This window comes from Proteiniphilum acetatigenes DSM 18083, from assembly GCF_000380985.1.
Classification (GTDB): domain Bacteria; phylum Bacteroidota; class Bacteroidia; order Bacteroidales; family Dysgonomonadaceae; genus Proteiniphilum; species Proteiniphilum acetatigenes.
On sequence record NZ_KB905694.1, the window covers coordinates 57,672 to 115,342 of the forward strand.

General features: G+C 43.0%; 49 protein-coding genes and 1 pseudogene (1 of these 50 only partly in view). 22 read left to right on the forward strand and 28 right to left on the reverse strand.

The genetic code is table 11. The annotated features are described in order from the left end of the window. Positions 1 to 25: 25 nt before the first annotated feature. The 3 genes from pyk to nifJ all read right to left on the reverse strand — a co-directional run bounded on the left by pyk (position 26) and on the right by nifJ (position 5,683). The gene (gene pyk / locus F597_RS0104570; RefSeq protein WP_019538535.1) at positions 26 to 1,498 is read right to left on the reverse strand and encodes a pyruvate kinase; all 1,473 of its coding nucleotides are present in this window, start codon (positions 1,496 to 1,498) and stop codon (positions 26 to 28) included. A gap of 89 nt (positions 1,499 to 1,587) precedes the next feature. Continuing rightward, positions 1,588 to 2,013, reverse strand: coding sequence for a type II 3-dehydroquinate dehydratase (gene aroQ / locus F597_RS0104575; protein ID WP_019538536.1), 426 nt, complete (start codon positions 2,011 to 2,013; stop codon positions 1,588 to 1,590). Positions 2,014 to 2,116: 103 nt separating this feature from the next. Next, positions 2,117 to 5,683: a pyruvate:ferredoxin (flavodoxin) oxidoreductase gene (nifJ, locus tag F597_RS0104580; RefSeq protein WP_026327121.1), complete on the reverse strand. Its 3,567-nt coding sequence runs from the start codon at positions 5,681 to 5,683 to the stop codon at positions 2,117 to 2,119. A 533-nt stretch (positions 5,684 to 6,216) separates the two neighbouring features. Between nifJ and F597_RS0104585 the strand changes: the two genes are divergently transcribed. Then, positions 6,217 to 8,385, forward strand: a complete 2,169-nt coding sequence (locus tag F597_RS0104585) for a bifunctional alpha,alpha-trehalose-phosphate synthase (UDP-forming)/trehalose-phosphatase (RefSeq protein WP_019538538.1) — start codon at positions 6,217 to 6,219, stop codon at positions 8,383 to 8,385. 10 nt (positions 8,386 to 8,395) lie between these two features. Then, positions 8,396 to 9,487: a mechanosensitive ion channel family protein gene (locus F597_RS0104590; protein WP_019538539.1), complete on the forward strand. Its 1,092-nt coding sequence runs from the start codon at positions 8,396 to 8,398 to the stop codon at positions 9,485 to 9,487. On the opposite strand, the gene F597_RS0104595 is transcribed toward F597_RS0104590, so the two are convergent. From F597_RS0104595 to F597_RS20125, 4 genes are all read right to left on the reverse strand, one after another. Then, positions 9,474 to 11,270 (reverse strand): glycoside hydrolase family 15 protein, encoded by a 1,797-nt coding sequence (locus F597_RS0104595; protein ID WP_019538540.1) that lies wholly within the window; start codon positions 11,268 to 11,270, stop codon positions 9,474 to 9,476. The genes F597_RS0104590 and F597_RS0104595 overlap by 14 nt on opposite strands. 155 nt (positions 11,271 to 11,425) lie before the next feature. Then, positions 11,426 to 12,838 carry a TolC family protein gene (locus F597_RS0104600; protein ID WP_019538541.1) on the reverse strand — a complete coding sequence of 471 codons (1,413 nt, stop codon included), beginning with the start codon at positions 12,836 to 12,838 and terminating at the stop codon, positions 11,426 to 11,428. A 134-nt stretch (positions 12,839 to 12,972) separates the two neighbouring features. Further along, positions 12,973 to 16,137 carry an efflux RND transporter permease subunit gene (locus F597_RS0104605; RefSeq protein ID WP_019538542.1) on the reverse strand — a complete coding sequence of 1,055 codons (3,165 nt, stop codon included), beginning with the start codon at positions 16,135 to 16,137 and terminating at the stop codon, positions 12,973 to 12,975. After that, positions 16,134 to 17,201 carry an efflux RND transporter periplasmic adaptor subunit gene (locus F597_RS20125; protein WP_157278957.1) on the reverse strand — a complete coding sequence of 356 codons (1,068 nt, stop codon included), beginning with the start codon at positions 17,199 to 17,201 and terminating at the stop codon, positions 16,134 to 16,136. Before F597_RS20125 ends, F597_RS0104605 begins: the two co-directional genes overlap by 4 nt. 162 nt (positions 17,202 to 17,363) lie before the next feature. Between F597_RS20125 and F597_RS20130 the strand changes: the two genes are divergently transcribed. Next, entirely contained in the window at positions 17,364 to 18,260 is an 897-nt protein-coding gene (locus F597_RS20130) for a helix-turn-helix domain-containing protein (protein WP_019538544.1), read from the forward strand. Positions 18,261 to 18,333: 73 nt separating this feature from the next. On the opposite strand, the gene F597_RS0104620 is transcribed toward F597_RS20130, so the two are convergent. After that, the gene (locus F597_RS0104620; protein WP_019538545.1) at positions 18,334 to 18,681 is read right to left on the reverse strand and encodes a DUF2200 domain-containing protein; all 348 of its coding nucleotides are present in this window, start codon (positions 18,679 to 18,681) and stop codon (positions 18,334 to 18,336) included. Positions 18,682 to 19,015: 334 nt separating this feature from the next. Here F597_RS0104620 and F597_RS0104625 point away from each other — a divergent pair, with 334 nt between their 5' ends. The 3 genes from F597_RS0104625 (at position 19,016) to F597_RS0104635 (ending at position 21,704) form a co-directional block, all read left to right on the forward strand. Beyond that, positions 19,016 to 19,864 carry a helix-turn-helix domain-containing protein gene (locus F597_RS0104625; protein ID WP_019538546.1) on the forward strand — a complete coding sequence of 283 codons (849 nt, stop codon included), beginning with the start codon at positions 19,016 to 19,018 and terminating at the stop codon, positions 19,862 to 19,864. Positions 19,865 to 20,053: 189 nt separating this feature from the next. Then, positions 20,054 to 20,977 (forward strand): alpha/beta hydrolase, encoded by a 924-nt coding sequence (locus F597_RS0104630; protein WP_019538547.1) that lies wholly within the window; start codon positions 20,054 to 20,056, stop codon positions 20,975 to 20,977. A gap of 88 nt (positions 20,978 to 21,065) precedes the next feature. After that, a complete protein-coding gene (locus tag F597_RS0104635) occupies positions 21,066 to 21,704 on the forward strand; it encodes an SDR family oxidoreductase (protein WP_019538548.1) in 639 nt (212 codons plus the stop codon). Between the two features lie 117 nt (positions 21,705 to 21,821). On the opposite strand, the gene F597_RS20135 is transcribed toward F597_RS0104635, so the two are convergent. The 6 genes from F597_RS20135 to F597_RS0104665 form a co-directional block, all read right to left on the reverse strand. Further along, the gene (locus F597_RS20135; RefSeq protein ID WP_245541990.1) at positions 21,822 to 22,364 is read right to left on the reverse strand and encodes a VOC family protein; all 543 of its coding nucleotides are present in this window, start codon (positions 22,362 to 22,364) and stop codon (positions 21,822 to 21,824) included. Between the two features lie 178 nt (positions 22,365 to 22,542). Next, the gene (locus F597_RS0104645) at positions 22,543 to 23,193 is read right to left on the reverse strand and encodes a GNAT family N-acetyltransferase (protein ID WP_221406091.1); all 651 of its coding nucleotides are present in this window, start codon (positions 23,191 to 23,193) and stop codon (positions 22,543 to 22,545) included. A 64-nt stretch (positions 23,194 to 23,257) separates the two neighbouring features. Then, a complete protein-coding gene (locus tag F597_RS0104650) occupies positions 23,258 to 24,193 on the reverse strand; it encodes an alpha/beta hydrolase (protein ID WP_019538551.1) in 936 nt (311 codons plus the stop codon). A gap of 7 nt (positions 24,194 to 24,200) precedes the next feature. After that, the gene (locus F597_RS0104655) at positions 24,201 to 24,554 is read right to left on the reverse strand and encodes an iron chaperone (protein ID WP_026327123.1); all 354 of its coding nucleotides are present in this window, start codon (positions 24,552 to 24,554) and stop codon (positions 24,201 to 24,203) included. 277 nt (positions 24,555 to 24,831) lie between these two features. Then, on the reverse strand, positions 24,832 to 25,254 hold the full coding sequence (locus F597_RS0104660; protein ID WP_019538553.1) for a DUF1801 domain-containing protein: 423 nt from the start codon (positions 25,252 to 25,254) through the stop codon (positions 24,832 to 24,834). Positions 25,255 to 25,412: 158 nt separating this feature from the next. Beyond that, complete coding sequence (locus tag F597_RS0104665) at positions 25,413 to 25,919, reverse strand: YciI family protein (protein WP_221406092.1); 507 nt, start codon at positions 25,917 to 25,919, stop codon at positions 25,413 to 25,415. A gap of 315 nt (positions 25,920 to 26,234) precedes the next feature. Between F597_RS0104665 and F597_RS0104670 the strand changes: the two genes are divergently transcribed. Both F597_RS0104670 and F597_RS0104675 read left to right on the forward strand, forming a co-directional pair. Then, positions 26,235 to 26,471 carry a DUF4160 domain-containing protein gene (locus F597_RS0104670; RefSeq protein WP_019538555.1) on the forward strand — a complete coding sequence of 79 codons (237 nt, stop codon included), beginning with the start codon at positions 26,235 to 26,237 and terminating at the stop codon, positions 26,469 to 26,471. A 34-nt stretch (positions 26,472 to 26,505) separates the two neighbouring features. Continuing rightward, a complete protein-coding gene (locus F597_RS0104675) occupies positions 26,506 to 26,907 on the forward strand; it encodes a DUF2442 domain-containing protein (protein WP_019538556.1) in 402 nt (133 codons plus the stop codon). A 62-nt stretch (positions 26,908 to 26,969) separates the two neighbouring features. Here F597_RS0104675 and F597_RS0104680 read toward each other — a convergent pair whose 3' ends face one another. The 6 genes and pseudogenes from F597_RS0104680 to F597_RS0104700 all read right to left on the reverse strand — a co-directional run bounded on the left by F597_RS0104680 (position 26,970) and on the right by F597_RS0104700 (position 29,754). After that, positions 26,970 to 27,218, reverse strand: coding sequence for a hypothetical protein (locus F597_RS0104680; protein ID WP_019538557.1), 249 nt, complete (start codon positions 27,216 to 27,218; stop codon positions 26,970 to 26,972). Between the two features lie 45 nt (positions 27,219 to 27,263). After that, the gene (locus tag F597_RS0104685; protein ID WP_044060051.1) at positions 27,264 to 28,034 is read right to left on the reverse strand and encodes an aminoglycoside 6-adenylyltransferase; all 771 of its coding nucleotides are present in this window, start codon (positions 28,032 to 28,034) and stop codon (positions 27,264 to 27,266) included. An 18-nt stretch (positions 28,035 to 28,052) separates the two neighbouring features. Continuing rightward, positions 28,053 to 28,526 carry a hypothetical protein gene (locus F597_RS0104690; RefSeq protein ID WP_019538559.1) on the reverse strand — a complete coding sequence of 158 codons (474 nt, stop codon included), beginning with the start codon at positions 28,524 to 28,526 and terminating at the stop codon, positions 28,053 to 28,055. Beyond that, entirely contained in the window at positions 28,523 to 28,732 is a 210-nt protein-coding gene (locus tag F597_RS22815; RefSeq protein ID WP_019538560.1) for a DUF1801 domain-containing protein, read from the reverse strand. Before F597_RS22815 ends, F597_RS0104690 begins: the two co-directional genes overlap by 4 nt. A 14-nt stretch (positions 28,733 to 28,746) precedes the next feature. Then, a pseudogene (locus F597_RS22820) lies at positions 28,747 to 28,893 on the reverse strand (ClbS/DfsB family four-helix bundle protein); the annotation flags it as partial. Positions 28,894 to 29,097: 204 nt separating this feature from the next. Continuing rightward, a complete protein-coding gene (locus F597_RS0104700) occupies positions 29,098 to 29,754 on the reverse strand; it encodes a metal-dependent transcriptional regulator (RefSeq protein WP_019538561.1) in 657 nt (218 codons plus the stop codon). 393 nt (positions 29,755 to 30,147) lie between these two features. Here F597_RS0104700 and F597_RS0104705 point away from each other — a divergent pair, with 393 nt between their 5' ends. Both F597_RS0104705 and F597_RS0104710 read left to right on the forward strand, forming a co-directional pair. Beyond that, positions 30,148 to 30,843 carry a ZIP family metal transporter gene (locus F597_RS0104705; protein ID WP_245541991.1) on the forward strand — a complete coding sequence of 232 codons (696 nt, stop codon included), beginning with the start codon at positions 30,148 to 30,150 and terminating at the stop codon, positions 30,841 to 30,843. Positions 30,844 to 30,862: 19 nt separating this feature from the next. Then, complete coding sequence (locus tag F597_RS0104710; RefSeq protein WP_026327124.1) at positions 30,863 to 31,915, forward strand: glycoside hydrolase family 18 protein; 1,053 nt, start codon at positions 30,863 to 30,865, stop codon at positions 31,913 to 31,915. A 145-nt stretch (positions 31,916 to 32,060) separates the two neighbouring features. On the opposite strand, the gene F597_RS0104715 is transcribed toward F597_RS0104710, so the two are convergent. The 3 genes from F597_RS0104715 to F597_RS0104725 form a co-directional block, all read right to left on the reverse strand. Continuing rightward, positions 32,061 to 32,483: a hypothetical protein gene (locus F597_RS0104715; protein WP_019538564.1), complete on the reverse strand. Its 423-nt coding sequence runs from the start codon at positions 32,481 to 32,483 to the stop codon at positions 32,061 to 32,063. Positions 32,484 to 32,617: 134 nt separating this feature from the next. Beyond that, positions 32,618 to 33,664: an asparaginase gene (locus tag F597_RS0104720; protein WP_019538565.1), complete on the reverse strand. Its 1,047-nt coding sequence runs from the start codon at positions 33,662 to 33,664 to the stop codon at positions 32,618 to 32,620. Positions 33,665 to 33,792: 128 nt separating this feature from the next. Next, a complete protein-coding gene (locus F597_RS0104725; RefSeq protein WP_019538566.1) occupies positions 33,793 to 34,197 on the reverse strand; it encodes a RidA family protein in 405 nt (134 codons plus the stop codon). Between the two features lie 223 nt (positions 34,198 to 34,420). Between F597_RS0104725 and F597_RS0104730 the strand changes: the two genes are divergently transcribed. Both F597_RS0104730 and F597_RS0104735 read left to right on the forward strand, forming a co-directional pair. Further along, a complete protein-coding gene (locus tag F597_RS0104730) occupies positions 34,421 to 34,843 on the forward strand; it encodes an OsmC family protein (protein WP_019538567.1) in 423 nt (140 codons plus the stop codon). 254 nt (positions 34,844 to 35,097) lie between these two features. Then, complete coding sequence (locus F597_RS0104735; RefSeq protein ID WP_026327126.1) at positions 35,098 to 36,357, forward strand: phosphoglycerate kinase; 1,260 nt, start codon at positions 35,098 to 35,100, stop codon at positions 36,355 to 36,357. Positions 36,358 to 36,520: 163 nt separating this feature from the next. Here the strand turns inward: F597_RS0104735 and F597_RS22980 are convergent, their stop codons facing one another. Beyond that, a complete protein-coding gene (locus tag F597_RS22980) occupies positions 36,521 to 38,983 on the reverse strand; it encodes an HRDC domain-containing protein (protein WP_019538569.1) in 2,463 nt (820 codons plus the stop codon). Between the two features lie 173 nt (positions 38,984 to 39,156). Further along, positions 39,157 to 39,540: a helix-turn-helix domain-containing protein gene (locus tag F597_RS23085; protein WP_026327127.1), complete on the reverse strand. Its 384-nt coding sequence runs from the start codon at positions 39,538 to 39,540 to the stop codon at positions 39,157 to 39,159. Between F597_RS23085 and F597_RS20145 the strand changes: the two genes are divergently transcribed. From F597_RS20145 to F597_RS0104800, 10 genes are all read left to right on the forward strand, one after another. Continuing rightward, entirely contained in the window at positions 39,532 to 40,464 is a 933-nt protein-coding gene (locus F597_RS20145; protein ID WP_245541992.1) for an IS4 family transposase, read from the forward strand. The two genes, F597_RS23085 and F597_RS20145, sit on opposite strands and share 9 nt — an antisense overlap. A 249-nt stretch (positions 40,465 to 40,713) precedes the next feature. After that, positions 40,714 to 41,460 (forward strand): ABC transporter ATP-binding protein, encoded by a 747-nt coding sequence (locus F597_RS0104755; protein ID WP_019538572.1) that lies wholly within the window; start codon positions 40,714 to 40,716, stop codon positions 41,458 to 41,460. A 17-nt stretch (positions 41,461 to 41,477) separates the two neighbouring features. Beyond that, positions 41,478 to 42,650: an ABC transporter permease gene (locus F597_RS0104760; protein ID WP_044060076.1), complete on the forward strand. Its 1,173-nt coding sequence runs from the start codon at positions 41,478 to 41,480 to the stop codon at positions 42,648 to 42,650. A gap of 247 nt (positions 42,651 to 42,897) precedes the next feature. Beyond that, complete coding sequence (locus F597_RS0104765; protein WP_026327129.1) at positions 42,898 to 44,169, forward strand: ABC transporter permease; 1,272 nt, start codon at positions 42,898 to 42,900, stop codon at positions 44,167 to 44,169. A 187-nt stretch (positions 44,170 to 44,356) separates the two neighbouring features. After that, complete coding sequence (locus tag F597_RS0104770; protein ID WP_019538575.1) at positions 44,357 to 45,091, forward strand: outer membrane lipoprotein-sorting protein; 735 nt, start codon at positions 44,357 to 44,359, stop codon at positions 45,089 to 45,091. A 33-nt stretch (positions 45,092 to 45,124) separates the two neighbouring features. Beyond that, positions 45,125 to 45,391: a four helix bundle protein gene (locus tag F597_RS0104775; RefSeq protein WP_019538576.1), complete on the forward strand. Its 267-nt coding sequence runs from the start codon at positions 45,125 to 45,127 to the stop codon at positions 45,389 to 45,391. A 112-nt stretch (positions 45,392 to 45,503) separates the two neighbouring features. Beyond that, complete coding sequence (locus F597_RS0104780) at positions 45,504 to 46,073, forward strand: TetR/AcrR family transcriptional regulator (protein ID WP_019538577.1); 570 nt, start codon at positions 45,504 to 45,506, stop codon at positions 46,071 to 46,073. A 20-nt stretch (positions 46,074 to 46,093) separates the two neighbouring features. Beyond that, positions 46,094 to 47,254, forward strand: coding sequence for a hypothetical protein (locus tag F597_RS0104785; protein ID WP_019538578.1), 1,161 nt, complete (start codon positions 46,094 to 46,096; stop codon positions 47,252 to 47,254). A 361-nt stretch (positions 47,255 to 47,615) separates the two neighbouring features. Further along, positions 47,616 to 50,078 carry a phenylalanine--tRNA ligase subunit beta gene (pheT, locus tag F597_RS0104795; RefSeq protein WP_019538580.1) on the forward strand — a complete coding sequence of 821 codons (2,463 nt, stop codon included), beginning with the start codon at positions 47,616 to 47,618 and terminating at the stop codon, positions 50,076 to 50,078. 202 nt (positions 50,079 to 50,280) lie between these two features. Beyond that, positions 50,281 to 50,991: a YebC/PmpR family DNA-binding transcriptional regulator gene (locus F597_RS0104800; protein ID WP_019538581.1), complete on the forward strand. Its 711-nt coding sequence runs from the start codon at positions 50,281 to 50,283 to the stop codon at positions 50,989 to 50,991. Positions 50,992 to 51,146: 155 nt separating this feature from the next. On the opposite strand, the gene meaB is transcribed toward F597_RS0104800, so the two are convergent. The 3 genes from meaB to F597_RS0104820 form a co-directional block, all read right to left on the reverse strand. Beyond that, positions 51,147 to 52,235 (reverse strand): methylmalonyl Co-A mutase-associated GTPase MeaB, encoded by a 1,089-nt coding sequence (gene meaB, locus F597_RS0104805; protein ID WP_019538582.1) that lies wholly within the window; start codon positions 52,233 to 52,235, stop codon positions 51,147 to 51,149. A gap of 81 nt (positions 52,236 to 52,316) precedes the next feature. Next, on the reverse strand, positions 52,317 to 52,706 hold the full coding sequence (locus F597_RS0104810; protein WP_019538583.1) for a DUF1573 domain-containing protein: 390 nt from the start codon (positions 52,704 to 52,706) through the stop codon (positions 52,317 to 52,319). A gap of 136 nt (positions 52,707 to 52,842) precedes the next feature. Next, on the reverse strand, positions 52,843 to 57,671 hold the 3' portion of the coding sequence (locus tag F597_RS0104820) for an alpha-2-macroglobulin family protein (protein WP_019538585.1). The gene runs 1,075 nt beyond the window's last position; 4,829 of the gene's 5,904 nt are visible here — the last part of the coding sequence; its start codon lies beyond the right edge, outside the window — the gene reads right to left on this strand; the stop codon is at positions 52,843 to 52,845.

A 57,671-nucleotide genomic window follows, 5' to 3' on the forward strand; every position in this document is an offset into this window, starting at 1 on the left:
TTAGTCCCATTGGCACATTAAATTGCTACATTGTATAATCGGGTAGATTGTATTTCTCTTTCGCTTCGAGAATTCTCCAGACATCTATGATTTCCAGATAGGTCGTTCCTCCGGTTTCACCGAAACTTCCTCCCAGGTAAGCTACTCTATCCTGAGACTGGATCGTCTTCTTCCCGAGCATTTGATTAATCGCTTCCGTGAAATAGGCTCGCCGGCTCTCCTTGGTATTACCATCCCCTTTTCCTTGCTGAAATTCTGCCCAGATACCGTATGACAGTGCCAACTCACGTGCCAGTCGCTTGGTAGTGGTAATAGCGTAAACGGGACTCTTTCCCCGGAATGCAGCCAATACCCTGGCAGTCCTGCCGGTGTGACTGTCAGTCACAATCGCCTTTACATTCAGGATGGCACACGATTTCACTGCCTGCTTGGCGAGAAATTCGGTAACCTCACGATTATCATCAGGATCATAGGGTACCCGGATATCATTCTCCGACAGTTTGGTCAGTTCTGCCTCATAGGCTGTCTTTGCCATGGTACGTACCGCCTCTACCGGATACTTACCATATGCTGTCTCACCGCTAAGCATTACTGCATCGGTGCGATAATAGATTGCATTGGCGATATCGGTAATTTCCGCCCGTGTAGGACGTGGATTATTGATCATGGAATGCAGCATTTGAGTAGCTACAATAACCGGCTTCTTATGATGAATGGCTTTTCTGATCAGCACACGCTGTATACCGGGTATTTTCTCCTGAGCTACTTCTATTCCCAGGTCTCCACGGGCGATCATAATACCATAGGCTGCTTCCAGTATCTCGTCGGCATTATCCACACCTTCCTGATTCTCTATCTTGGCAATAATTTTGATAGGGCTCCGCAGCGCATCCAGTATTTCCTGTACAGCTTCTACATCCTCCTTATTTCTCACGAACGAATGAGCCACAAAATCCACATCGTGTTTTGCGGATAATTCGAGAAATTTCTTATCGCGATCAGTAATTGCAGGAAGGTTGATACGCACACCGGGAATATTCACACTCTTGCGGCTACCGATCACCCCGTCATTTTTGGCGCAGCAGAGCAGATAATCGTTCGCAACCTCGATCACTTCCAAATCTACTTCTCCGTCATCAATCAGGATATCATCCCCCACATGCATCTCTTCGGTAATATTCCGGTAGGTGATATATACTGTATCTCTTGAAGAGATGCCCTCCGGATTTCCTACAATTCTTATCTTGTCTCCAATTTTCAATTCAATAGGATTTTCCAACACCGTAGTCCGAATCTCCGGGCCTTTGGTATCTACCAATATCGCGATCTGATCAGAAACTATCCGTACATTGTTAATAATATTGAGAAACCCTTCTTCATCAAGATGGGCAGAATTAAGCCTTACCACATTCATTCCGGCATCGAATAATTGTTCTAAAAAAGGTACATCACAACGTTTATCAGAAATAGTGGCAATAATTTTCGTATGTTTATACATATATATATGTTGATTTGTAAATTTATTGATGTGATAATTTGTTGATTAATCAATAAATCATTGAATTATCACATCATTTAATCATTTTATTATCTTTTATCGCGAACCAAAGCATTCAACGCCAAACGATAGGAATCGGTACCAAAACCGGCAATAACTCCAAGGCAGACAGCCGACAGCATAGAGTGATGACGGAACTCTTCCCGCGCATACACATTGGAGATATGCACCTCTACTACCGGAGCAGAAACCGCCTTGATAGCATCGCGAATAGCTACAGAGGTATGAGTATAACCTCCTGCGTTGAGGATAATACCATTACTTTCAAATCCGGCTTCCTGTATCTTGTTAATGATTTCGCCCTCTACATTCGATTGGAAATAGTCGATCCCAATACCTGGATTATCGGCCCGTAACTGCTCCAGATAGTCGCCGAATGTCTGACCACCATATACTTCCGGTTCCCTGACACCCAGCAAGTTGAGATTCGGGCCGTTGATGATTTGGATTTTCATAACTGTTCATCTTTTTTAGCCGCAAAGATACATCATTATTTTTAAACAACCGGGGGTATCACAATAAGTGATACCCCCGGGAGTATAACAGCTATATTGTTATTTAGTTCGCTTCATCCGCTGTTTCTGTTACCGGCACAGCAAACGATGCTTCAGCCATCCGCCGGTAAGAGCGGTACCGCCATTGTGCATTCTCTTTCGCAGCTGCAAAAAGCTCATCGGCTTCCCGCGGGAATGACTTCATCAACTGGGTATAACGGACTTCTCCGAGCAGGAAGTCTTTAAATCTACTCCAGTCCGGCTCTTTACTGTCGAGTTGGAACGGATTCTTTCCTTCTTCCTCAAGACGCGGGTCATAGCGCCACAGGTGCCAGTATCCGCATTCTACTGCAGCTTTTTGTTCAGACTGGGCGTGTCCCATTCCTCTTCTTAAGCCGTGACTGATACAGGGAGAATAGGCAATCACAATTGAAGGACCGTTGTAAGACTCGGCCTCCTTAATCGCCTTCAGTGTTTGTGCCTGGTTAGCTCCCATGGCTACCTGTGCTACATATACATATCCGTACGTAGCAGCAATCATACCGAGATCTTTTTTGCGTATCCGCTTTCCGGCAGCAGCAAACTTGGCAACCGCAGCGATCGGCGTCGACTTGGATGATTGCCCTCCCGTATTGGAATAGACTTCTGTATCAAGTACCAATATATTGATATTCTGTCCACTTGCCAGTACATGGTCGAGACCACCGAATCCTATATCATAAGCCCAACCATCACCTCCGAATACCCAGATTGACTTCTTGGACAAATATTTCTCAAGTGATAGGATCTCTTTTGCGATCTGGTTACCTGCCCCGGTGAGAGATGCAACGATCCTGGGGGCCAACTCTTTCGACACATCGGCATCCTCTCCGTTATCGATCCATTGACGGAACAGTTCTTTCTGTTCTTCGGTGAATTCTCCCGATGCGAGCCCTTTTTGCATTAAGTCCCGGATACGGTTACGCATACTCATATGGGCAATTGCAAAACCATATCCGTATTCAGCATTGTCTTCGAAGAGCGAGTTGGCCCATGCCGGCCCTTTACCTTCTTCATTTTTGGTATAAGGTGTGGCCGGGGCAGAAGCGCCGTAGATAGAGGAACAACCGGTGGCGTTGGCGATCATCATCCTTTCGCCATAGAGTTGTGTAACCAGCTTCACGTAGGGTGTTTCTCCGCAACCTGAGCAGGCACCGGAGAATTCAAACAACGGTGTGGCAAACTGGGAATTCTTCACATTCAGTTTCACATCTACCAAATGTGCTTTACTGGTCACATTATCCACCATATAATCCCAGTTTTTCTGGTTGTCGTACTGTGTGGCGATTGGCACCATTTCAAGCGCCTTTTCTCCTTTCTTGCCGGGGCATACATCCACACAATTACCACAACCGAGGCAATCGAGCACATCGACCTGAATACGGAAACCCATATCGGCAAACTGCTTGCCCTGTGCTTTCAGGATTTCCACATCTTCTCCTACACCTTTCTGTTCTTCCTCATCGAGAACAAACGGGCGTATGGTAGCGTGGGGACATACATAAGCACACTGATTACACTGGATACATGTTTCCGGCTTCCATACCGGCACACTCACCGCTACACCGCGTTTCTCGTAAGTGGTTGTACCCATCTCCCAGGTACCGTCTTCACGGCCGCTGAAAGCAGATACGGGCAGACCGTAACCTCGCTGTGCATTTACCGGGCGTACTACCTTCCGGATAAATTCAGGTGCATCGTTGGAGGTATCGGCAACAGTCTCAATAACAGCCCATTCCATAGGCACTTCCACTTCTTCCACGTCACCTCCACGGTCGACCGCCGCATAGTTCATTTTCACCACCTCTTCCCCTTTTCTTCCATATGATTTCACAATGAATTTCTTCATCTGCTCCACAGCAAGTTCATAAGGAATAACGTTGGATATTTTAAAAAATGCCGATTGCAGGATGGTATTGGTACGATTACCCAATCCGATCTCTTCGGCAATTTTCGTAGCATTGATGATATAGAACCTGATATTGTTTTCAGCAAAATACTTCTTTATATGATCAGGCAGATGATTGCCCACTTCTTCTTTAGCCCATACCGAGTTGAGAAGGAATGTTCCGTTCTTTTTTAATCCTTTGGTCACATCATACAGATGCAGGTAGGCCGGCACATGGCATGCTACAAAATTGGGTGTATTCACCAAATAAGTCGAACGAATAGGATTATCTCCAAAACGAAGGTGAGAACAGGTAAATCCGCCCGACTTCTTGGAGTCGTAAGCGAAGTAAGCCTGTACATATTTATCGGTATTATCACCGATAATCTTGATAGAGTTTTTATTAGCTCCGACAGTACCATCCGATCCCAATCCGTAGAATTTGGCTTCGTAGGTGGTCTCATCTATAGTGATCTCTTCTTTCAAAGGAAGTGATTTGAATGTCACATCATCTACAATACCGATAGTGAAATCGTTTTTCGGTATATTCATAGAGAGGTTCTCAAAGACCGATACGATCTGTGCCGGAGTGGTGTCTTTGGATGAAAGGCCATAAATCCCTCCCACAATTTCAGGTGCACCCTCTTTTCCATAGAAGGAATCCTTTACATCAAGATAGAGCGGCTGTCCGGCAGCACCCGGTTCTTTGGTCCGATCGAGTACGGCGATACGTTTCGCCGTTTCCGGAATTGCCGACAAAAACGCTTCGGCCTTAAAGGGACGATAAAGATGAACGGCTACCATTCCCACTTTCTCCCCTCTTTCGTTAAGGTAATCTACTGCTTCACGAATAGTTTCCGTTACAGAACCCATGGCGATCACTACTCTCTCAGCTTGCGGATCACCGTAATAATCGAATAGGCCGTATTTACGGCCGGTCACAGCAGCCAGTTTTTCGAGGTATTTTTCCACAACACCTGGTACTGCATCGTAGAACGGGTTGGAAGCTTCGCGTGCCTGAAAATAAATATCATCATTTTGAGCCGTACCTCTTGTAACAGGATTATCAGGATTCAATGCCCGGTCACGGAATGCCTGTAAAGCTTCCCGGTTAATAAGGGGTGCCAGATCGTCGTTCGATAAAGCCTCTATCTTCTGGATTTCGTGTGATGTACGGAATCCGTCGAAGAAATGGAGAAAAGGAATACGGCTTTCTATCGCAGCCAAGTGTGCTACGGCCGCCAGGTCCATCACTTCCTGTACCGATCCGGTAGCAAAAAGTGCGAAACCGGTAGGCCTTGCAGCCATTGCATCCTGGTGGTCGCCGAAAATAGAAAGGGCGTGTGAAGCCAATGCACGTGCCGAAACGTGAAATACGCCGGGGAGCAACTCTCCCGCTATTTTGTACATGTTGGGGAGCATCAACAACAGCCCCTGAGAGGCAGTAAAAGTGGATGTAAGTGCACCCGCCTGCAAAGAGCCATGTACAGCTCCGGCAGCCCCGGCCTCCGATTGCATCTCCTGCACCAGTACCGGCTGTCCGAAAATATTTTTTCTTCCGGCAGCCGCCCATTCATCCACATATTCGGCCATAGTGGAAGAAGGGGTTATCGGGTAGATCGCAGCCACCTCGCTAAACATATACGCGATGTGAGCGGCGGCCTGATTACCGTCGCAGGTTAAGTAAGTTTTTTGTTTTGCCATAATTATATGATGATGTTACTATAAAATTGCAATCCTTAGTTTAGATACTTCTCAATAGTTCAATTACATCAGGCACTTTGAGTCGCCTTGCTCCTCGATTTTCAATTCTGCGTTCGGCAAAGTAAATAAATTTACTCTGCTCTCACTTAACGAAATAGTTCTATGCTCGACATAGTAAAAACAAGTTTTTCCTCTGTACTCACTTATCGAAAACATTCAAACAAGTTTGTCTTTTGCTCGTATTGCTTATCGAAAACGTTGTAATCTGAACAACGAAATTACTATAAAAAAGTGGAAGCAACAAACCATACTGTTTTTTTGTTCACGAACGATTTGATAAAAAAAGAATCTAAACAGAAAAAATAAGTTAAATTTTAATCTTTCATGAAAGTATAACGTTATAATTAATATACTAATGAGTCAATAAATCAATGTGCCAATTTAATCATGTGATAAGGTGGGAAAGTGTTTTTCACTTTTCATTTTTAATTTAAATAGTCATGGCTCTTGATTTGAAAAGTATTGAATAAAATATGAAGATAATAATAATTGCTAATAGATTACCTGTTAAAATTGAACGGGAAGAGAAAGGGTTTTGTATCGTCAGAAGTGAAGGGGGGCTTGCCACAGGCCTCGGATCATTAGAGACAGAATCCGAAATCTACTGGGTCGGTTGGCCCGGCATTCATACTGAGGATGAAGAGGAAAAGAAGGAGATCACGAAGAAATTACATGAAATGAATTTTCATCCTGTTTTTCTTTCTGCCAATCAGATTGAATACTATTACGAAGGTTACAGTAACAGTACCATCTGGCCGTTGTGTCATTACTTTTTTTCCTATATCGAATACAAAACGGAATACTGGCAAGCATACCAGGAAGTGAATCGACTGTTTTGTCAGGAATCAATTCCTTTTATAGAAAAGGATGACATGATATGGGTTCAGGACTATCAATTGATGTTATTGCCAAAAATGATCCGTACAGAAAAACCGGATACGAATATCGGCTATTTCCATCATATTCCTTTTCCTTCTTATGAACTTTTCAGGGTGTTGCCAGAAAGGGAAGCAGTATTGGAAGGCTTACTCGGCGCGGATCTTATCGGCTTTCATACGCATGATTACATGCGGCATTTTATCAGTGCCATCTATCGCGTACTGGATCTGAACTGCAGCCTCGACGAGATCAATCTCCAGGACCGGATCGTTCATGTCGATGCTTTCCCGATGGGCATCAATTATGAGCAATACCATGAGGCACCCGGGTTACCGGAAGTGAAGGAAAAGTCGGAGATGCTCCGCAAAGAGCTGGGCGACACTACCGTAATACTCTCCGTAGATCGTCTTGATTACAGTAAAGGTATCCTGCATCGTCTGCAAGGTTTTAAACAGTTTTTGGATAATTATCCCGAATATCACGAGAAGATATCGCTGGCCATGATAGTCGTTCCTTCCCGTGACAGTGTGGATATTTACGCTGACCTGAAAACAAAAATCGACCAGGCTATCGGGGAGATCAACGGCCAATATTCCAGATTGGGATGGACTCCCATCTATTATTTTTACCGTAGTTTTTCATTCGAAGAACTGATTGCGATGTATGATATTGCCGGGATTGCCCTGGTAACTCCTCTGCGCGACGGAATGAATCTGGTAGCCAAAGAGTATCTGGCAACCAAAAACAGCCACAGCGGCGTTCTTATCCTCAGCGAAATGGCCGGTGCCGCTATCGAATTACAGGATGCCATCATCATCAACCCAAACGACAGCGACGAAATTGAAAGAGCCATATTGGAGGCACTGCGTATGCCCGAACAAGAAAAGAGAGAAAGGCTGCAAAATATGCAGAAACGGATATCCAAACAGTCGGTAAAGAAATGGGCAAATGATTTCGTGGAAGAACTACAGTCCATCAAAGTCCAGAATAAGGAGATACTGCAGAAGATCGTAGGGAAAAGACAGCTCAACCAGATCAAGAACGCTTATGACGATGCTACCTCCCGCCTGATTCTGCTCGACTATGACGGTACCCTTGCACCATTTGTCAAGAAACCGGAAGATGCTGTTCCATCTCCCGGATTACTGGAGCTTTTACAAAAGATGACCGGGGATAAAAGAAACAAGGTGGTGATTAACAGCGGAAGGAACCGTCAAATACTTGACCAATGGTTTCGGGGGTTGGATCTTGATTTTGCTGCCGAGCATGGTATGTTTTACAAGGAAAACGGACAATGGCATAAAAACATACAGGAGAAAGTGGAATGGGATGACGAGATCATTCAGATCATCCAGCATGCGATAGACAAAACTCCCCGTTCTCATTTGGAAAAAAAGGATGCCGCCCTGGTATGGCACTATCGTAAAGTAGACGTCTGGCTTGCAGAATTGCGGGCACAGCAACTGATCAATGCCCTGATAGGACCCTGTTCCCGACTGAATCTCCAGATCGTCCCCGGAAATAAGATTGTAGAGGTCAAACCTCCCGATTTCAACAAGGGCAGTGAAGTGCTGCGCAGGCTGGACAAGGGGGCGTATGACTTTGTGATGGCTATCGGCGATGACACTACCGATGAGGATATGTTCAGGGTACTTCCTCCGGGTGGTATCAGCATCAAGGTAGGTAATTTCTCTCCTGCAGCGAAATATCGTCTCCCTTTACAGTCATCTGTAATTCCATTTTTATCCAACTTAATTAAATAACAATCTCCCTATGGATTTTATTGACCATCTTATCCCCAACAGTTCACTACGATACCCATTTATTGCATTGCTATTTATTGCATTATTCATCATACTGGTCCTTGTTTTTAATTTTATCATCAGGAAATGGAGGATTCGGACACAAAAAAGTAAAAGCCACATTGATGATTTTATTGTCCGCCTTTTCAGAGTTCCCGGGATATGGATCATTTTCGCTATATTATTAAATATATTCAGTACGCTGTTACAGGAAGATGCACGCACTTTTGAAGTCTTACAGAAAATAAGCCGGATATTGCTGATTCTCACACTCGGATGGATAATTGTACAGATTATCAGGGGTACCTTTCATTATTGGCAGAACAAGCTCGACATCAATAATCCCAATAATCTTGAAGCTAGGAAGAGGCTTACACAGATGAGTATGATCGAGAGGATCACGATCATACTCACAGCCTTTATCTTCTTTTCGATAGCACTGATGACCATCGATTCAGTCAGGCAACTGGGTGTCAGCCTGCTGGCTTCGGCAGGAGTGGCGGGGATCATTATAGGATTCGCAGCCCAACGTAGTTTCGGACAGATATTCTCCGGTATCCAGATTGCTTTTACACAGCCGGTCAGACTGGATGATGTAGTAGTCATTGAGGGAGAATGGGGGCGTATTGAAGAAATCAATATCACATACGCCGTGGTAAAGATCTGGGATGAGCGACGGTTAATCATACCCATCGATTATTTCTTGAACAACCCCATACAAAATTGGACAAGAACCACTTCCGATATATTGGGAACAGTATTCCTCTATGTCTCTTACGACCTGCCTCTGGAACCATTGCGTGAAGAACTGGCACGCATAGTGGAAGATGACCCCAATTGGGATGGACGTGTCCATAACATCCAAGTCACCGAAAGCAAGCAGTGGTACAAAGAGATAAGGGTATTGGTCAGCAGTAACAACTCATCCAGCAATTGGGATCTCCGGGTAGCTGTCCGCGAAAAACTGATCGATTTTATCAATCGGTACTATCCCGGTTCATTTGCAAAGATCAACTCTGCCGCTACGGGAGAAAAAGGGACTCCAGCTGTTACGGACGAATAAATTTGGAAAGGTGCTTCTCCTCCGAGAACAGCACTGCTGTGTTAATAAATGCAAGGTGTGAATAAGCCTGCGGGAAGTTGCCTAACTGACGTTTGGTCTTAAAATCGAGATCTTCGCTGTAGAGCCCCAGATGATTGGAATAGGAAATCATCTTCTCAAATATTTCACGTGCCTCCTCTGTTTCGCCGATCTTAAAAAGCGCCTCGATCAGCCAGAAAGTACAGATAGTAAATGAAGAGGTAGGCACACCGAAATCATCCTCTGCTTTATAACGGTACATAAGTCCTTCATGATAAAGGTGCTCTTTGATGGCCTTTACCGTTTTTACGTACCGCTCATTGTCGGGTTCGATGAAATCATAGAACTGCATAAGTAACAACGAAGAATCATAATCGGTATTACCATAGGCCTGAGTGAAGCATTGCAACTCTTCGCTCCATCCCTTTTCATGCACTTCCGCCTTAATCATATCCGCTTTCCGGCGCCATTTCTCGGCATAGCTATCCCTATGTAACAGTTCGGCAATCAGCGATGCCCTGTCAACAGCCACCCAACTCATCACTTTCGAAAAGACAAAATGCATCTTCCTTGTACGGAATTCCCAGATGCTTCTGTCCGGTTTGTCCCACGCAGCCAATACCGAACGCACCAGATTCTTGATGATCTCCCATATCTCCTCTACTTCATCCAGCGTTCCCGGGAAATAGAGATAGTATTTATAGATGACGTCCAGGAGATAGCCGATAGAGTCGTTCTGCTCCTGATAATAGGCTGCATTCCCGATCCTTACGGGGCGTGAGCCCTCGTAACCGCTCAAATGGGGCAGTTCCTCTTCCGTCAGTTCACGTTCACCACGGATGCCATACATGATCTGGATGGTTTCGTTACGGGACGACTTCAGGATGCGTTTCACAAAACCGATAAAACGCTCTGCCGTTGCCCGCTGTTTCATGAACAGCAGCGTATCTATCGACATGGAAGCATCGCGCAACCAACAGAAGCGGTAATCCCAGTTCCTGTTTTCCCCGATGCTTTCGGGCAGGCTGGTAGTCACCGCTGCCAACATGGCTCCCGATTCCTGGTATGACAACAATCTAAGTACAAGCAGGCTGCGTTTGATCATGTCGTTGTATTGCAGATAATCCCTGGAGCGATTCACGAAATTGAGCCAATACACTTTCGTGCGCTCATACTCCAACAGGATACGGTTGATATCCACAGTCATTAATTTCTGGTTATACGACAAAAGAAAGAAATGATGTCCGGCCAGCTCAATCTCCTCACGGCTGATCACTACTTCCGGATCAAAACTGCTATAGAGATAGATTTTATCTTCTGAATCTTCTGCTGAATGCGTTTTAATATAACTCCCCACTATTTCATGGCGGACCTCTTCCCTGGCATAGTTAATCTTTGGATCGTAAATTATTTTGACTAACGGCCGTCCTCTCGTGACCCTGATATACCGGTGAATTTCCGGCGGCATATAATAGCGGTTCGCCTCGGTCTGATAACGGGGCATATAATCGAACACGATAAACCCGTTCTCAGGCGACTCAAACCTTGTCAACAGCATATTGGTATGCCCGTGATAACTCTGGGTAATGGTATATTCATCCGACACCTCAAAATGAAAACTACCCCCTTTTTCCTCGTCCAGCAGTTTCGCAAAGACAGATGGGGAATCAAAATCGGGGAGACAGAACCAGTCTATACTCCCGGTTTTCGATACCAATGCCGCGGTGCGGCAGTTCCCGATGATTCCGTAATCCAAATTTTTCATTCTAATCAATTTTACGGTTTTCTATTTTCTCTCTAAAAACAAAGATAAGGATTCCAGCTTAGAAAAAAGAAAAAACGGAAAAATTCAAAATGGCTGAATAATTTTCTTGAGATTTTTTTATGTCTTCGCTTCTCATCGTGTTTACAGTCTATATATTACAGTTTGCCTGTTACTCTCAGAAACTCAACTTCACTTATTTTGTATTGTATACGGGCATCGATGATATTACTGTAAGCCTCCTGCCATTGCGTTTGTGCATCGAGAACATCAATAAGTGTACCCATTCTTAATTCATAACTATCACGTATGCTCTTCAAGTTGGCTTGGGCTTGTTCGAAAGCTGTCTCTGCCGCCATGATCAACAGGACAGCATCCTGTAAATTTCGTTCGGCGTGCTCTATTTCGATAGTGAGCTGTTTGCTGTTTTTATTCAGTTCTTCCTGCTGTATGTCCCTTGCTATTTTCGCATTCTGTATCTTTTTCGCCCCTTCGCCGAAGTTGAAAAGTGGAACGCTTACCGAAAGCATCACCAGAGCTGCAGGTTTATCCATCCGCATGGAAAACCCGCCCATCTCCATTTTACCGAGATAACTATATCCGGCCATTAAACCGACAGTAGGCAGATAATCACCACGTACATTTTTTATATCCAGTTCTTTTAACTCTACTTGCTTTTGCAGCATACGATATTCAGGGCGCATGCTCAAATCGTAAAGGTGATCTGCTTTTTGATAATTTTCTTTGGAAATACTATCGGTCAATACGATCTCCGTGTCCAGGTCAACACCTATTATCCGGCAGAGTTGCATACGGCTCAGTTCCATCCCGTTTACGGCCTTTTGCATCTGGTACCGGATATTACTTTTCCGTGAACTGATCTTCATCAATTCGTTCTCTGCTGCCATTTTAACCGAGATCATATCCGATACGCTTTGATGCAGCGTATCCAATAGAGCTTCGTATTGTTTCAGTAAGTCGATCTTATCTTTCACCGAAAAATAAGTCCAGTAAGCTTTTTCGGCCTCGGCTATCACACTCATACGCGTCATGGTTCTATTTTCTTCAGTGATTTCTATCCCTTTTTCGGCCATTTTATTCCCCGCGATAATTCTCCCACCCGCAAAAATGGGTTGTTGCACGCTCACCCCTATCATATATATACCCGAATTTATTCCCAGATTTACCGTTTCCGGGATCATACTGCTAAGATCTACTTCCTCTCCCATCATTGGAAGCTTTACATCCATTTCGGGTAATCCCAGTGCAATATCACTATTCATATAGCCATAGGTTCCTGAAGCTGAAAATTTAGGTAGCCCGGCAGTTTGGGCAATCCGTTTTTCATTCCGGGACTGTTCGTGCCGGTAACCGGCTATTTTCATTTCCTCACTGCTTGCAAGCGCCATTGCACGACAGTCCTGAATAGATAAATTTATTGTTTGGGATCTATTGTCATTTTTACTATATGCCACAGAATAATATCCGTTAATATCATTCGCATTCGTTTGTGAAAAACAATATGTTGTGGCGAAAACTCCCCAAAGAGCCATCATGATTATTTTATTCATACAATTATTTTATTTTTCTTGTTGATGTATCAACCATGCCAATCAGCACATTGGCTTTACTTTCCGACTTGTCGGGGCAAGTAGTCCCAATTTACCGGGATTATCACATTACTCCTATACTTTTTTCACACTCTTTACTTAATCAATTCCAACTTTTGTGGTTTCCTGATCCTGAACAGCAAGGCATAAAAAATTGGTAACAGGATCAACGTGATGATTGTCCCGAATGTCAATCCACCGATGACTACTACGGCAAGGCTGCCGTACATCGGATCGGGAATAAGCGGTAACATCCCCAGGATAGTGGTTGCCGAGGCCATGATTACCGGGCGGGTACGGTTAATAGTGGACTCGATTATTGCCTGGTAAGGTTCCACACCCTCGTTGGTCATCCGGGTGATCTCGTCAATCAGCACAATTGAATTTTTTACCAGCATCCCTATTAACCCTATGGTACCTATTATTCCCATGAATGTAAATGGAGTTCCCGTAAACATCAATGTAAGCACAACCCCGATACTGGCAAAAGGAAGGCAGAAAAGGACCAGTATCATTTTCCGTATACTGTTGAATAACAGCAGTAATATCACCAGAATAATGATCATTACCAACGGCAGATATCCCAGAATATTTGAAATGGCCGTGTTTTGCATTTTCTCTTCCCCCAGCCACTCCATCGCGTATCCGCTGGGAAGTGCTATGGACTCAATCTGTTCTCTAATGTCATTTTTTGCCACCGAAGGGGTTGAGTCCAACGCAGGATCACATTGTACCTCTATAGCCCTTTGCCCCCCGTAACGGTAGATAAGCGGTTCTTCCCAACCGACCTGAAGCCCATCGATTGCCTGGCTGAGGGGAACAGTACTGAACATATCATCCATCAATTCATCCGCTGAGAAATTCCCCTGGACTAACCCCGGAAAATTTATATCATCAACAGCTATATTCGGCAGCATACTCCACACCGGTATATCTTGCAAATCACTCACCCGGCTGCCGTCATTATCACAGATTTTCAGGTAAATAACCAACTGTTTATCGGCATCATAAAGCAAGCCTGCAGGAAGCCCCTGCGTGGAAGCCTGCAAAGCCTTGCCCATATCTTCACGTCCTACACCCGCACTTTTAGCCTGCTGTTCGGCATATTGTGCCTGAATGGTCTTGACATGAGGTTGCCAGTTATCACATACCGAATAAGCATCTACCATCGGCGACTGCTTCATGATCTCCTGCGCCTGTTCCGAAAGGCCCCGTAACACAGCGGGATCAGGACCGGTAAACATAACCTCGACCGGATGGCTTGAGTTTATCGAAAGGGAGTATTTCCGGACACGGATATAAGCATCGGGATATTCGTCGCGAAGGCACTGCTGTATTTCAGGGAACATACGGTAGGCATCACGGTAATCATCAAAATTAAGGATGATTTCACCATAATTATCTCCGCCTGATCCTACGGCACGGGCCAAAGAATATCGCCCCGGAGTCTGCCCCTGGCTTACGGCGATCTTTGCAATCTCTTTATATTCAGATAATTTCCGTGTGATCTCCAGAATATCCTGTTTTACCCGCTCAGAACTTGTTTGCGGAGGCAATGTATATTCTACATACAATTGGTTGTAATCAAAATCAGGGAAAAATTTCACTTTAATGAAAGTAAAACCCCAGACAGATAAGAGAAGACAAGCCATACTTATGGTAAAAGTGGTAAGTTTTCTTGCCATAAACAGGTTGAGAGACCTGCGGATAAACCGATGCATGGCCGACTCTCCGTCCGGATTTGTTTTTTTCCGTTTCCTTTTTCTTTCAGAATGACGCGCCGGCAGCATTTTACTCGCGAAAACGGGTATTTGTGTAAGCGCTAATATCCAACTCACCAGCAATGATATCGCCAGCACGTAGAACAGGTCGCTTGCATATTCGCCTATCGTATCGGGCGACAAACCTACCGGAAGAAAAGTCACCAGCGCAATGAGCGTCGCTCCCAGCAATGGCATAGCCGTATCTTTCGCCGTGCGGAAAAGTGCCTTTTTGGGTGGAAGTCCCCGTTTCCTGTCCACCAGGATGCCATCCATTATAACAACCGCGTTATCGACCAACATGCCCATCGCGACAATGAAAGCGCCCAGTGAAATACGTTGAAGCGTTCCCCCCACAGCCAGCAGGATCGGGAATGTTCCCAATACTGTCAAAGCAAGCCCGATACCCAGAATTATGCCGCTCCGGAATCCCATGGCAAGCATGATGATGGCGACTACAATCAACACCGAAGCGACGATATTCCATAAAAAAGAGTCCATTGCATCCGATACACGGTCCGGCTGGAAATAGACCTTGTCATACGCGAATCCCGCCGGCAACTCTCCTTTCAATTCTTCCATCCGGTTATCGGCGCGCTTGCCTACATCGGGAACTATCGCTTCCGGTTCCATCGACACCAATAGGGCTATCGCCGGTTCACCGTCTACCCAAAAACCATTTGTCTGCGGATCATCTCCATATTCCCTGGTCACCGAGGCAATATCTCCCAGTTTAACCTGCTTCCCGGAAGGTGTTTTGATGATCATTTCCCGTAAATCATCTTCCGACTCGACCTTCCCGCCTACGGCCAGCTTTAATTTTTCTTCATTCTCCGTATAGTAATAGCCCGCATTTACAGGTTGACTCATTGCACTAATCGCGCTCATGATCTGCGTTGGATAGATACTGTTCCGTGCAAGCATTTCTCTTGAAAGCGATATATGGATCACTTCTTCCCGTGTGCCGAAAAATGTAACCCGCTTCACTCCATCTACTTTCAATAATTCACGCCGGAGCATTTCGGCATATTTTTGCATTTCAATGTAGGAATACCCATCAGCAGTGATATAATAAAACATGCCGTAAATATCGCTTACATCGTCTATCACTATGGGTTGCATCGCTCCCTGCGGTAATTTCATCGAAGCCATCTGCACCTTTCTCCGCAGGATATCCCACCGCTGTTCCATTTCTTTCGGGGGAACAGATAATTCAAGTTCAAGGTTTATGACAGACATATTTTCCGAAGAAGTGGAAGAGATACCTGAAACGTTGCTCAACGCCTGTAATTCATCTTCTAACACTGATGTAACTTCCAGTTCTACTTCATGTGCCGAAGCCCCCGGGTAATAGGTCATTACCACGACCTGTTTAATAGATATGGCCGGATCTTCCAACTTGGGCATTACCGAATAGGCAAATATCCCGCCAAAGACCACCATTACCAATACAGCCCAGAAAAGAGTCTGGTTCTTGTAGAAAAAGTCGGTAAGTTTCATAGAAGTCCTCCCTTATTGGTTTCGGCAGGTAATGGAATGATATTTACTCTATCACCTTCTTCTATGACCCTCAATCCGGCTACAATAATCTCATCCCTTTCTGAAATCCCCGATAAGATAATAATCCTGCCGCTATGATCCACTCCCCCTGTTTCTACTTCTTTTCTTCTTGCAACGTTGTTTTCAACTGTCCATACATATTCGTTATCTCCTTTTTTGAAGACCGCTTTAGCGGGAATGGTACAAGTGTTGCCGCTCCCTGTCTCTTCTTTCATCGTAATCATCACTTCCACATTCATTCCCGGGGCAAGTCCTGAATTGGAAGACTCCGGGACAAAATTCATTTTATACAATTGCCGGCTATTCGATTTTTTATTGATCCCCGAAAGTTGCAATGGAATATTCTTACCGGGAACAAGGTTTGTCCGGCATGAATAATTGACAAAATCGTCTTGCCTGAGAAACAACGATGCGGGTAGCTCGGTTTCCACCTTTACCGATGAGACATCGATGAAGGTAACAACCGGTGTGCCTGCATTCACCATTTCCGATTTCACAAAATTCACAGATTGGATATATCCTGACACGGGGGCCCTGAGCGTTGTATACTCCAATGTGTTTTTATTCGCTTTCACCTGGACTTCTAATGCCTGAAGCCCTGCAAGCGCCTTTTCATAATCATTCCCCGATATGTTATTCCTCTCATAGAGTTTCTCCAACCGTTCCACTTCTGTTTTCAGTTGCTCATACTGTATCCGGCTTCCTTCGAGTTGCAGCAGGTAGTCTTTTTTGTCGAGTTCCGCTATTATACTCCCTTCACGCACATAATCCCCCTCTTTCACTAAAATACGGCTGATCTGTCCGGCGCTCTTGAACCCCAGGTTGATTTCATTCGCCACTTTTACTACACCCGGAAACGTGCGTACGTTTACATTACTGACCCCAACAGGAAAAACCGTCTTCACATTTTTGACCGTACTGGAGTTCTCCTCGTTTGTTTTATACTTACAGCCCGCCAATAAACAAAGCAGAAGCAATGACATTACAACTGGTTTACTTTTCATTGATTTCTTATTTCGAAATGAATAGACAAATTTTTCGGCAAATTTCACACTTTTCATAGTTTCGGAAAAGCCATATAGGTAGAAATTATTGTTCATTTTGTCGCTTTTATGCTTTTAATATCAAAAATATCGTCTAATTTTGTGTTTATTAAGTCGAATTATATGAAACCCGATATTCAGATTTACGATTATTATTCACTCCATGGCTCGGTAAATTCCAAGAGCTATATTGAAAATTTTTTCATTTTTGATGATATAAATTCCTTCACTCAGGATTTTCATTTCAATACCATTATCAACTACCCTATACGGCTTGGTATGGTAGTAGGTATTATTTGTAGAAAAGGGTATATGAAAATACGGATAGGTTTGGAGTATTTTGTGATAGCCGAAGATATGGTCCTGATCATCCTTCCCGAACAGATCTTTCAACTGGCGGAAATAAGTCCTGATTTTCAACTCGGTTGTATCATATTGGAAAAAGATTTTTTTGATATTCAGAACGACTTTAAAATGGCTTTGGACTTGCAGAATTTTTTTTTCAGACAACCTTGTGTTGCACTACTGAAAAAAGAAATGAAAGAAGTAATGACTATTTTTAATTTGATAAAAGAAAAAATAGAGGAGAATACAAATTTATTTCTGAAGGAAATTGTACAAACTTATATCCGCATTCTTTTTTACAATGTTTGCAGTACTCTTTTAAAATCGAAAGAGAAAGGGATAAAAACCCGAAAAGAAGAAATTTTTGAAGAGTTCGTTTCTTTACTCAGTCTTCATTTCCATAAAGAACAGAAGATCGGATGGTACGCCGACAAATTTTCCCTTACACCTAAATATCTTTCAAAATTAATTTATGAAGTCAGCGGCAAACATGCCGGTGAATGGATCAAGGATTATGTCATTCTCGAAGCAAAAGCCTTGCTGACATCAAGTTCTCTTACTGTTCAGCAAATAAGCGAAAAATTAGGTTTTTCGAATCAATCGCATTTCGGAAGTTATTTCAAACGTTATACCGGGGTTTCTCCGAGAAAATATAAATACACAAGAAAAGAATGAACAATTCATTGAACTATCATGAAACATTGAAAGGCAACCTGTTTGACAAATACAACTTTGTAAAGAATGTCTCTTACTTCCTTAAAATCTTCTCCATTACCTTTCCTTTGGCCAATTCATCGATCAGCTTGTCCAGATAACGTATCTTCTGCATCAGAGGGTCTTCTATCTCCTCCACCCGGTAACCACAAATCACACCCGTTATTTTGGATGCATTGGGATTAATTGTTGCCTGTGCAAAGAAATTCTCAAAATCGGTTTTATTGTCAATATGTTGTTGTAAAATTTGTTCGTCATACCCTGTCAGCCAGCAGATGATCTCATCCACTTCCGCTTTAGTATGTCCTTTCTTTTCCGCTTTTTGAATATAGAACGGATAAACACTGGCAAACGGCATTCTGTAAACTCTTGTATTATCCATTTTAGTTGCTATTGATTTTTTAAATTAATTGAAAGCGTTGCCCGTAAATTAGCGCAGCCCTGCTTGCACTACTTACTGCCAACGGACAGAGAATTTACGAAGATACACCAAAAATGGTTACATTTTAATCGTTTTTCCGCAAATCTTTCGTCCATTTTACGATACCGTTGTCAGGATTTCAAGGTTTATGCTATGATTGTCCGTAAAGAATTGATAATTTTACGGATCAATATGTCAATTGATCCGTAAAATGTTTCATTCTTACCGTTAAATGTATATGCAAGTTGTCAGACTATATGCTAATTTTGCCTATTCAATGAATATATATTTTTGAATGAGCAGAATATACGACATACCCGGTTTTCTGAAATATATCAATGTGAAAGGGACTAATAGTGATATTATACAGGTTGTCCATTATGATGAACATCCTGGTATTTTACTGAAATCACATCCTTCTAAAATCGACTTCTATCTATTGGCCCTAAAGGATAAGATTGAAGTACAGTCGCCTATTGAGAGTATGTCCGACTCTTATCTGTATCTTGATAAACCGGGCAATACCATTGAATGGGATATGAAAAGTCCATTTTCGGGATATGCTATTTTTATCAATGAGAAGTTGCTCAATAAAGCCGTTAAGGATGTTTCCTTTGCCAATTATGACAGGCACGAAGCGTTATTTTTGACACAGGAAGAAAAAGACACGTTATACGATCTATTTTCAAAGGCTTACATTGAATACAAAAAGGAAAACTATTCCAAGGAGGTGTTAGTATCTTATACTTCACTCATCATTTCTTATACCCAGATTTATTACGAACGTCAGTTTCAAGCCCGGAGCAAAATATATAATAAGGTGGTAGCTGATTTTTACCAGGAGTTAGAAGCCTGTCTTAATAACCCCAATGGAATATCGGAACTGCCGTCCGTAGCCTATTTTGCAGGAAAAGCAAATCTCTCTACCAATTATTTTGGAGATCTTATAAAACATTTTACGGGTACTTCTCCTATTGACCATATTCACGAAGGGATCATACAGGTGGCAAAAAACAAGTTACGCCAGACAAAATTATCCGTAAGTGAAATTGCTTACAGTTTAGGATTTGATTACCCTACTTACTTTACAAGGTTCTTTCGCCAGAAAACGGGTATATCGCCCAAAGTATTCCGGAACCAATGATGAAGCGTTTAAATCATATTGTCTCTTATTATATTACAACCTGATAATAAGAGATATATTTTCTGAAATTCAATCCCGGTCATCCGTAAAATGTTTCATTAATCAAGTAATCTGTTTTCGTTTGCCAGCTATAGTCATAACTAATTTTGCATTATCGTAATCAGTAATCATTTTTTAAAAGCAAATGTTATGTCACAGCAAAAAGTAAATTTCAAAAACAGCAACAACGGCCATATTACGATGGCTGCCATTATCAACTTTCCTGAAGGATTTAATGAAAATCAGAAATACCCCGCTATCGTGGTTTCCCATCCCGGCGGGGGTGTCAAGGAACAGACTGCGGGTCTGTACGCGAAGAAATTAACGGAACATGGATTTGTATCCATCGCTTACGATGCTTCTTATCAGGGAGAAAGTACAGGTGAACCACGCCAGTTGGAAAATCCATATATCCGTACGGAAGATGTAAGTACAGTGATCGATTATCTAACCACTTTACCCTATATAGACCAGGAAAAAATCGGGGCAATGGGTATCTGTGCAGGTGCAGGTTATACAGCCAATGCGGCCATCAACGATCATCGCATCAAAGCGGTGGGAATGGTGAGCGCCGTAAACATCGGCTCCATGTTCCGTAATGGTTGGGATAATAATGTACAAGATGCAGATGCCCTTCCTTATTTGATAGCCGGTTCCAATTCAAGAACAAATGATGCAAGCGGTGCAGCCATCGCGACAATGCCATTGGCTCCGTTGAAAGAAGAAGATGCACCCAACGAAGAGCTAAGAGAGGCCTGGGAGTATTACCACACCGACCGTTGTCAATATCCGACCGCTCCGGGATTTGCGACATCAAGAAGCCTTTCTCAAATCATTTCTTATGATGCTTACCACAAAGCGGAAGCTTTCTTTACGCAGCCATTATTAGTCGTAGTGGGAAGCAAGGCCGGAAGTGCGTGGATGAGTGACGACCTTATCAGCCGGGCTGCCTCAACAGACAAGAAAAAACATGTGGTAGAAGGAGCCAACCATATGTCTTTGTACGATAGGGAAAACTATGTAAACGAGGCATCTGGACAATTAACAGCCTTTTTCAAGAAGAATTTAGCTTAACAAGTTCCGTTTTTATAAAGGCCGGGCAGGCTGTCATCGTCTGTACCGGCCATTCTATACATAGAATCTCAAAACACTATTTATTAAAATGTTAAAAACAAAAGTCTTGGTGTTGGGTGCAGGCGGAGCCATTGCACAACACGTTATAGAATTTCTTAACAATAAGGGAAACATCGGGTTGACCTTATTTGCAAGAAATACAAAGCAACTGGAAGATTTTACGTCATCTGCCAAAATCATAAAAGGGGATGTATTGAATAAGGAAGATTTAAACAATGCCGTCAAAGGACAAGATATAGTGTATGCCAATCTTTCCGGGCCGGTGGATAAGATGGCAAAAGAAATTGTAGCTGCAATGAATGCCAACGGAGTAAAACGTTTGATATTCGTTACTTCATTAGGGATTTATAAAGAAGTGGCAGGAAAATTCGGAGAGTGGAACGAGAGAATGATTGGTTCCGATTTAATTCCTTACCGTAAAGCAGCCGATATTATCGAAGCATCATCGCTGGATTATACCGTAGTGCGGCCTTCGTGGCTGACCAATAATGATGAAACGGACTACGAAACCACACAAAAAGGAACACCGTTCAAAGGCACGGAAGTAGCAAGAAAAGCCGTGGCTGCTTACATCACGGATATTATCGAGCACTCGGGAAAAGATGTAAAAGCAAGTGTCGGTGTCAATAAGCCCGGTGTTTATGGCGACAAGCCTGCTTTTTATTAATCTGTAAATTGGGCTTTTAAGAAAAGTAATTTGAGCCTCGCAGTGGATTTCCTGTGAGGCTTAATTTTTATTTTGGTTAATAAATTGACCCGTTTGCTTGTAGGGCGAAATAAGTTATTACTTGGTTGTTTTACCGCCCATTTGGGTTAAAACGCTGTCAACAGGCTCCCATAGCTCAATCTTGTTGCCATCTGCATCCATAATATGTACAAATTTCCCATAGTCGTAACTCACAATGCTGTCAAGTATGGTTACCCCGTTTTCTTTGAGTTTGGTTACAAGTCCTTCAATATTCTGAACCCGGTAATTAATCATAAAATCTTTTTTGGATGGGGAAAAATATTCATCTCCTTTTTTGAAAGGACTCCATTGAAGATAGTTTATCTCCTCAGGTCTGTTAGCATTTCTGGATTCAAAACTCGAACCCCATTCATTGATTTCAAGTCCTAAATTTTTGGCATACCATTCTTTCGTTTCCTGCGGATTGTCTGAAAAAAAGAAAATGCCGCCAATTCCTGTCACCTTTGGTGTGGTATCAACAGGTGAAGCAGAGTTATCTGTTTGATTTTTTTGGTCTTCCATATTATTTGTCTTCTTAGTTGTCGAATCACAGCCTGCAAGAACTGTTACAAGCGAAATTATTGTCAATAATCTTTTCATCCTGTTTTATTTTCTGTTCGTATATGCTTTTTGTCAAGGTTGCCACTAACGATCGGCGATATGGAACAGTTAGGGAGTGCGGGGTTCGTCCGTATCCGCCGTTACAAACTTTGACGTGGGCTACTACGCCTTGCAAGCCCATGAAGCCCTTATTGGCTGGCATGTTGTGTCCGGTTGATTATTCAATAATTATTTTTTGATATGCAACCACATCAAGCAATCTATCAAATTTTCCCCCAACTTTTTTAAAGTGAGCACATTTTTCATACCCACATTTCTCAAACAATCCAATACTCGCTCGATTTTCCCCTGTTATAACCCTCATTAAAACACTAATCCCATTGCTTTTAGCAACCGGTTCAAGTAATTTCAAAGTTTCTTTTCCAATTCCTTTACCTGAATATTCCGGTTTCAAATAAATAGTTACCTCAGCGGTTCTGTCATAAGCCTGTCTCTTTTTAAATTGGGAAATATAACAATACCCACAAGTTTCACCCTCATAATCAATGAGAAATGATCTATATTTTGGATGTGCGATCAAGATCACACTTTTAAGCTCATCAATTGATATGAAATCGGTATGAAATGTAGCCGTCGAATTTAGAATATAGTGATCATATATCTCTTTGACAAGACCAAAATCCCTCTCCTTTAAATCTATGAGTTTTAAATTCATTTTGTACAACTGCTCGTGAGTAAGCCCGGCGTTATCCATTTGAAAAGTAACTCTTACTATTCCTCCCAATGCGTTGCTGTGCCTTTCTATTTTTTCAGCTACTTCCTCCGGTGTCCCGATCAGGAACGAGCCTTTAGGTCCGGCATTTGCCATAAAGCCGGCCCAGATCGTTGGAGGCCATCGATATAGGCACAAAACTATGCTTTTAGTTAGTTGGTCATTGACCAATAAATTCGGCAACTGTCTCTATTAAGCCTTCTTTTAGCGGTAAGTCGGGAATTGTATAAGTTTGCAGGTTCTTCTGCCTGTCAATTTCCGCCTCTTTCAGGATATGGTTCATTCCCTCAATAATATGCATCTTTGCCTGTTTATTGGCGTTTGCCAATTTTTCCGCATCTGCCACAGTTACCTGGATATCGGTTGTCCCTTGTATGATCAATACAGGTTTATTTAATTTGGCGATCTCTTTTTGCGGGTCATACTTAAACCACGAGATGATGTAGGGTTGAACGCTTGGGCGAAAAAGAGTATAAAGCATCTGCGGCACATTTTCATCGGTCTCTCCTCTTTCCATCTTTTCGATGTAAGGTAGAGCCATCTGTAAAACCATGGGAGGTTGTGCTTTTAATTGCTCCCGTAATATTTCTCCCGCCGGACTCCCCACACCGGCAACCGAAATAAATTTTTTGACATCTCCTTTTTGAGCGGCAATCATACCGATCAGTGACCCTTCACTATGTCCGAGAATATGAATCTCCGAAAACCGATTATCTTTTTTCATCCAATCCACCCACTCTTCCGCATCTTCCACGTAACTTTCAAAGCGTAGATCACTCTCCTGTAAACCGGCGCCTTTACTTTCAGCGATACCCCGCTTATCGTATCTCACGGCGGCAATACCCTTTTCAAACAGACCTTCGGCCAACATTTTCAACGAGTTATTGATCATCATCGGATTGTTACCATTCCTGTCGGTTGGCCCCGAACCTGCAATAAGTAAAACAACAGGGATCTTTTTGGATGCGGGCGGACAGAGTAACGTGCCCTCTATTTTCCCTGTTTCGGTTTCCAGAGTAATTGGTTCGCCGGTGATCTGAGCGGATAGATTTCCTGTCAGTATTAGCAGGAATAGAGTCATGATCATTGTTTTCATAGTTTTTTTATTTGTTTCTCTGATTGTTTTCCGTGACTCTGAACTGTACAATCCGTTCGATCAGTTTCAGAGGTAAAGGCTCATTTAACGGGAATTGAACCGAGCCTTTTCCCTGTTTATATCTGGAAAGTTCTTTTGTAAATGCAGCATGTCCTGTCGGTGTGGCATAAAATCCGATATGTTTTTTATTTCCGGCAAAATACACTAAAGGCCTTTTATTCAGCTTATAGGCAGGTATACCGTAGGAAATGCTTTCTTCCGCTTCGGGTGCAGCCGCTTTTACGATTGCACGGATTTGTGCCAACTTGTTTTGCACTTCTTCGGGAAATGCGGCAATATATTCGTCTACATTCTTGTTCATATCACATAGATTTGGTTTGGAAAGAATTTCGGTTTCATTTTTGTTCAATTCTGTTGCAAACGTCAATTGAGGATTTTCAGTTTGGCAATATTTAAAAAATCATTCATTAAAAATAGTCATTTTGAGTCGCCTTCGCTCCTCGATTTCCAATTCTGCGCTCGACAAAACAACTGACGACAAACCAAAACCAAACTTATTTGAGTTTTGGTGAGGTGCCAAGGGAAGAAGATGAAGTCAAATAAATTTGTTCTGCACTTGCTTAACGAAATAATTGGGATTATCCGTATTTCGATTGTAAAAAATCAATAGTTGATTTAATCATTTTCTTCAGGGTTTCCTGATTGATGTCGGACAGTTTTTTGACATAAATACAGGCTTTGCCCATTTTGAATTTCCCAAGCTCTTTCAGTAAATCGTCCTGTTCCGGACATCCCGCATAAACATACAATGAAATAGCTGCCTTTCGTGGCGAAAATCCTACAAGCAGCCAATCTCCCTCCTGACGGCTTCTTTCCGATTTGTAATGATAACTTCCAAATCCGATAATGGAATCTCCCCACATTTTGGGTTCATAACCCGTACAATCCTGCATTAATTCCAGGATATCAAAACTATCCTTTTTCTTCTGTTCAGTATCTGCAAACGAGGTGATAAATTCGTGAACATCTGCATTATGCTGCTTTGTTTTTAACTCTGCCATAGGATTATATTTGTAATTACTTCCTTACAATCTTCCCCATTGCCTTTCCTTCAATTTATCAATCAATTCATATAGACAATGAGTCTTTTACAAAGGATAAACGCTTGCAAAAGATATTTTATAAATTCCTGCATTACCCATTTCAGTTGTTTTTGATTTCAGGGTTTTAATTTCCAAATTTTATCGGAAGCAGGTAAATATTCGGGCAATGCGGCCGAACCGTACCAAGTAAAAATTTCAAAATCCAACAATCCGTTTTTTATGGCAGGATCGGTGAGCAACAATTCCCGTGCCTCATCTGCAGAGTTGATATTACTTAGAATAAAAATTCCCCTGTAATTATTTTCATTCTTTCCTAAAGGCCCTGCTACAATTAGTTTCCCTTCTTGTACCAGTCCTTGAATGTTTTCTAAATGCCCTTTAAAACTTTCGCTAATCAGTTCCTTCTCTGCGGTTTTATTCGTCCCTGTTTTCAGAATAACGAAAAAGTAACTTTTCATTCCATAGTCATCTCCTCCCAATTTTTCCACTAATGCTTTATCATAATTGGGATTCGAGATAGTTGTGTCTCTTTCCGATATAGCTTCTCCTTTCTTTTGAGGGTCGGATTGGCCAAAAGCCAAACCTGCAATAAATAGTGCTATCGCTAAAAATAAATATTTCATTGTCATCAGTTTTATATTTATCCCCATCTTCAAAAGTACATGAAAATTAGAATATTTCCAAGCACGTGAAAATAAAAATCAAGGCCACATGGACTTTAACAGGCTTGCCGTACCGTGCTCGAAGCACAAATCTTACCTTTGTAAGTTGGTTGCTGTCAATCAATGAAATAAACTAATTGTCAAACAATTTAATTCCGGCAATTTATGGAAAAAGCTTATGGCGTTGACATTCACAAAGATAATGAAAATTTCATGCAAAATATTTGCAGGTTATAATTTTATAACCTATCTTTGTGACATAAAAATATAATAGTTATGCCAACGCTTTTAATATTATTCGGATTAAGATTTTATTTCTACACACGTGATCATGAACCTATTCATATTCACGTAAAGAGTAGCGATGGGGAAGCGAAATTTGAAATTGAGGAGGAACTCCGGTTAGTTTACAATAACGGGTTGAAACCAAAGGATGTGAAACTTGCCGAGAGTATTCTCGAAGAGAACAAGGAGAATTTTATTAAAGAATGGAAAAGGGTTTTCGGGGAATAATCGCCGGAGATAAAAGAAGAAAAGAAGTATTGCTATGAAAGTTAAAAAACTATGGTTTGATGATGAAAAAATTTTCATCCTTACCGATGATGAAAAAGAACTGTGGCAGTCGCTGTTATGGTATCCGCGATTGCTGAATGCAAGCCCGGAGCAACGCCAAAATTACGAAATAGACCACTCAGGTATACGTTGGGAGGATGTGGACGAAGATATGTCACTGGATAGTTTTCTCTACGACGATCCTGAACCTGTAGGCGTTGCAAGGATTTTCCGCAAACATCCCGAACTGAATGTGTCGGCCATTGCCCGGCGCCTGGGGATGAAACAAAGCCTTCTGGCTGCTTATATAAGCGGAAACAAAAAACCCTCCAAAGAACGGGAAAAGGAAATTATAAATATGGTGAAACAAGTAGGAAAAGAACTGGTTGAAGCCTGATTTGTCTATTTACAATGCAAACGAAAGCCGTGGATTTCCGCGACTTTCGTTTGCATTAGTATTCAGAATAAATCGGAATATGTTCCGGTAGCTAAAAATAAAAGGATTAGTGTTTTCTCGGAAGAATACGGGGTCGGGCAATAGAGGATCGCTGCCAGCAACGGGAGTTTACTTACGCCACCTTTCAGGGCTTCCTGGGTTTCAATGAGTTGAATGGCGGTCAACGAACAGGTCAGCGTGTCCTGGACGTCTTGATCTGGGATCTCTATATCTTTCGAACTTCGGGACCAGTTGCACGAGGAAACAAGCATTTACATTTCCCTTTTCTTCAAAGATCAACTCATTTTTTGTCTTTCTTATCCAATTCTTTTTAATATCTGCTTCAGTTTTAGTTCAACGTTTAGCTTGTCAAATAGTTTTTCTGATAATTCCAATGAATTTTGAAAAGCTATTTTTATATTTTCCAAATCTAAGTCAGATGTGGTCCGTTTAAATTCTGAGTACCAACCTTTGTCAATATCTTTTTCCAAACTTTTTGTTGGACTTTCCCAATGCCTGGTTTGATTAGTTGCGATCCGGATCAACCAAAGTAAATATTTTTGTACAATTACCAAACTATGGTAAGCATGCGCAAACTCCTCTCTTTTAATCAGGTTGTTTGTCGTCAACAATACGTTTAGCAGAGATTGGCTCAACCACAGAATATTGTCGTTCGTCGCTCTATCAGGTGATTTTATTTTTATCTGATGAAGCGTATCCGCTAAAAGTCCGTCTTTATCAACTAACTTCATTTTGTCAAAATCACTGAATGCTACAAACCCTTCCCAGGATTTGATAATTTTAATTTCATCCATCGTCAGAAAATGGAATTCACCTCTGATCATATTCTCAAAGACAGCCACTTCGCTCCCATACTCGTTTGTGAAATACATCGCTACAGGATGGATTTGACTCACCCAATCCTCAGCCGGGAAAGTCTCTTTTTCTTTTAAAAAGATGTAAAATTCAATATCAGAATACCAGTCTCCTTCCCCTTTGGTAAATGGACCATACATTAAAACAGCAGAAACGTTTTCATCTTTTTGCGCTATTGATTTTACAGTATCAATCATTTGTAATTGTTCCATCTTTCTGAATTTTACAGGTTAGCGGCTGGAGGGTTTGGTTTTCACTCGCCCTTCTTCTGTCATTGCAAAGTTTGTTCTTCGGTTCATTGTCTTGATAAACTCCACTTTTCTAAAACGCACAGCACTCCAATCGTCATTGATCACTACTTGTCTTACGGCTTCAAAACCCGATTTTCCGAGTATGTTCCAACCTTTGTCCCTATTTATTTCTGCTTTGTACTTCTTGGAGGTTCTTTTCGGGTAGGCAAACCAAACGACTCCATCACCTTTTAGATTTTTGTCAATAAGCGGTGTAATAGTATCAACCTCCGCCTGTGCCTTTACAAATATCAAAACAAACTCTATTTCTGCTACGCTTTTGATGTCTGTTTTGATAGTTGTATAATCTTTCATTGCATTTAACTCCGCTTCAAATTCTGTGGGATGATTTACAATAAGAATTTCTTTATGTTGCTTGAAATTCAGTTTCTTAAATAATGGTGTTACTATCATTTGTCGTTCCTTATTTTGTATGCGTTAAAGGCCTCTTTTAGCAATGCAGCCAGTGCAACGGGGTTAATATCATATTCTGCTTTAATATCTACATAACGGGATAGTTTACCGTTACCTTTGAGCAAATTCTCTGGATCGGACAAGTCTGTTCCTTTGTAAAAGCCGAGTTTAAGTCCTTTTTGGGACGGTATGAGCGTACAAACCATTGCAATATATTTCTGTTCATTTGCGTATATGTTTTCCAGTTATAGGGATCGGGTAAGAAATTTGTTTTCTTTCCTGACTGATTTGAGTTTATCCAATTCAACAGTAGTTGGTGCCACTCGTACAAATGTACCAATACTTCCCGAATGTTTTTGTCCCTATCTTCGAAAGAAAAAGATTTCTCCTGTTCCTCAATAGTCATTGAATTGATCTGAAATTGTCTTTGCTCTGTTCTAAGAGTTGCTGCTTTGTTATCGGGCGTGCCATGGCTTTATTAAAATTTTAGTCCTGCTTTTTCAAACACTCTCTATGAGGCTTTACTGAAATCAAATATACCGTAATGGTTCTGTCTTTTGCGCAGAGAATCCTATAATATCTCAACCAACAACCTTTCACAAACCGTATGGCTTAAAGTTTCTGGCGAACGCTTATCGTAACTCACGACCATTGATTTGTCAAATGGTTCTACAGATTTTATCTTTATTTTTAATCCCAAATGTATTTCCCTGCCGTTCAGAAATCTCAGAAACTCGTCCGAACTATTGATTACAGCTGCAACTTTTATCGTTTCTCCCTCTTTGCATTCACTCAATTTTTTGTACTCTTTCCACTCCATTTTACCGTTAATATCCGGAATGGGCGAGCCGTGCGGGTCAATTTTTGGATAACCTAACAACTCATCCATTTTGGCGAAAAATTCAGGCGATTGGATATGCTCAATCTGTTCGGCTATGCTGTGTACCTGTTCCCAGCCAAACCCCATTTTCTCTACCAGGTACATCTCCGTAAGACGGTGCTTTCTGATAATGAGTGCCGCTTCCTTTTTGCCTTTTGGTGTCAGCTTAATGGGCTTATAACTTTCATAAAATACCAGTCCTTTTTCTGACAGCTTTTTCATCATACTGTTCACTGTCGGCATTTTGATATTCAGTTCCTTGCCGATTTCATTCACGCTTGCCACACCGTTAACATCCGACAATAAGCGCAATACTTTCAGATAATTTTCTTCCGCTTGTGATATCATGTTACAAAATTAATTATAAAAATTAGATTAAACTAACAAGAAAAACACCAATATCATTTTTTAAAAAATTATTTTGTTAGATTATACTAATTTATTATTTTTGCAAACAAAACATTCAAATATTATTACTCTAAAATTTATGAGTATAAAGAACTACATCTCAAAAATACTGATAGCAGTATTATCATTGGTTGGTACGGCGGCATTTGCACAACACAGCCATAGGGTTTCAGATAAAGTAAACGGTTAAACAAAGCATCAACGAAATTCATGTTAGACAACGTTATACAATTTTTCGAAAGCATCAACCCGGTTTGGGCTGCACTTTATGCAACTATTTTCACTTGGCTGGTAACAGCTTTGGGTGCATCATCTGTGTTTTTATTCAAGCGCATGAACAAAAACATTCTTGACGGTATGCTTGGTTTTACAGGAGGTGTGATGGTAGCGGCAAGTGTCTGGAGCTTAATCATTCCGGCCATTGATATGAGTGAGGGAACAGGTTTTGTAAAAGTCATTCCTGCAGTTGTAGGATTTTTAACCGGTACGGCATTTCTGTATGGGATAGACAAAGTGTTACCGCATCTGCATGTCAATTTCAAAACAGCAGAAGGCATAAAAACACCCTGGCAGAGAACCACCCTGTTGACTTTGGCAATAACCCTGCATAATATACCCGAAGGATTGGCCGTAGGCGTATTGTTCGGTGGCGTAGCCGCAGGAATACCCGAAGCCACAATAGGTGGAGCAGTAGCACTGGCACTTGGGATTGGCCTGCAAAACTTTCCCGAAGGTATTGCCGTGGCAATGCCCTTACGAAGAATGGGAATGAGCAGACGCAAAAGTTTTACGTACGGACAGGCATCAGCGATCGTAGAACCCATTGCCGGCGTATTGGGCGCTTTGGCGGTTGCCACATTTACTCCGATACTGCCTTACGCTCTGGCATTTGCCGCAGGAGCAATGATTTTTGTAGTCGTAGAGGAAGTGATACCCGAAGCACAGCAAAACAAAAGTTCCGACATCGCTACCATTGGATTTATCGTCGGTTTTATCGTGATGATGACATTAGATGTAGCATTAGGTTAGTAATAAAATATAAAACGATATGAAACAATTATTTTTCTCGTTATTAATCGTGTGTAGCTGTATCTGTTTTTACTCTTATGTGAATAAACCCACAAGCGCGTCAATGGCTGAAGAGACAGCCGGTAAACTTGGACAAACGCCTGTCGTGTTGGCGTATGTAGTTTCAGGAAGCGAGATAATGCCTGATCCCAATTATGTGACACATATCAATTATGCCTTTGGTCATGTGAATAACAGTTTCGATGGCATTCAAATTCAAAATGAACCACGGCTGAAACAAATTACAGGCCTTAAAGAAGCACATCCTCATCTGAAAATAATGCTCTCGATCGGTGGATGGACCAGCGGACGATTCAGCGAGATGGCAGCAGATGACGTCACACGTGATGCCTTTGCAAAAGATTGCCAACGGGTGATAGATGAGTTTAATCTGGATGGGATTGATATGGATTGGGAGTATCCCACCAGCAGTGCGGCAGGCATCTCATCCTCTCCCCAGGATATGGATAATTTTACGTCCTTGATGAAAGAGATCCGAAACTATATTGGAGATGATAAGTTACTGACATTTGCCAGTGCATACAATGCAAAATATTATGATTTCAAGGCAGTTGACCCGTATATTGACTTTGTAAATATCATGACGTATGATATGGGACGTCCACCTTATCACAATTCACCCCTTCATCGCTCTGAGTTCACACGCAGTATGTCCATTGAGGAGTCGGTACAAGCGCATGTTGATGCAGGTGTACCACTTAATAAGTTGACTTTGGGTATTCCGTTTTATGGCCATGCCATCAAGGAAATTGCAGATTTTATTGATTATAAAGACATTCATATCCTCGATGCTGATTACACATTGAAGTGGGATTCTTTGGGTGGTGTGCCTTACTATGTGGATGACGAAGGGAAATTTATATGTTCATTCGACAATCCTGAATCGGCAAAGCTAAAATGTGAATTCGCAAAAAAGAAAGAGATGCTAGGTGTGATGTATTGGGAATATACATGTGATGATGCCAACGGAACACTTCGCAAAATCACTTATGAAACCATGTATGCGCAATGATAAGTATGTTTCGCAATTAATCATTTGTTTTCTGGATTATCTTTGACAAAGACACAAATACTTATTGACGAAAAACAAAAAAATAATATTTTTTCGTCAATATATCAATTTCTATTGTACAGTAGGAGATATGACAGACTTACTATCAATTTCCTTGTTGCAGTTCATTTTTTATTGCCGTTATATTTGTTTCCCGTTCAATAGAATAAGTATTATCTTTCAAATTACAGAACCGATAAAGCTGCAATGCTTTTTCCAAGTATTTAGTAGCATTTCCGGATTGAGTATTAAATCCTATTTCTGTTATAACTTTTGCCAAAGATTCTGTATTTTCAATATTGAAACCTTCAAAACGTGATAAATATTCACTTGTTTTTTCACCGTTTAGGTGCAGAAACATGTCCAGGTCAAAGTTGATTTCATTCAAAAGCATCCCCTTTGCCTCATCCACTTTATTCTCTATAGTTATTGCAGGATTGTCTCTGCCCCCGAAAAGCATATTTCGAACAGCACTTATTATCAGCCCGAACTTTCCTATTTCCCGTATTATATAATCTTCGTGTTGCATACGCTTGTTCTATTTCAGGGCTTAACTTCCTATACAGGCAATAAATATACAGCTTTTATAAATACAGAGGGCAGTACAAGCAAAATAATATTTTTACCACACTCTAATAACCCAAACATCTCAAACAGATTTTTTTACCTTCTCACTGTCAATTCGCCACGAAGGGAGACAGACATAAGGCGTTTTACTTCCGCCGGTGTTTTTCCTTCACCGAACAGAACCATCAATTTAGCCAAAGCGGCTTCGGTAGTGATATCGTGTCCGCTCACCGCACCCAATTTCTCCAGACGTTGCCCGTTCTCATATCGGTGCATCTCTACACCTCCATAGAGGCACTGTGTAACATTGACAATCACAATGCCCTGCTCTATCGCATCATGCAATAAGTCTATAAACCACAAATCAATAGGAGAATTTCCGGTGCCATACGTTTCCAATACGACCCCTTTAAGACCGGGAATTGCAAGATGTGCCCGCACGACTGCCTCAGAAATACCGGGAAACAGCTTTAGGATCACCACATGTGGATCCATTGCATAATTGAAATTTACAGGCTTCTCGTAGTCAGGCTTAAGGATGAACTGGTCATTGTAACGGATATTCAGCCCTGCCTCACCCAAATAAGGATAATTGGGGCTGGTGAATGCGCTGAAGTTATTGGCGTTAATCTTCGTGGTGCGGTTCCCTCGCATCAGCAGGTTTTGCATATAAACGCACAGCTCCGGAACGATAGGACGTCCGATAGCATCTTTTTTATCTGCTGCAATCTCAAGTGCGGTGATAAGATTTTCTTTCCCGTCCGTCCGGAGTTTACCGATAGGAAGCTGTGACCCGGTCAGGATAACCGGTTTGGTGAGATTATCCAGCATCAGACTTAGCACCGAAGCAGTATAAGCCATAGTATCGGTGCCGTGGAGAATAACGAAACCGTCGTATTCATCATAGTGATCTTCTATCACGTGGACTATCTGCTGCCAGATGGAAGGAGACATATCCGAGGAATCGATGGGGGGATCAAACAGATAGGTTTCCACATTGAATTTCAGCCGTTTTATTTCCGGCATATTGGAGTATAGGTGACTGAAGTTAAACGGTTCCAAGGCACCCGTTTCCGCATTCTCTACCATCCCGATGGTTCCTCCTGTATACATAAGGAGCACATTTGCATTTCTATCGATCATATCAGCATAATTTTACACAAAAATAGCAATTTGCAATTATATGCTTATCTTTTTGATAGAAATTTCTCCTTAAAAACAGGAAGATGTGGATAAAAAACTTCACTTTTTCTTAATTTAATCCATTCCTGTCAGTCTGGAACAAATGCTACAGCATCTATTTCAACCAGAAAATCCGGGTGAGCCAGTGCCGAAACAAAAAAACCGGTAATTGCAGGAGGATTTTTCAGTTTGTCCAAATACTTCTGAGATGCCTGAAATCCACGATACAAATCCTGTCCCTGAACAATAAGTATAGTTAGTTTTACAAGATTGTCAAATGTTGCCCCACAAACGGAAAGCGCTACCTGCAAATTTCTCATTACCTGATCTGTTTGTTGAGCAATATCTCCCTTACCTACGATCTCTCCCTGTGCGTTTACAGCATCTTGTCCACCAATATAGATGGTCTTCCCCCCCTGTGTAGTCACAATTTGTGAAAACGCCGGATTTTTTGAAAGTCCGTCAGGGTTAATGTATTCTACTTTGTCATTCATTTTTCTTACTTATTTATTTGTTAGAGTTAGAGATTGGGTTACCTCTTGATCAAACAATTAATTTAAGGTAATCCATAGAAAAAAGACACGGGATAAAATACAAAAGATTTTACTTTTACCTTTTTGAATAACATAAAAATATGCATAATTGTTGTCGCTTACATTACCGAACTAAACAGAAATTGAATTGTTTAGTTTAATATATAACAATCAACTCAGCAATATGGTTACACACTCTATTCAAACAGTTTGGAGAGAAAATAATATTTTCGATACCGAGATCGACGGACACAAGGTCACTATCGATCTGGCAGAAGAGGCAGGAGGTAATGATGCAGGACCAAGACCGAAAAGGTTACTTTTAATTGCAGCTGCAGGATGTACGGGATTGGATGTGATGGAAATTGTCCGTAAGATGAGAATTGATCTGAAAGGTTTTGATATACGCATGGAAGCCGAAATGGCTGAAGAACATCCTAAACAATATACATCACTGAAAGTGATCTACGAATTTGAAGGGGACAATCTTCCGGAAGAAAAGCTGGAACGGGCATGTAAACTCTCGTTCGACAACTACTGTGGTGTATTAGCTATGTACAAAAAAGCGATACCTGTAACTTACGAAGTAATCATAAAGAACTCCTGAATTTTTCCTATACCTATTACGGAAAAAATTCCATATTTTTTGTAACTTTGCGGCTCATTCGGCTTTGCCGTTATTTAATTCTATTGTTATTTGGCTTCGCCGTTATTCACTTCATGATACTACTGAATGTTTTGCCATAAGTGCGTAGAAAGACAACACTTGTTTTGACTATGTGAAGGTAGCAAACATCTAAATTTACGAAGTAAATTTGAATAACAATCGAAAGTAAATTAATATTTAATATATACTGGACTATGCAAACAATGGACACTTTTAATTTTGCCGGTAAAAAGGCATTTGTGCGTGTGGACTTCAATGTTCCTCTCGATGAGAATTTCAATATCACCGACGATACACGTATCCGCGCAGCCATCCCTACTCTGAAAAAAATCCTGAAGGATGGTGGCAGCGTCATCATAGGATCGCATTTAGGCAGACCGAAAGGCCCGACCGATAAATTTTCTCTCAAGCATATCCTTCCCCGTGTATCGGAACTGTTAGGAGTGGATGTACAGTTTGCCAACGACTGCATAGGTGAAGAAGCTGAAGCCAAAGCCGCTGCATTACGTCCCGGTGAAGCATTACTGCTCGAAAACCTCCGTTTTTATGCGGAAGAAGAAGGTAAACCGCGCCTGGCTGCGGATGCCACTGAGGAAGAGACTGCCAAAGCAAAAAAAGAAGTAAAAGAGTCGCAGAAAGAATTCACCAGGAAACTGGCTTCTTATGCCGATGTGTATGTAAATGATGCTTTCGGAACAGCACACCGCGCTCATGCTTCCACAGCACTGATTGCCGACCATTTCGATGCTGATAACAAATTGTTCGGATACCTGTTGCAAAATGAGATCACTGCCGTGGAGAAAGTGATGAACGAAACCCAACGTCCTTTCACAGCTATTATGGGAGGTTCAAAGGTATCGACCAAAATAGAAATCATCAAAAACCTGTTGGATAAAGTGGATAACCTGATCCTGGCAGGAGGAATGACCTATACGTTTGCCAAAGCATTCGGCGGTAAGATCGGCGACTCCATCGTAGAAGACGATAAGTTGGATTTGGCAAAGGAGCTCGTGGAACTGGCAAAAGAAAAAGGCGTCAACCTGGTGTTGGCAACCGATGCTAAAATTGCAGACAGCTTCAGCAATGATGCCAAGACCGATTTTGCTCCTGTAACAGAGATACCCGATGGATGGGAAGGACTCGATATCGGTCCGGAATCGGAAAAAGCTTTCGCCGAGATAATTAAAAACTCAAAGACGATCCTATGGAACGGACCGGTCGGCGTATTTGAATTCGACAACTTCGATAAAGGATCACGTGCGGTTTCTAATGCGATTGTAGATGCTACCCAAAAAGGCGCTTTCTCACTCGTAGGGGGTGGCGATTCGGTAGCCTGCGTCAATAAATTCGGACAAGCCGACGAAGTATCGTATGTGTCTACCGGTGGCGGCGCCCTGCTCGAAATGATCGAAGGCAAAGTACTTCCGGGAATCAAAGCGATAAGAGGATATTAATCTTCTCTGTTCACATAAAGATAATAAGGGTGGAACTCTCACACACAGGAGTTTCCACCCTTTATTGTTTAAATTCTCTTTATGAGATTCTATAATTCCGTTTACACTGTTCGCATTTCCTTTTATGGGAAGCATAATCCCTTTTATGGGTTTAATAATTCCTCTACAGGAATGAAGAACTTTCGGAGGCATGGCCCCGCTTATGTGCAAGGATCATCATAATCTCAGTATTCGAAAAATCAGGATGCAAGGTGTAATATACAGGATCGTCGGGTGAACCAGTCCTAAGTTTCTCTTCCGCCAGACGAAGCCGCTCCAGTGGAATAAAATCGGTAACGATCAGTTCGCCCGTCTCCACATATTTTGCCAGATGCGTACTGATAGTCGAAACTGCCAGATTCCGCTCTTCGGCTATCTCTTCGATCGTTTTTCCCGACCGGAACATTTCCAAACTCAAACGCCGGCTATCCCCTTTTTGTTTCTTCTCTTTTTTCTCTTTCTTTTCTTTCCTTTTTCTTTTGGATACTTCCTTCTCCGGCAGACAGGACTCCAGCCCGTGCCTCTCACAGTAATCTCTGATGACTGATAAGAAAATTTGTCCGTATTTTTCGACTTTGGCTGGTCCGAATCCGGTGATTTGAAGCAACTCTTTTTCATTTTGTGGCAAATATTCCGCCATCTCATAGAGCGTCTTACTTCCAGCCACCAAATAAATCGGTAAGTCCCGCGGACCACATATCTTATTCCGCTCCTCTATCAGCAGACGATATAGGCCGGGATGTGACAGGTCGGACTTCGCGGAGGCCGATGCAGCATAAGCATTTACACTAAAGGAAGGAAGCATAAAACTATTTTTCACCTCAAAGTAGGCCTCAATACTTGTATCGGATTTTAGTTCACCTAGGAGATCCTGCTTCAAGGCCAGATCGGAAAAAATATCCTGGATCGCCTCGTTATACTCGGCAGCGTGTGCCCGGCTATCGGTCGTAGCAGGCGATTGTCGCAGATCGTCTATCAACAGATCCATCTTTTCCACAAAGAAATCACCGGCAGCGTTTAACCGGCTTCTTAAATAGTCTTCGTTTACAGGATACTGACCAAAGATCGAGTTCAATTGCACCTGAAATTTCGCTGCCACCCGCTCCATCTCCTCCAGTTGTTGCCGGATATTTTGTAAATAAGGTAATGTCTCCTCATTGAACGACTCTCCCCACTCCTTAACCTTCGACAACAATCGTGTGGTTTGCGACAAGATACCCTCAAAATCGAAAACAGACAACAGAAGGTGGCAACGATATGCTTTGCGCGACTCTTCCAACTGGTTTTCAAGCACATCAACGGTCAGCTTATTCCTTTCATAGTCTATAATCTGACGGTCATTGCGAATACTATCCGGATGTATCTTGCTCAAAAGTACGATACCTTCCAACGAACGGCACCGGCTCAATGCCACATATACCTGTCCCGGTGCAAAAGCTTGTCCGGCATCGATCACCACTTTGTCAAAAGTAAGCCCCTGGCTTTTATGAATAGTGATAGCCCATGCCAGGCGTAAGGGGTACTGTATAAAACGCCCCAGTATGTTTTCTTCTATCTGTTTTGTATCCGGATTGGCCGAGTAACCGATATTTTCCCACATAGTGCGCTCCACTTCGATATATTCATCTCCATCACAACACACAATAATACTGTCTCCTTCAATTTTATCGACAACACCCGTTTTTCCATTATAGAAACGTGCCGCCTCGGTATCATTTCTAAGGAACATCACCTTTGCGCCGGGTTTCAGCTCCAGTACCGGCTCAGTAGGATAGTTCCTCTCGGAATACTCTCCCTCGATTTTGGCTGCGAACCTGTAAGTCTTACCCTCTAATTTATTCAACTCCCGACTGTTGATCTGATCAGCTTTGTAATTATGGGTGGTGAGGACAATATAATCATCCTCATACTTGGGTGTAAACTGCGGATCATATCGATTTTCGAGCATCCGGAAACTCTCCGGAGAAAGACAATCGTTCCGGATCTCGTTCAACACCCGTATAAAATCGTTGTTTGTCTGACGATAAATTTTCTCAAATTCGATATAGACAGGCGAATCCTGCATAATCACCCGGCTATGGAAGAAATAGGGACTTTGATAATATCCCGATAGCAAACGCCATTCCTCTTCTTTCGCTACCGGAGAGAGCTGGAACATATCACCAATAAAAACGACCTGCACACCACCGAAAAGCTGGTCTCCCCTGTATCGGAAATGACGCAGAGAGGCGTCGATCGCGTCCAGCAGATCGGCACGTACCATACTTATCTCATCGATCACCAGCAACTCCAGTTCTTGTAATACCCTCCGGCGATGTCCCCGCATTCTTGTCTGACTGATCAGTTGTTTCCTTCCCTCGGGGGTAGGAAAGAAAGGCGTAAGCGGTAATTGAAAAAAAGAATGGATCGTAGTACCACCGGCATTGATGGCTGCTACACCGGTAGGTGCAACCACCGCCATCTGCTTACCGGAAATCTCTTTCAGGCGATGCAGAAATGTAGTTTTTCCTGTCCCCGCTTTTCCGGTAATAAACAAATTCCGATTGGTATGAAGCGCAAAGTCAAATGCTAATTGATTATTGTCCATTCTCTTTAAAGATTAAACCGCTCTATCTTAATGCGATATAAAGTAACAATAAACAAAAATAGGTTAAATACAGGATTCTCCCAAATTTCAAGACAGTCAATATGAGATGTTATTCAATTTATACCTACAAAAACACTATTTCTTTCATTTTGGAATTCGGAGCAGAGAATTAATTACTCACCGAATTTTTGTCTATACTCTATTGGACTGCATCCTTTTATTTTTTTAAACATTCTAAAAACATTAGAATAATCACTAAAGCCACACTGATTGATCAAATCACACATTGACATCTTTGTCGTTGTCAATAAAATAATAAAATGATCCATTCTTACATTTAATATAAATTGATAGATTGAAATTCCCATTGTTTTTTTAAATCTGATTTCCAAACTCCTTCTGGAAAGAGGGACTAAATCTGTCAACCGATTTATATTGAATTCCAAATAAAAGTTAGCTTCAATATATTTAATAATTTTCTCAATATATATATCGCTAACATTAAACTTTTCTGTAGAATTTCTGAGTTCAATACGTAAGGGATTACTTTGGCACATATCAACGGGACCAAGGACTGGCGTATCTATCACGACTTCGGTCAGATATTGATTGCACAAGCGAGACACCTGTACCGCAACGAGCCTTCCAGACTCGACGTGGACGGAATCGTCCATGCCTTCGACAGCAGTACGATGAAACTTTGCCTGCAACTCTGTCCATGGGCAAGACTTCATCATGATAAAGGTGGTGTAAAGATGCATACCCTGCTGGATTTGCGGGGAGCGATTCCCACATTTGTTTATCTGACGGAAGCTGCAGTCCATGACTCCAAAGCTATGAGCCTCGTACCCGTGGAGCCTGGCAATTACTACCTCATGGATAAGGGATATGTGGATTTCAAGCAGTTGTTCTGCCACTTTCATTGCCAGCGGGCTTTCTTCGTCACCAGGGCCAAGGACAACATGAAGTATGAGGTGATAGAAGAACATCCGGTTGATAAAAGTACCGGAGTTGTTAGCGATTCCACTATCAGGCTGACGGGACTGAAAACCTCCCGATGGTATCCGGATACACTCCGCATGGTTGTGTATGAGGATTATGCCACGGGAAATGTCTATCGGTTCCTGACCAATGACTTCACACATTCTTACCTGACCATTGCTGAACTTTATAGGGAACGTTGGCAAGTGGAATGTTTCTTCAAATGGATCAAACAACATCTGAACATCGAGGCGTTCTACGGAACCAGCCAGAATGCAGTATACTCGCAGATATGGATTGCCATCTGCGAGTACCTGCTGCTTGCTATTGCCAGAAAGATGTTTCATATTGATCAAGAACTTTATATTTTATCGTCCGTCGTCGGCAAAGTACTCTTTGAGAGGAAGCCTTTAGGCGAACTGTTTATCAAACCAAAACGTCCGATGAATGATTCCGATTCAGATCAACTGAACCTATGGGCTAATTTCTTTGGACAGTAGTGAGACCAATTATAATTTTCATATCATCAAATTGGGTTACACAAGCGATCAGATTTCTTATCCACACTCTTCATTGATATGTTGATATCTCGATATGTCGATTTCAGTAAATCTGCCAATTGTTCATTACTAATTGATGATGATCATATCTTCCTTTAGAAAAAGTATACTATTTTTGCCCAATTATAATATTTTCGTACATTTACACTCAAACAGTATATTAAATAGAACCATTCAAAACAAAAACAGATGAGTGAAAAGGAAAAGATCATTCGATTGACCGGTTTGGTAAAACGGTTTCCTGTAGGAAATGGCGAATTCACCGCTCTGAACGGGATCAACCTGCAAATCGGGCGTGGAGAATTTCTCGGATTAGTCGGTCCCAGCGGATCAGGAAAAACTACGCTGCTGAATATCATCGGCTCTCTTGATACGCCCTCCGAAGGAGAAGCCACTGTTCTAGGACACTCCATCTCCTCATTGACCGCCAAAGAATCGGCTGCGCTGCGCAACAAAAATATCGGATTTATTTTCCAGAGTTACAATTTGTTGCCGGTTTACACAGTGTATGAGAATGTGGAATTTGCGCTACTTCTGCAAAAAATATCTCCGGAAGAACGTTATGAAGCCGTGATGAGCGCCCTCGAATGGGTAGGCTTGACCGATAAAGCAAAATCCCGTCCGGCCCAACTATCGGGCGGCGAAAGCCAGCGCGTAGCCATAGCCCGTGCAATGGTGAAACGCCCTGATATTGTATTGGCAGACGAACCATCGGCAAACCTCGATGCAAAAAACTCGCATACCATTCTTCAAACCATGCGCAGGTTAAACGAAGAGCTTAACACTACTTTCATCTTCGCCACGCATGATGAAAAAGTGATGCAGTATCTGAAACGAATCATTTACCTGGAAGATGGGAAAGTGGAAAAAGATTCGGTGATTGAAATCTTCGAATCATCAGATCCTGCATCTCAAAGCTTGAATTTTGAATCTTGAATTTGAAATTTGAAATCATGTTACTCAAAACAGCAATAAAAAATATCCTCGGAGCCGGCAGGCGCACATGGTTGAATGTAACCGTGTTGTCGTTTGTGTTTGTATTGATGGTCGCTTACAACGGGATACTCGATGGTTTCATGAAGGATGCCATCACGAGTGCGCACGAGTGGGATACCGGTTACGGCCAGTTGTGGAGCGAACACTACGATCCCTATGACGTGTTCACCCTCCAGGATGCCCATGAACCTGTCCCTGCAGCACTGAATCAGTTCATTATCGATCAGTCGGTAACACCCGTGCTTCTGTCGCAAGCAACCGCATACCAAAACGGTAACATGCAGAACATCCTCTTGAGGGGAATTGATCCCGAACAACAAATCCTGAAAATTCCGTCACACCAATTAGCAGAGGACGAAACAGGCACGATAAAGGCTGTCATAGGCAAGAGAATGGCTAACACTCTAAAAGTAAGATCCGGAGACAACCTGCTTATTCGCTGGCGTGACAGGCACGGCGTATTCGATGCAAGGGAAATTGTCATTGCATCGGTTTTCGATTCCAACACAGCTACCATCGATGCAGGACAGATATGGATCAGCCTCGACAACCTCCGGCAGATGACGCAAATGCCTGGTGAAGCAACCTATTTCGTGCTGTCGAAGCAATGCCACATCAAACAGGATATAGGCACATGGGCCTATAAAGATATGGACTTCCTGCTGAGCGATTTATATCTTATGAAGCAAAGCAGCCGGATAGAATCAGTCATCATTTTCACGATCCTGCTGGTTGTCGCTTTGTTATCGGTATTCGATACGCAGACACTTTCCATCTTCCGCCGTCAAAAAGAGATCGGCACGTATGTGGCTTTAGGAATGACACCCAAGCGGGTTACACGGCTCTTCACGCTGGAAGGGACTTCATACAGCATCCTGGCGATCCTCGCCGGTTTTATATGGGGCACACCTTTTTTATACTGGTTTTTGAAAACAGGGCTGAAGCTGCCCGAAAGTTATTCCGAAATGGGACTGGGAATGCGTGACGCCATATATCCTGTCTATCAACCGGCATCGATACTGATGAGCATCATTCTGATTGTTGCTCTTTCAATGCTCATCAGCTATATCCCTGCGAGGAAAATTGCCAAAAGCAATATTGTAGAAGCGTTGAAGGGGAAAATTATTTAATACTCAAGATTCAAGATTTAAAATTCAAGATTTAAGAATAGAATGTCAAAAATTGAAAGATTTGAAGATTTAGAAGTTTGGAAAATTGCCCGGGATTTCGCAAAAAAGCATTTATTTGATGCTCGAAAATGATGGATTTTTACATGACCTTTGTTTCAGAGACCGAAATATAAATAATGGATATTCAAGATAGCGGACGATCATTCACCCAATATTAAATCTTGAATATTAAATTTTAAATTAAATCATGCATAGATTTTTGTGGAAAGGAATTATAAGAGACCGAAGCCGTAGCCTGCTACCGGTACTCGTAGTAACGATCGGGGTCTTTGCCGTCGTCTTCTCGTACGGGTATATCCAGGGAATGCTGGATAACATGATCCGTACAACCGCCGATTTCCAAACGGGACACCTGAAAGTGGTTACTCGGGCTTATCTGGAAAATGAGGAGCAAAAGCCCAACGACCTTGCCCTGCTGGAAGTGGACACCTTGCAAAAGAAACTAACGGAGGAATTCCCCGAAGTGGAATGGACGCCACGCATCTTTTTCGGGGGACTACTCGACATCCCCGACAGTAACGGCGAAACCAAAGCACAAGGGCCTGTCTCAGGAACAGCGTATGACTTGTTGAGTCCCGGCAGCCGCGAAGCCCGACGGATCGGATTGCAACAGTCGCTCGTAGCAGGGCATGTTATACAACAGTCCAATGAAATTATTATCAGCTATGATTTTGCCGATCGCTATCAGGTGCGACCGGGCGATACGGTTACGTTCTTCGGATCAACCATGTACGGATCGATGAGTTTTGCCAACTACACGGTGGCAGGAATCGTCCGCTTTGGCATCGGCCAACTCGACCGCGGTGCCGTTATCCTCGACATATCCGACGCCCGCCTTTTATTGGATATGGATAATGCAGCAGGTGAATTATTCGGCTTTTTACCCGGCGACCTTTATAATAAGGAGCAGGCAGAACGCGTAAAGGAAAGTTTCAACCGGCAATATACCGGCGTGACGGATGAATATGCCCCCGTGATGGTGCAACTGGCCGATCAGGATTTCATGGGACAGATGCTTGCTTATATGCATATCGTTTCGTTGGTAATGGTAATCCTGCTGGTCTTCGCCCTGGCAATCGTGCTGTGGAACGCGGGTATACTCAGTGGCATCAGGCGTTATAATGAATTTGGAGTTCGTCTGGCAATGGGAGAAGAGAAAAAGCATATTTACCGTACACTCCTGGTGGAATCTTTATTCATCGGGATCATTGGCTCGGCCATCGGTACCGCATTAGGAATATCTCTCTGCTATTACCTGCAAGATCACGGTATCGATTACAGCGCGATGATGGATAGTGTGAATATGATGATAGACCCGGTCATCCATGCCCGCGTTACTCCTGAGTTATATTTTATCGGTTTTATCCCCGGGGGCTTGTCTATGCTTATCGGTTCGGCGCTGGCAGGGACAGCTGTCTATAAACGGAATACGGCAATGTTGTTTAAAGAACTGGATTAAAAGATTTCAGATTCAAGATTCAAAATTCAAGATTTCAGATCGCTCCAATAAGTATTTTTCTTGAAAACGCCCCATTCACAACACCTTGCAAGGAGGTTGAAATTGGTAAAATGGGGTTTTCGGAGTAGACCCGGATTCAAGATTTTGTAAGAAAGAAAATTATGAAATTATAAAAAAATAAATTTATATGAGAAAACTAATTGTATTATTATTTATAATCGCTTTTACGGGCGCTGTTTCGGCACAGGATGCGGAACAGATCATGCAGGAGGTCGATAAGAACATTTCGGCGAAAAGTCAAATCGCGGAATCGACGATGACGGTACACGGTAAACGCAATAGCCGCACGATGACTGCCAAGAGTTACACGATAGGGGATGAGAAATCATTCACGGAATATCTGTCTCCTCCACGCGAAAAAGGCACTAAAATGTTGAAGTTGAATAAAGAGATGTGGGTCTATTCCCCTTCCACCGACCGTACCATCATGATCTCCGGGCATATGTTGCGCCAGTCGGTCATGGGCTCCGACCTTTCTTACGAAGACATGATGGAGGATCGTAAACTGACGGAGATGTACACACCCTCCCTTGCCGGCGAGGAAACGATTGAAGGACGCAAGTGTTATGTGATTACGCTGACGGCAAAAGCGGATGACGTTGCCTACCATTCTCAGAAAATGTGGGTGGATACCGAACGCCTCGTACCTTTAAAGCAGGAACTTTATGCCAAAAGCGGGCAACTGCTCAAACAGATCACGTTGAGTGACATCAAACGCATTCAAAACCGCTGGTTTCCTACGAAGATGGTGTACAAAGATATGCTGAAAGACGGCAAAGGAACGGAATATAACATCACGAAGATCGAATTCGATAAAGACATTCCCGCGAATGTTTTCAGCAAAGCAAGTTTGAAACAATAGAAATTCAAGATTCAAGATTCAAAATTTAAGATTATGTCCAAGATAGAACGATTTGAGGATTTGGAAGTCTGGAAAATGGCTCGTTCCTTTTCGAACAAGGAATTTGTTCAATTCCTCTTTATTGCAAAAGGTTCTTGTGGGGAAATTCGCAGCCAACTATACAGGGCATTGGATATTGGATATATCTGTCAGGAAGAATTTGAACAATTATATCAGGAAGCATTACAAATATCTCAATCCTTATCCGGATTTATCAAATATCTAAAAACTTCCGAACTTCGAGGTACAAAATATAAATAAAATCTGAATTGAAACAACGTCCGGCGAAACCAAAATCGACGTGTTCAATTAACGATCCTCGTGGCCCAATTTTGAATCTTGAATTTTGAATTTTGAATTTGAAATAAACAATATGACTAAAAAAGAGCAAGACATACTGATAGCCGGTAAAAAGTTATTCTTTAAATACGGGCTGAAAAAAGTGACGATAGAGGAAATATGTGCCGAGGCAAACGTCAGCAAAATGACGTTTTACAAATATTTCCCCAACAAAACAGCACTTGTCAAAAAGGTGTTTGACACGCTTTTCGAGGCTCGGATAGAGATTTACCTGAAGATGATGCGCTCTGACATCCCTTTTTCTGAAAAGATGAAAAAAATTCTTGAAATGAAAAGGGAAGGGTCTGCCGAAATAAGCAAAGAATATCTTAAGGATATATTCAAACATTCCGGCACTGAATTTTCGGCATTCTTCGACCAATGGATCCAGCGATCAATGAAAGTGGCAATCGACAGTTTCGCCGAAGCACAACAAGAAGGATACATACGGAAAGATATTAATCCGAAACTTCTGCTGGTGTGGGTAGAGAGAATGGCGGACCTGTTAAGCGATGAAAGGGTATTGGATGAATATGAAAGCGTACCCGACCTGGCGGAGGAACTGGCAAAACTGTTTCTTTATGGAATTTGCGGCGAGAGATAAATAATAAACTACGAGTCGGGATGAACAAAAAGAAGAAAATTTGTTACTGGGCTATCTTATCAGGCCTGTTGCTTGTAATTCCTTTGCAAGCGCAACAAGATAGTTTGCAAAACAAGCCCGGGCCTTCATTGCGGTTTAGCGGGCAACTGTCGGGATGGGGACAATACTCGCCCGACATTTCCACGCAGGTATGGCTGGGCGGACGCTACATTCCGCAGGCAAACTTCGGAATTCCAATCAAAGATTCAAAGCTGATCGACTTCGAAGCGTCCGCCAATATCTTCGGAGATGTGGGCATCAACTCATTCAACGACTTTTCCCCTGAAGGAAACATCAAGCCTTACCGGGCATGGGCCCGCTATTCATCCACAAGAGCGGAGGTACGACTGGGATTGCAAAAAATCAATTTCGGATCGGCGCAGATGTTTCGACCGTTAATGTGGTTCGACAGCATGGACCCGCGCGATCCGCTGCAACTCACCGATGGGGTCTGGGGAGGCCTCTTTAGATACTATTTCCCGAATAATACTACCTTCTGGCTATGGTCGCTCTATGGCAACGATAACCGTAAAGGGTGGGAAATACTACCCTCATCCAATTCGTTTCCCGAAATTGGCGGAAGAACACAGATACCGATCCCCAAAGGAGAAGGAGCGCTATCATATCATTTCCGAAAAGCGGATGCAAGCCTTTATGAGTTCGAAAAGATAGCCGAAAACCGCTTCGGTCTTGATGTGCGGCTCGATGTAACCATAGGACTCTGGTTCGAGAGCTCATGGACACACCTGAATCGCAATATAGGCGAGTTCACCAACCAACAGATGATGACGCTGGGAACAGATTATACCTTCGGTATCGGGAATGGATTGAATACAACGTTCGAGCAATTTTTTTATTCTTACAGTGAAAAAGGAATCGATCCTGGCAATTCAATTAATTTCTCCGGCCTCAGTCTCTCCTATCCACTCACGATGTTCGACAACTTTAGTGCGATGGTCTATTATGACTGGAAGAACCGGCACCTTTATAACTTCCTTCACTGGCACCGACAACTAAATCATTTGACTTTCTACCTGATCGGGTACTGGAATCCCAGACAATACGCCATACCGTCACAAATGGGTGCATCCGACCGCTTCGCAGGGAAAGGACTCCAATTTATGGTGGTATGGCACCATTAACTAAGATTGACCAACAATCTGCTCTATTATCAAAATAAGGAGGGGAAATCTCAAATCTTGAATTTTGAATCTGGGATCTGAATTGAAACAACGTTCGGCGGAGCCAAAATCGACGCAGTCAATTAACAATCGGCGTAAGCCAAATTTGAAATTTTGAATCTGAAATCCCAAATCCTGAATATCACAGATATTTGGCAATGGTTATCGCTTTTTTTTGTAATTTTGAGCCCTATTTCAAAAAGAATCAGGATTCCGGATTTTAACAGGTTTATATTGATTTAAAATAGGCTGAGAAACCAACCTATTATTAATCCGTATCGATCTGGTTTAATTTGTAATGATCTCATGTAATTTCAATAGAATGAACATTTCGTACAACTGGCTCAAAGAGTATCTTCAATTTGATCTGTCGCCGCAGGAGACAGCCGATGCACTCACTTCTATAGGACTGGAAACAGGCAGCGTAAAAGAAATACAAACCATCAAAGGGGGATTAGAAGGCCTGGTAATCGGGGAAGTGCTGACATGCGTATCCCACCCCGACTCCGACCATCTGCACCTGACAACCGTAGATATCGGCAATGGTGAAGAACCGCTGAAGATTGTATGCGGTGCTCCCAACGTAGCAGCCGGTCAGAAAGTAGTGGTTGCCACCATCGGCACGAAATTGTATTTTGGCGATGATGTGATCACGATAAAGCGTTCCAGGATCCGCGGTGAGGAGTCGTTCGGCATGATCTGCGCCGAAGACGAGATCGGGATAGGCACTTCGCACAACGGCATTATTGTACTGCCCGACGATGCCAGAGTAGGAACGCCTGCCAAAGAGTACTACAACATAAAGAGCGATTATGTACTGGAAGTAGATATTACCCCCAACCGCATAGATGCAGCCTCCCACTTTGGCGTGGCACGCGACCTGGCAGCATGGCTGGAACAGGCAGGTAAACCTTATAAACTTACAAAACCGTCTGTGGAGGAATTTGCCGTTGACTCTCAGGAAGGCGGTATCGAAGTGATTGTGGAAAACAGGGAAGCCTGCCCACGCTATTCGGGACTCACCGTCCGCGGTGTGACGGTAAAAGAGAGCCCTGACTGGTTGAAGAAAAAACTGTTACTCATTGGGCTTCGTCCTATCAACAATATCGTAGACATCACCAATTTCGTACTCCACGAAACGGGACATCCGATGCATGCATTCGATGCTGCACATATCACCGGAAATGAAGTGGTAATACGCACTATGCCCGAAAAGACCAAATTCATCACATTGGATGAAGAGGAACGTGAACTGAGCGGGAACGACCTGATGATCTGTAATTCGGAAGAAGGGATGTGTATCGCTGGTGTGTTCGGCGGATTAAAGTCGGGCGTAACCGAAAAGACGACCGATATATTCCTTGAATCGGCTTATTTCAATCCCACATGGGTACGAAAGACCGCCCGTCGTCACGGGCTGAACACCGACTCTTCATTCCGCTTCGAACGGGGTGCCGATCCGGCCAATACGGTCTATGTATTGAAACGGGCAGCTATGCTGGTGAAAGAACTGGCAGGCGGTACAATAGAAGGTGATATACGGGATATCTACCCTGTACCTGTTGAAAAGGCACTGATAAGCCTCTCTTTCGATAAGATAAACAAGCTGATAGGAAAAGATATCCCGAAAGGGACTGTCAAAAGCATTCTGCACAGTCTGGAGATTGAAATAGAAAATGAGACGGATATTCAACTTACATTGCGTATCCCCACTTACCGTGTGGATGTAACGCGCGATGTGGATGTGATTGAAGATATCCTCCGTATCTATGGATACAATAATGTGGAAATCAGCGACTCATTAAAGGCGAACCTCTCCACCCAAATGCCGGCAGACCGGAAACAGAAACTGCAGACATTGATCTCTGAACAGCTTACGGCAAACGGTTTTAACGAAATATTGAATAATTCGCTTACTAAGAAGGGTTATTATGAAGACTTTGAAACCTACCCTGCCGCCAACTGCGTACCGCTGGTAAATCCGCTAAGCAATGACCTCAACGTGATGCGCCAGACATTACTTTTCGGGGGATTGGAGAGCATTGCATACAATCGTAATCGCAAGCATGGCGACCTCCGGTTCTATGAATTCGGCAACTGCTATTTCTTCGATGCCGCCAAAAAGAGCGAAGAGAATGTTCTTGCCCCATATTCCGAAGAATTTCATATCGGACTATGGATATGTGGTAAACGTACCCATAAGAATTGGGCGGCAGCCGGTGAACAAAGTTCCGTCTTCGAGTTGAAAGCGCATGTGGAAAATATCCTGAAAAGAATGGGGATCAGTGGGAATCAGGTGTTCTTTGAAACCGAACGAAACGAACTCCTTTCTGCCGGTATGAGCGTCAAGACACACAAACGCACCATAGGCTTCTTTGGCATTGTTTCTCCTAAGATATGCAAAAAATTCGATATCGATACGGAGGTATTCTTCGCCGAGATGAATTGGGATCTGCTGATGAAAGAATCCGAAAAACAATCGGTACGCTTTTCCGAGATAGCCAGATTCCCCGCCGTAAGCAGAGACCTGGCACTGCTGATCGACAAAGAGATCACCTTTGCCCAGATCCGAAAGATCGCCCTCAAGTCGGAAAAGAAACTGCTGAAACAAATATCACTCTTTGATGTCTATGAAGGAAAAAACCTGCCTGAAGGCAAAAAATCCTATGCGGTCAACTTCCTGTTACAGGATGAAGAAAAAACGCTCAACGATAAACAGATCGACAACGTAATGCAGAGGATCCAAAAGAGCCTGGAAGAGGAATTGGGGGCTCAGTTGAGATAGGACTGGGGAGACTTGATGATTGGGAGAAAGGGAGAAAAATGAAAAATGAAGAGTGAAGAGTGAAGAGTGAAGAGTGAAGAGTGAAGAGTGAAGAATTAAAAGTGAAAATTTCTGGTAAAATTGGTAATTGGTAATTAATAATTAGTAATTAGAATTATAGATGGCTGATTAATACTATTAGATAAAAGGATATATAAACAGTATGGGAAGAGCATTTGAATATAGAAAAGCGACCAAGCTGAAACGCTGGGGTAATATGGCCCGCGTATTCACGAAATTAGGGAAACAGATCACTATTGCCGTCCGTGAGGGTGGCCCTGATGCCGATACCAATCCGCGTTTACGTGTGCTTATACAGCAGGCAAAGAAAGAAAATATGCCGAAAGACAACGTGGAGCGTGCCATCAAAAAGGCGACCGACAAAGATCACTCCGATTATAAGGAAGTGGTATATGAAGGATACGGGCCCTACGGCATCGCTATTGTGGTGGAAACTGCGACCGATAACCCCACACGTACCGTAGCGAATGTCCGCAGCTATTTCAACAAACATGGCGGCTCACTGGGAACTTCCGGTAGTCTGGAATTTTTATTCGATCATAAGTGTGTGTTCAAGATAGCTCCCAAAGAAGGTCTTTCATTGGAAGATCTGGAATTGGAACTGATCGATTACGGAGTAGATGAAGTAGAAGTGGAAGAGGATGATATCCTGCTCTATGGCGATTTCAAATCCTATTCCGATATTCAGAGCTATCTGGAAGAGAATGGTTTTGAGATCCATTCAGCCGAGTTCGAGCGTATTCCGCGCGACACCAAAGATCTCAACGAAGAGCAACGTGCTCAGATCGAAAAACTGCTGGAAAAATTTGAAGAGGACGAAGACGTCCAGAACGTCTTCCATAATATGGCATAGGAATACAAACTGAGGTTAGTGAAGTAGCGCACAGCGGAATCGAACCGCTATTCATTGCCTGAGAAACAATTTTCCTAACCGTTAGAAGAGTGCGCCGTCTTGACAATGACACAAAATTAGAAAAAAAGTTTATATGTCATTCATTGGGCTGATTTTTATTTTCGTGCAAAATATTTGTCAAGCGCTTCTCTGGCTGCGATAAAGGAGCTTTTCCGGTTCCCAAGGACATCATCCTCCAGTTTTTGCAATAACCGGATAATCTCCGGATCGCGGTAGAAGCTGTTCCTCAACTGTTCATTGATGGTTTCGTACATCCAGTATTTCGCCTGTTGTTGCCGTTTACGCTCGAAATAACCGTTTTCTCTCACAAAATCGATATACTTGTGCACCATCTCCCATACTTCCACAATACCCAGGTTATAGTATCCGGAATAAGTCAGCACTTTGGGTAGCCACCCCGAATCCGGAAGTGGAAAAAGGTGCAGCGCATTGCTGAAATGACGCTGAGCCATCTTGGCTTTTTCAATATTGTCTCCATCAGCTTTATTAATCACAATGCCGTCGGCCATCTCCATGATTCCCCGTTTGATGCCCTGTAACTCATCACCCGTACCGGCAAGCTGGATCAGTAAAAAGAAATCCACCATGGAGTGGACTGCTGTCTCCGACTGCCCTACACCTACGGTTTCCACAAATACATAATCAAATCCGGCTGCTTCACAGAGGACAATCGTTTCGCGGGTCTTGCGCGCCACACCTCCCAATGATCCCGCTGAAGGAGAAGGGCGGATAAAGGCATTCTGCTCTAAAGAGAGTTTCTCCATCCTTGTCTTATCTCCCAGAATACTCCCTTTCGACCGCTCACTCGAAGGGTCAATAGCCAGTACCGCTAATTTATGTCCGTTTCGCAACAGATGCATCCCGAATGCATCAATAGAAGTACTTTTCCCGGCTCCGGGAACGCCCGTTATACCCACACGGATTGAATTACCGGCATAAGGGAGACACTGTTCAATAATAGCCTGCGCTTTCTCCTGATGTTCGGGTCGTGAACTCTCCACCAGTGTCACAGCCTGACTGAGCACTACCCTGTTGCCTGACAAAATACCTTCTGCATATTCCGTCACAGAACGCTCATGTTCTTTTGTCCTTTTCTGTAAATAAGGATTCACACTGGGCGGGCGGACAACACCTTTATTGACAATAAGTCCCTTATATCTCGGATCATTCTCGGGATGTTCCATCATATTGTAAGCAAATTAAAAAACCGAATGAACTCCTGCAAAGATAGCTCATTCGGCCTGTATTATCAATCGAAGCGGCATTTATTGTTTGGGCGTTACGTTCCCTTTAATAGTGAGTACGTATACCGTATCGGGAACATTCGTGTACACTCTGATCGTTTTGTTAAATGTACCTGGACGACGTACGGTGGAATAAGTGGCGGAAATGGTTCCCTTTTTACCCGGCAACACCGGCTCTTTTGTATAACTGGGAGTGGTACATCCGCACGATGCCGATACCCGTTGTATAATAAGAGGACTCTTGCCTGTATTGGTAAATTCAAACTGTGTGGAAACCGCGCCTATCTCTTCTTTGATAGTCCCGAAATTATGTTCTGTTCTCTTAAAATCCATTTCCGGTTTCTGCTGTGCAAAAGCCATGCCACTCACCAAAACGGCAAATAATACTATTAAACTTAACTTCTTCATCATATGATCATTTTATTTTTGTTTCGGTGTATGGAACCTTTATTCAAAATATATCAGTTTCATCACCCTCTTCATTTTGAGAATTGCAATTTTCTCAATATCTAAAGACACAAAAGTAACAAATTCGTTTAAAGCTTGTTTATTCTTTAACAATTATTCTTATTCCGGCAGTGTGTGAGGTAAATTCAGGGGCATACACACTCTGAATGGTAGTGATACCGTTGGAATAGCTGCCTGGCCGGCTCACATACACCCCATACTCAAACAGATAGGTACCCCGAGGCAGGTTATCGAAATAGAAGCCGGTAGAGGCGTCTTTCGATGTCTGATAATAGGGAATCCCGTTCTGCCACCCCATAGCTGAAATCTGATTGACCGGCTCAAAAGCAGCTGCACGCATATCCTTAAGATGGACAAACTCCAGATCGCGATCGCTCCGTACAGTCAGACGTACCACCACCTTATCTCCTACCTTCAATGGACTATCCTCTGTAATCTGTACCAATTGCGATCCGGATGCAGTAGTCTGCTCCACAAAAAGCTGCTTTTCTATGTCGAGAGAAGCATCGGTTTTTCCGATCTTGTCCATATCCTCGAAATATTGCCAGTAGAGTGCGCCCCACGCAGGAGTATTGCCCTGATGTGTAACCGTGACCTTACCCATTTCAGGAGTTATTTCAGTACGGCTCCACGACTCTTTGAAATAACCGCTTCCCAACTCTTTGTTCTCAGGTTCCACACGCAGTTTTCCCAGTGAAATGATTGTTTCTCCGCCGGTGGTGAACCAGTCACTTCCGCTGCTTAGTAAAGCATATATGGCATCTGCCGTAGCATGGGTTGTTTCCCACAACTGTGTCTGCTTTTGTTTCAGCAGCCATCGCTTCATCTCATCCATTTCCGCAGCCCTGGCTCCACCCGCACGGAAAGCGTCCATGATAAAGGTATGCACCGAAACGGCAGATTGCGACATAAATACCTGCGCACGATTATTGGCCCAATGCATACCCATCTCTTCCGAATGGGCGGCATGTTCACGGAAAGATTTCAATATACCATCTACAATACCTGTTTTTCCTTCCCGCTTCATCAACACGGCAATAAGCGAACGCTCATACAACCCGTATTGTGTCCAGTTCTTTTCAATGACAGAGAGATAAAAGTCGGTCATCTCTTTCCCTTCCTTGTCCAACGGATACGCGGTATAACCGGAGCGCACATAGAGATACTCGAGATCGGTAACTGAAATAGTTTTAATACTTTTCCAGTCTTTGTTATACTTTTTCAGCGTCTCAAAACGACGTGCAGCCTCAGTATCAATATAGAACACTGCTTTTTCCTGGATCGAAAGGATGTCGTCAGAGAATTCAACAGCCTTGAGTTCTTTTAACTGGTTAAATCCGTACAGGATATATTGCGTAATACTTACGCTGGGATTAAAACCTTTGAACCAGCTCCAGCCGCCCTGATTGGTTTGTAGGTCCTGCAGCTTGCCAATAGCCGTGGTGGTAAGGTTGCGGCTGCGGTTCAGGTCGAACAACAACGACAACCTCTCTTTTTGTTCTGCCTCATTGTTGGCTTCCAGCACCCATGGAGTCTCTTCCAGTAACACGCTCTTCAGTTCCTGATTCTTTTCAAGGTTTGAGAGGAAAGTTTCTTTATTGCCTCCTTGCTTCTTCCATGCTTCTACCATTGCTTTCACTTTCGGAAATGCCTCTCCGATATGTGTACCCAATGAATTGGCATAATAGGAGGCAAACCATGAAACCGCATTGTCGCTCTCCGGTTCTCCCAATACAGGCAAAGCCTGTACCGCATACCAGGCGGGATTGGAGGCAAACTCAAGCGTCAACCGGTAATCCTGTATGGTTTGTGACGACCTGTTGACCAGCCTGTCCATGGTGAACTCTTTCGTCTGCTCCCCGCTCAGGTCCATCCGCATGCTTTCGGTCACAAGCATCCGGTTGGGAAGCACTGCCAACGCATGTTGCTCACCGTCGCTAAACTGTTCGCTCCGGGCTACGACCCGGACACCGAGGATATCGATATCGTTCGGCACATCAAAAGTCCACCAAGCATCGGAGGAAGCGCCTTGCTGTAATGAGAATGTCTGCTCACGGTTTTCAAACGATATATTATTAATGATCTCTTCGGTGACAGGATCAAAGAATTCGAGCTTCACACTACCGCTGATCGCATCCTCCGAAAGGTTGGATATTTTGGTAGAAATAGCCGTCTTGTCGCCGTGACGAAGGAACCGCGGCATATTGGGCGTCACCATCAGCTCTTTTTGCGACACGGTAAAAGCTTCGGCCTTACCTGTATTCAATTTCTTATCATGCGCCAGCACGCGGAAACGCCACCGGGTATTGCTCTCGGGGACTGTAAAGGCAATCTGTGTCTCACCTTTTCCATTGGTTCTGAGATGGGGGAAAAAGAAAGCGGTCTCGTTGAAATTACGCCGTACCTGAGGGGCTTCGTTTTCTTGCCCGAACTGTTCGGAGGCAGGTGCCGGGGGAGGGGGCGGAACTCCTTCGCGACCGGTAATCTCGATTTCTTCCGCCATTGCCATATCCGAAGATTGGCCGGCAAGATCCTCCACTACGATAATTTCCTCCGGACCAGCATACATCTGCACTTGTGCACTGCCTGCTTTGGCACTTCTCAGCATCATCCTGCCGGAATAGAACAGAGAATAGCCGAACCAATTAAAACGGTCGAACTCAAAAGGAGCCACGTTCTTCCACTGCACAGGCAGGGTGCTAACAGCTCTTGCTGGATAGAACGACTGATCGCTTGCCAGTCCCATCCTTGAAAAATACCGTGTAACCGAAAAGGCAGACAAGTCCCAACTTTGTGATGGATAAATATTATCGAGTGAGAAGTCGTACATCGATGCCAGTACCTCTGCCTGTACAGGGCTACCATCCGCACCGGCCACCGTGACCCGCCACTCTTCTTCCGCGCCGGGGCGGATCCTGTCACGGAATACATCCAGTGTCACCTTCAGTTCCTTCTTCTCCTTTTCGGGAAGGAGATCCACCCTATGGTTATAAAACTTCTCCCCTTTCACATAGGTAAGCATCAGGGTAACACCTTCCTCATATTGGTCTTTATACGGAAGGGAGAAGAGCCGGTTTTCATTGTCCAACGCGATCCATTTCCGCTCCAGCAGATTATTTTCCTGCCATAATTCATACAAAACATGTACTTTTTCAGACACTCCCAGAATCACTTCCGCATTTTTACCGGGCGAGAAGCGGGTGTCTTTTTGGATGAACCATTCGTTGGTTTTCACAGGGGGACGTTTATCAGAATATGAAAAGAGTATGATATCTTTCTCTGTTTCAATGGGATTTCCCCTGTCGTCTTTCGATTGTAGTTTTACTTTATATTTTCCCGATGGTAAACCGGCCAGTTGTTTTTTCAGTTCCGGCTGCTCACCTGTTTTAAATTCTCCCTCGGCAGCCAGCTGACGGATGGAGTCGTTCTCCTGCAGGGAAAAGATCTGATAGGTTCCGACGGCATTCACATCATTACCGTCCAGATTTTTGGCTGAGACAACAATCGTCTCATCACTTTCCTTTACCCATCGGTCTGGCATTTCAAGAGAAAGCAACATAGAGATATCTCCCACCGTCACGGTATAAGAGGCTGTCTGTGTTTCGCCGTTGATATCGGTTACCGTAGCTTGCACCACAAACGAATAAACTGCTTTGGAAGAGTGTTGACTATCCGGCTTTTCTGGCGTAAAATTAATCTCGAAACCACCATCCTCACCAGTTGTCACACTTCCGGCAAGATAATGCTCATTGGTTCCACCCCATATCCGCCACCACATCTGCATGCGCGTAATATGATATTCCACATTCGCCTGTTGCAGGCTGATACCTGAAAAGCTTTCCGCTTTCCCTTTGAGTGTGATCTCCTCACCAAATTTATATGTTTTTTCTATCTTGTCGAATGTTACTTCAAATGTGGGGCGTTTGTATTCCTCTACCCTAAAGCCCACACTTCCCTGCCCGGTTCCTATGGTAAAGTGACCCGGCAAAACACCCTGCGGTAGCACAAACTCACCCGCTACGGAGCCAAACTCATTGGTCGTTATCGTCTGCTTCGAGATCTCCCGGTGATTGGCATCCCTCAACACCAACTCAAGGGATTTTCCGGCAATAACAGACTGCTTCCCGGCATTCGAACGAACCTGAATTGCCTTAAAATAAACCGTCTGTCCGGGCCGATACAAACTCCGATCGGTGAAGATATTTGTCATTTCCCCTGATTCACTTTTCCGGTCGGAGTAACTATAATAAGCAGAAGGCAAACTACTTAACATTGAACCCCTATCGTTTTCCGAGACAGCATGATAAAAGACATCGTTATTCGGGATTTTTTTATCATACACAGCCAGTCCGTACTCATTGGTGGTGAGCGACTGATCCCGGGTAAGCCGCGAATTGTTCCAGTTGCCCGGCAGTTTATAAATATTGACTTTGGCATTGGGAACAAGTGCACCGGTAGTTCTGTCCACCACAAAGAAGTCATATCGGTTATCGGACGATCTCCGGGCAAAAACACCCATATCAGAGACCGAAAAATAATACTCGGCCCCACTGTTATCATTGGTTTCAGGTGAAGAGCTAAAAGTCAACATATAGGTACCGAAGCCTTCAGGATTGATCGTGAACGATGTTTCTCCATGCCAATATTCCGGTGCATCGGGCAGGGATATGGGAATTTCCCCAATCAAGACACGCATTTCAGCTATTCCATTTCGCACTTTCGACTTTTCTTCCAACACCTCCAGAGGTGAGTTGATACGATAAAGTTTGGCAGTCAGGGACTGAACATTTCTGAAATTCACTTTCAGCTCTTTTCTTCCTTCTTTTGGGAAAGTATTTGCTCCGGTGACGGTAAAAGACGGTTGTATAAGTCGCGATAACCTGTTCTGAAGTATCGAGATACGTTCAT

Coding starts and splice junctions, on each gene's coding strand:
- F597_RS0104595 (WP_019538540.1), bottom strand. CDS start 11,270: ATGAAAAATTTGGATTACGGAATCATCGGGAACTGCCGCACCGCGGCA.
- F597_RS0104625 (WP_019538546.1), top strand. CDS start 19,016: ATGAGCAGAATATACGACATACCCGGTTTTCTGAAATATATCAATGTG.
- F597_RS0104785 (WP_019538578.1), top strand. CDS start 46,094: ATGAACAAAAAGAAGAAAATTTGTTACTGGGCTATCTTATCAGGCCTG.
- F597_RS0104620 (WP_019538545.1), bottom strand. CDS start 18,681: ATGGATAATACAAGAGTTTACAGAATGCCGTTTGCCAGTGTTTATCCG.
- F597_RS20125 (WP_157278957.1), bottom strand. CDS start 17,201: ATGAAAAGTAAACCAGTTGTAATGTCATTGCTTCTGCTTTGTTTATTG.
- F597_RS0104670 (WP_019538555.1), top strand. CDS start 26,235: ATGCCAACGCTTTTAATATTATTCGGATTAAGATTTTATTTCTACACA.
- F597_RS0104735 (WP_026327126.1), top strand. CDS start 35,098: ATGCAAACAATGGACACTTTTAATTTTGCCGGTAAAAAGGCATTTGTG.
- aroQ (WP_019538536.1), bottom strand. CDS start 2,013: ATGAAAATCCAAATCATCAACGGCCCGAATCTCAACTTGCTGGGTGTC.
- F597_RS0104660 (WP_019538553.1), bottom strand. CDS start 25,254: ATGGCAGAGTTAAAAACAAAGCAGCATAATGCAGATGTTCACGAATTT.
- F597_RS0104585 (WP_019538538.1), top strand. CDS start 6,217: ATGAAGATAATAATAATTGCTAATAGATTACCTGTTAAAATTGAACGG.
- F597_RS0104655 (WP_026327123.1), bottom strand. CDS start 24,554: ATGAACAAGAATGTAGACGAATATATTGCCGCATTTCCCGAAGAAGTG.
- F597_RS22980 (WP_019538569.1), bottom strand. CDS start 38,983: ATGGACAATAATCAATTAGCATTTGACTTTGCGCTTCATACCAATCGG.
- F597_RS0104630 (WP_019538547.1), top strand. CDS start 20,054: ATGTCACAGCAAAAAGTAAATTTCAAAAACAGCAACAACGGCCATATT.
- F597_RS0104665 (WP_221406092.1), bottom strand. CDS start 25,919: ATGAAATATTTATTTTTAGCGATAGCACTATTTATTGCAGGTTTGGCT.
- F597_RS0104725 (WP_019538566.1), bottom strand. CDS start 34,197: ATGAATGACAAAGTAGAATACATTAACCCTGACGGACTTTCAAAAAAT.
- F597_RS0104770 (WP_019538575.1), top strand. CDS start 44,357: ATGAGAAAACTAATTGTATTATTATTTATAATCGCTTTTACGGGCGCT.
- F597_RS0104705 (WP_245541991.1), top strand. CDS start 30,148: ATGAACAAAAACATTCTTGACGGTATGCTTGGTTTTACAGGAGGTGTG.
- meaB (WP_019538582.1), bottom strand. CDS start 52,235: ATGGAACATCCCGAGAATGATCCGAGATATAAGGGACTTATTGTCAAT.
- F597_RS0104810 (WP_019538583.1), bottom strand. CDS start 52,706: ATGATGAAGAAGTTAAGTTTAATAGTATTATTTGCCGTTTTGGTGAGT.
- F597_RS22815 (WP_019538560.1), bottom strand. CDS start 28,732: ATGGTTTGTACGCTCATACCGTCCCAAAAAGGACTTAAACTCGGCTTT.
- F597_RS0104700 (WP_019538561.1), bottom strand. CDS start 29,754: ATGATATCACAAGCGGAAGAAAATTATCTGAAAGTATTGCGCTTATTG.
- F597_RS0104650 (WP_019538551.1), bottom strand. CDS start 24,193: ATGAAAACAATGATCATGACTCTATTCCTGCTAATACTGACAGGAAAT.
- F597_RS20135 (WP_245541990.1), bottom strand. CDS start 22,364: ATGAAAAGATTATTGACAATAATTTCGCTTGTAACAGTTCTTGCAGGC.
- F597_RS0104730 (WP_019538567.1), top strand. CDS start 34,421: ATGGTTACACACTCTATTCAAACAGTTTGGAGAGAAAATAATATTTTC.
- F597_RS0104760 (WP_044060076.1), top strand. CDS start 41,478: ATGTTACTCAAAACAGCAATAAAAAATATCCTCGGAGCCGGCAGGCGC.
- F597_RS0104775 (WP_019538576.1), top strand. CDS start 45,125: ATGTCCAAGATAGAACGATTTGAGGATTTGGAAGTCTGGAAAATGGCT.
- F597_RS20130 (WP_019538544.1), top strand. CDS start 17,364: ATGAAACCCGATATTCAGATTTACGATTATTATTCACTCCATGGCTCG.
- F597_RS0104685 (WP_044060051.1), bottom strand. CDS start 28,034: ATGGAACAATTACAAATGATTGATACTGTAAAATCAATAGCGCAAAAA.
- F597_RS0104780 (WP_019538577.1), top strand. CDS start 45,504: ATGACTAAAAAAGAGCAAGACATACTGATAGCCGGTAAAAAGTTATTC.
- F597_RS0104800 (WP_019538581.1), top strand. CDS start 50,281: ATGGGAAGAGCATTTGAATATAGAAAAGCGACCAAGCTGAAACGCTGG.
- pyk (WP_019538535.1), bottom strand. CDS start 1,498: ATGTATAAACATACGAAAATTATTGCCACTATTTCTGATAAACGTTGT.
- F597_RS0104680 (WP_019538557.1), bottom strand. CDS start 27,218: ATGCTTGTTTCCTCGTGCAACTGGTCCCGAAGTTCGAAAGATATAGAG.
- F597_RS0104710 (WP_026327124.1), top strand. CDS start 30,863: ATGAAACAATTATTTTTCTCGTTATTAATCGTGTGTAGCTGTATCTGT.
- F597_RS0104605 (WP_019538542.1), bottom strand. CDS start 16,137: ATGAAACTTACCGACTTTTTCTACAAGAACCAGACTCTTTTCTGGGCT.
- F597_RS0104755 (WP_019538572.1), top strand. CDS start 40,714: ATGAGTGAAAAGGAAAAGATCATTCGATTGACCGGTTTGGTAAAACGG.
- pheT (WP_019538580.1), top strand. CDS start 47,616: ATGAACATTTCGTACAACTGGCTCAAAGAGTATCTTCAATTTGATCTG.
- F597_RS0104715 (WP_019538564.1), bottom strand. CDS start 32,483: ATGCAACACGAAGATTATATAATACGGGAAATAGGAAAGTTCGGGCTG.
- nifJ (WP_026327121.1), bottom strand. CDS start 5,683: ATGGCAAAACAAAAAACTTACTTAACCTGCGACGGTAATCAGGCCGCC.
- F597_RS0104765 (WP_026327129.1), top strand. CDS start 42,898: ATGCATAGATTTTTGTGGAAAGGAATTATAAGAGACCGAAGCCGTAGC.
- F597_RS0104635 (WP_019538548.1), top strand. CDS start 21,066: ATGTTAAAAACAAAAGTCTTGGTGTTGGGTGCAGGCGGAGCCATTGCA.
- F597_RS0104690 (WP_019538559.1), bottom strand. CDS start 28,526: ATGATAGTAACACCATTATTTAAGAAACTGAATTTCAAGCAACATAAA.
- F597_RS0104720 (WP_019538565.1), bottom strand. CDS start 33,664: ATGATCGATAGAAATGCAAATGTGCTCCTTATGTATACAGGAGGAACC.
- F597_RS23085 (WP_026327127.1), bottom strand. CDS start 39,540: ATGTGCCAAAGTAATCCCTTACGTATTGAACTCAGAAATTCTACAGAA.
- F597_RS0104600 (WP_019538541.1), bottom strand. CDS start 12,838: ATGAATAAAATAATCATGATGGCTCTTTGGGGAGTTTTCGCCACAACA.
- F597_RS0104645 (WP_221406091.1), bottom strand. CDS start 23,193: ATGGCAAATGCCGGACCTAAAGGCTCGTTCCTGATCGGGACACCGGAG.
- F597_RS0104590 (WP_019538539.1), top strand. CDS start 8,396: ATGGATTTTATTGACCATCTTATCCCCAACAGTTCACTACGATACCCA.
- F597_RS0104675 (WP_019538556.1), top strand. CDS start 26,506: ATGAAAGTTAAAAAACTATGGTTTGATGATGAAAAAATTTTCATCCTT.